This is a genomic window from Mesorhizobium sp. M0664, assembly GCF_040320565.1.
Lineage (GTDB): Bacteria > Pseudomonadota > Alphaproteobacteria > Rhizobiales > Rhizobiaceae > Mesorhizobium.
On record NZ_JAMYPW010000014.1, the window covers coordinates 1 to 55,657 of the forward strand.

Annotated in this window: 54 protein-coding genes, 8 pseudogenes and 1 riboswitch; of the genes and pseudogenes, 40 read left to right on the forward strand and 22 right to left on the reverse strand. The window is 61.7% G+C overall.

Translation table 11 applies throughout. From position 1 onward, the window contains the following. Both NKI39_RS15330 and NKI39_RS15335 read left to right on the forward strand, forming a co-directional pair. Positions 1-374: pseudogene (locus NKI39_RS15330) on the forward strand (hypothetical protein); the annotation flags it as partial. A gap of 977 nt (positions 375-1,351) precedes the next feature. Further along, positions 1,352-3,055 (forward strand): calcium-binding protein, encoded by a 1,704-nt coding sequence (locus tag NKI39_RS15335; protein ID WP_352832677.1) that lies wholly within the window; start codon positions 1,352-1,354, stop codon positions 3,053-3,055. 159 nt (positions 3,056-3,214) lie between these two features. Here NKI39_RS15335 and NKI39_RS15340 read toward each other — a convergent pair whose 3' ends face one another. Next, positions 3,215-4,198 carry an aldo/keto reductase gene (locus NKI39_RS15340; RefSeq protein ID WP_352773556.1) on the reverse strand — a complete coding sequence of 328 codons (984 nt, stop codon included), beginning with the start codon at positions 4,196-4,198 and terminating at the stop codon, positions 3,215-3,217. 10 nt (positions 4,199-4,208) lie between these two features. Beyond that, the gene (locus NKI39_RS15345; RefSeq protein WP_156937304.1) at positions 4,209-4,364 is read right to left on the reverse strand and encodes a YjiS-like domain-containing protein; all 156 of its coding nucleotides are present in this window, start codon (positions 4,362-4,364) and stop codon (positions 4,209-4,211) included. A 235-nt stretch (positions 4,365-4,599) separates the two neighbouring features. Here NKI39_RS15345 and NKI39_RS15350 point away from each other — a divergent pair, with 235 nt between their 5' ends. After that, positions 4,600-5,469, forward strand: coding sequence for a LysR family transcriptional regulator (locus tag NKI39_RS15350; protein WP_352832680.1), 870 nt, complete (start codon positions 4,600-4,602; stop codon positions 5,467-5,469). A gap of 160 nt (positions 5,470-5,629) precedes the next feature. Here NKI39_RS15350 and NKI39_RS15355 read toward each other — a convergent pair whose 3' ends face one another. The 7 genes from NKI39_RS15355 to NKI39_RS15385 all read right to left on the reverse strand — a co-directional run bounded on the left by NKI39_RS15355 (position 5,630) and on the right by NKI39_RS15385 (position 11,143). Continuing rightward, the gene (locus NKI39_RS15355) at positions 5,630-6,439 is read right to left on the reverse strand and encodes an MBL fold metallo-hydrolase (RefSeq protein ID WP_352700318.1); all 810 of its coding nucleotides are present in this window, start codon (positions 6,437-6,439) and stop codon (positions 5,630-5,632) included. Between the two features lie 185 nt (positions 6,440-6,624). Continuing rightward, positions 6,625-6,729: a YdeI/OmpD-associated family protein gene (locus NKI39_RS15360; protein ID WP_352832683.1), complete on the reverse strand. Its 105-nt coding sequence runs from the start codon at positions 6,727-6,729 to the stop codon at positions 6,625-6,627. 150 nt (positions 6,730-6,879) lie between these two features. Continuing rightward, complete coding sequence (locus tag NKI39_RS15365) at positions 6,880-7,674, reverse strand: helix-turn-helix domain-containing protein (protein WP_352832685.1); 795 nt, start codon at positions 7,672-7,674, stop codon at positions 6,880-6,882. Positions 7,675-7,749: 75 nt separating this feature from the next. Beyond that, positions 7,750-8,094 carry a hypothetical protein gene (locus NKI39_RS15370; RefSeq protein WP_352832687.1) on the reverse strand — a complete coding sequence of 115 codons (345 nt, stop codon included), beginning with the start codon at positions 8,092-8,094 and terminating at the stop codon, positions 7,750-7,752. Between the two features lie 144 nt (positions 8,095-8,238). Beyond that, positions 8,239-9,009: a type 1 glutamine amidotransferase domain-containing protein gene (locus NKI39_RS15375; protein WP_352832689.1), complete on the reverse strand. Its 771-nt coding sequence runs from the start codon at positions 9,007-9,009 to the stop codon at positions 8,239-8,241. Further along, positions 9,006-10,505 (reverse strand): aldehyde dehydrogenase family protein, encoded by a 1,500-nt coding sequence (locus NKI39_RS15380; RefSeq protein WP_352832691.1) that lies wholly within the window; start codon positions 10,503-10,505, stop codon positions 9,006-9,008. Before NKI39_RS15380 ends, NKI39_RS15375 begins: the two co-directional genes overlap by 4 nt. After that, positions 10,502-11,143, reverse strand: a complete 642-nt coding sequence (locus NKI39_RS15385; protein ID WP_352832693.1) for an NADPH-dependent F420 reductase — start codon at positions 11,141-11,143, stop codon at positions 10,502-10,504. The genes NKI39_RS15380 and NKI39_RS15385 overlap by 4 nt, the downstream gene beginning before the upstream one ends. Before the next feature lie 381 nt (positions 11,144-11,524). Then, a riboswitch (guanidine-I (ykkC/yxkD leader) is annotated at positions 11,525-11,640 on the forward strand. A gap of 101 nt (positions 11,641-11,741) precedes the next feature. On the opposite strand from NKI39_RS15385, the gene NKI39_RS15390 reads away from it, so the two are divergent. The 7 genes from NKI39_RS15390 (at position 11,742) to NKI39_RS15420 (ending at position 17,386) form a co-directional block, all read left to right on the forward strand. Beyond that, on the forward strand, positions 11,742-12,806 hold the full coding sequence (locus NKI39_RS15390; RefSeq protein ID WP_352832696.1) for a putative urea ABC transporter substrate-binding protein: 1,065 nt from the start codon (positions 11,742-11,744) through the stop codon (positions 12,804-12,806). A gap of 38 nt (positions 12,807-12,844) precedes the next feature. After that, the gene (locus NKI39_RS15395) at positions 12,845-13,723 is read left to right on the forward strand and encodes an ABC transporter permease (protein WP_352832870.1); all 879 of its coding nucleotides are present in this window, start codon (positions 12,845-12,847) and stop codon (positions 13,721-13,723) included. Then, positions 13,720-14,529 (forward strand): ATP-binding cassette domain-containing protein, encoded by an 810-nt coding sequence (locus NKI39_RS15400; RefSeq protein ID WP_352474463.1) that lies wholly within the window; start codon positions 13,720-13,722, stop codon positions 14,527-14,529. The genes NKI39_RS15395 and NKI39_RS15400 overlap by 4 nt, the downstream gene beginning before the upstream one ends. A 10-nt stretch (positions 14,530-14,539) precedes the next feature. Beyond that, entirely contained in the window at positions 14,540-15,748 is a 1,209-nt protein-coding gene (locus tag NKI39_RS15405; RefSeq protein ID WP_352542649.1) for an agmatinase family protein, read from the forward strand. 2 nt (positions 15,749-15,750) lie between these two features. Then, positions 15,751-16,290 carry a hypothetical protein gene (locus NKI39_RS15410; protein WP_352474461.1) on the forward strand — a complete coding sequence of 180 codons (540 nt, stop codon included), beginning with the start codon at positions 15,751-15,753 and terminating at the stop codon, positions 16,288-16,290. A gap of 47 nt (positions 16,291-16,337) precedes the next feature. Next, entirely contained in the window at positions 16,338-16,931 is a 594-nt protein-coding gene (locus NKI39_RS15415) for a HupE/UreJ family protein (protein ID WP_352832699.1), read from the forward strand. Between the two features lie 224 nt (positions 16,932-17,155). After that, positions 17,156-17,386: a thiamine pyrophosphate-dependent enzyme gene (locus NKI39_RS15420; RefSeq protein WP_352474481.1), complete on the forward strand. Its 231-nt coding sequence runs from the start codon at positions 17,156-17,158 to the stop codon at positions 17,384-17,386. A 488-nt stretch (positions 17,387-17,874) separates the two neighbouring features. On the opposite strand, the gene NKI39_RS15425 is transcribed toward NKI39_RS15420, so the two are convergent. Together NKI39_RS15425 and NKI39_RS15430 are read right to left on the reverse strand one after the other, a co-directional pair. Next, positions 17,875-19,164, reverse strand: coding sequence for a D-tagatose-bisphosphate aldolase, class II, non-catalytic subunit (locus tag NKI39_RS15425; protein WP_352832702.1), 1,290 nt, complete (start codon positions 19,162-19,164; stop codon positions 17,875-17,877). Between the two features lie 8 nt (positions 19,165-19,172). Next, entirely contained in the window at positions 19,173-20,123 is a 951-nt protein-coding gene (locus NKI39_RS15430; RefSeq protein ID WP_352832705.1) for a sugar kinase, read from the reverse strand. A 264-nt stretch (positions 20,124-20,387) separates the two neighbouring features. Between NKI39_RS15430 and NKI39_RS15435 the strand changes: the two genes are divergently transcribed. Continuing rightward, positions 20,388-21,410 (forward strand): LacI family DNA-binding transcriptional regulator, encoded by a 1,023-nt coding sequence (locus NKI39_RS15435; RefSeq protein WP_352832872.1) that lies wholly within the window; start codon positions 20,388-20,390, stop codon positions 21,408-21,410. Here the strand turns inward: NKI39_RS15435 and NKI39_RS15440 are convergent. From NKI39_RS15440 to NKI39_RS15450, 3 genes are all read right to left on the reverse strand, one after another. After that, complete coding sequence (locus tag NKI39_RS15440; RefSeq protein ID WP_352832708.1) at positions 21,398-22,384, reverse strand: alpha/beta hydrolase; 987 nt, start codon at positions 22,382-22,384, stop codon at positions 21,398-21,400. The two genes, NKI39_RS15435 and NKI39_RS15440, sit on opposite strands and share 13 nt — an antisense overlap. Positions 22,385-22,402: 18 nt before the next feature. Next, positions 22,403-23,551: a Gfo/Idh/MocA family protein gene (locus NKI39_RS15445; protein ID WP_352832711.1), complete on the reverse strand. Its 1,149-nt coding sequence runs from the start codon at positions 23,549-23,551 to the stop codon at positions 22,403-22,405. 253 nt (positions 23,552-23,804) lie between these two features. Beyond that, positions 23,805-24,566 carry a DeoR/GlpR family DNA-binding transcription regulator gene (locus NKI39_RS15450; protein WP_352501408.1) on the reverse strand — a complete coding sequence of 254 codons (762 nt, stop codon included), beginning with the start codon at positions 24,564-24,566 and terminating at the stop codon, positions 23,805-23,807. 162 nt (positions 24,567-24,728) lie between these two features. Here NKI39_RS15450 and NKI39_RS15455 point away from each other — a divergent pair, with 162 nt between their 5' ends. From NKI39_RS15455 to NKI39_RS15525, 15 genes and pseudogenes are all read left to right on the forward strand, one after another. Then, positions 24,729-25,529: a beta/alpha barrel domain-containing protein gene (locus NKI39_RS15455; RefSeq protein ID WP_352773916.1), complete on the forward strand. Its 801-nt coding sequence runs from the start codon at positions 24,729-24,731 to the stop codon at positions 25,527-25,529. Between the two features lie 3 nt (positions 25,530-25,532). Then, positions 25,533-26,516, forward strand: coding sequence for a PfkB family carbohydrate kinase (locus NKI39_RS15460; protein ID WP_352832714.1), 984 nt, complete (start codon positions 25,533-25,535; stop codon positions 26,514-26,516). Between the two features lie 55 nt (positions 26,517-26,571). Next, positions 26,572-27,717: an ABC transporter ATP-binding protein gene (locus tag NKI39_RS15465; RefSeq protein WP_352832717.1), complete on the forward strand. Its 1,146-nt coding sequence runs from the start codon at positions 26,572-26,574 to the stop codon at positions 27,715-27,717. A gap of 120 nt (positions 27,718-27,837) precedes the next feature. After that, a complete protein-coding gene (locus NKI39_RS15470; RefSeq protein ID WP_352832720.1) occupies positions 27,838-29,085 on the forward strand; it encodes an ABC transporter substrate-binding protein in 1,248 nt (415 codons plus the stop codon). 138 nt (positions 29,086-29,223) lie between these two features. Further along, positions 29,224-30,120, forward strand: coding sequence for a carbohydrate ABC transporter permease (locus NKI39_RS15475; RefSeq protein ID WP_352832723.1), 897 nt, complete (start codon positions 29,224-29,226; stop codon positions 30,118-30,120). A gap of 5 nt (positions 30,121-30,125) precedes the next feature. After that, positions 30,126-30,968, forward strand: coding sequence for a carbohydrate ABC transporter permease (locus tag NKI39_RS15480; RefSeq protein WP_352832726.1), 843 nt, complete (start codon positions 30,126-30,128; stop codon positions 30,966-30,968). A gap of 188 nt (positions 30,969-31,156) precedes the next feature. Beyond that, the gene (locus NKI39_RS15485) at positions 31,157-31,978 is read left to right on the forward strand and encodes a sugar phosphate isomerase/epimerase family protein (protein WP_352832875.1); all 822 of its coding nucleotides are present in this window, start codon (positions 31,157-31,159) and stop codon (positions 31,976-31,978) included. A gap of 4 nt (positions 31,979-31,982) precedes the next feature. Then, the gene (locus NKI39_RS15490) at positions 31,983-33,059 is read left to right on the forward strand and encodes a Gfo/Idh/MocA family protein (RefSeq protein WP_352832728.1); all 1,077 of its coding nucleotides are present in this window, start codon (positions 31,983-31,985) and stop codon (positions 33,057-33,059) included. Next, a complete protein-coding gene (locus tag NKI39_RS15495) occupies positions 33,059-33,877 on the forward strand; it encodes a sugar phosphate isomerase/epimerase family protein (RefSeq protein ID WP_352501417.1) in 819 nt (272 codons plus the stop codon). Before NKI39_RS15490 ends, NKI39_RS15495 begins: the two co-directional genes overlap by 1 nt. Beyond that, positions 33,877-34,704 (forward strand): alpha/beta fold hydrolase, encoded by an 828-nt coding sequence (locus NKI39_RS15500; protein ID WP_352832731.1) that lies wholly within the window; start codon positions 33,877-33,879, stop codon positions 34,702-34,704. Before NKI39_RS15495 ends, NKI39_RS15500 begins: the two co-directional genes overlap by 1 nt. Beyond that, a complete protein-coding gene (locus NKI39_RS15505) occupies positions 34,701-35,423 on the forward strand; it encodes a ribulose-phosphate 3-epimerase (protein ID WP_352587490.1) in 723 nt (240 codons plus the stop codon). Before NKI39_RS15500 ends, NKI39_RS15505 begins: the two co-directional genes overlap by 4 nt. Further along, positions 35,423-36,442 (forward strand): ROK family protein, encoded by a 1,020-nt coding sequence (locus tag NKI39_RS15510; protein ID WP_352501420.1) that lies wholly within the window; start codon positions 35,423-35,425, stop codon positions 36,440-36,442. Before NKI39_RS15505 ends, NKI39_RS15510 begins: the two co-directional genes overlap by 1 nt. Before the next feature lie 7 nt (positions 36,443-36,449). Next, positions 36,450-36,795 (forward strand): annotated as a pseudogene (locus NKI39_RS15515) (ATP-binding cassette domain-containing protein); the annotation flags it as partial. A gap of 128 nt (positions 36,796-36,923) precedes the next feature. After that, positions 36,924-37,121 (forward strand): annotated as a pseudogene (locus NKI39_RS15520) (hypothetical protein); the annotation flags it as partial. Between the two features lie 214 nt (positions 37,122-37,335). Beyond that, positions 37,336-38,064: a hypothetical protein gene (locus NKI39_RS15525; protein WP_352832734.1), complete on the forward strand. Its 729-nt coding sequence runs from the start codon at positions 37,336-37,338 to the stop codon at positions 38,062-38,064. Between the two features lie 55 nt (positions 38,065-38,119). On the opposite strand, the gene NKI39_RS15530 is transcribed toward NKI39_RS15525, so the two are convergent. Beyond that, positions 38,120-38,857, reverse strand: a complete 738-nt coding sequence (locus NKI39_RS15530) for a hypothetical protein (RefSeq protein WP_352832737.1) — start codon at positions 38,855-38,857, stop codon at positions 38,120-38,122. A 203-nt stretch (positions 38,858-39,060) separates the two neighbouring features. Between NKI39_RS15530 and NKI39_RS15535 the strand changes: the two genes are divergently transcribed. Beyond that, entirely contained in the window at positions 39,061-39,345 is a 285-nt protein-coding gene (locus tag NKI39_RS15535; protein ID WP_352587499.1) for a helix-turn-helix transcriptional regulator, read from the forward strand. A gap of 120 nt (positions 39,346-39,465) precedes the next feature. On the opposite strand, the gene NKI39_RS15540 is transcribed toward NKI39_RS15535, so the two are convergent. After that, positions 39,466-41,586, reverse strand: coding sequence for a DUF3363 domain-containing protein (locus tag NKI39_RS15540; RefSeq protein ID WP_352832739.1), 2,121 nt, complete (start codon positions 41,584-41,586; stop codon positions 39,466-39,468). 394 nt (positions 41,587-41,980) lie between these two features. Between NKI39_RS15540 and tnpA the strand changes: the two genes are divergently transcribed. The 4 genes from tnpA (at position 41,981) to NKI39_RS15560 (ending at position 44,182) form a co-directional block, all read left to right on the forward strand. Continuing rightward, positions 41,981-42,403 (forward strand): IS66 family insertion sequence element accessory protein TnpA, encoded by a 423-nt coding sequence (tnpA, locus tag NKI39_RS15545; RefSeq protein ID WP_352832741.1) that lies wholly within the window; start codon positions 41,981-41,983, stop codon positions 42,401-42,403. A 162-nt stretch (positions 42,404-42,565) separates the two neighbouring features. Then, the gene (locus NKI39_RS15550; protein ID WP_352832743.1) at positions 42,566-42,823 is read left to right on the forward strand and encodes a hypothetical protein; all 258 of its coding nucleotides are present in this window, start codon (positions 42,566-42,568) and stop codon (positions 42,821-42,823) included. Next, entirely contained in the window at positions 42,820-43,260 is a 441-nt protein-coding gene (gene tnpB, locus NKI39_RS15555; RefSeq protein WP_352832745.1) for an IS66 family insertion sequence element accessory protein TnpB, read from the forward strand. The genes NKI39_RS15550 and tnpB overlap by 4 nt, the downstream gene beginning before the upstream one ends. A 388-nt stretch (positions 43,261-43,648) precedes the next feature. After that, a complete protein-coding gene (locus tag NKI39_RS15560) occupies positions 43,649-44,182 on the forward strand; it encodes a Ros/MucR family transcriptional regulator (RefSeq protein WP_352832746.1) in 534 nt (177 codons plus the stop codon). An 87-nt stretch (positions 44,183-44,269) separates the two neighbouring features. On the opposite strand, the gene NKI39_RS15565 is transcribed toward NKI39_RS15560, so the two are convergent. The 3 genes and pseudogenes from NKI39_RS15565 to NKI39_RS15575 all read right to left on the reverse strand — a co-directional run. Next, positions 44,270-44,581: a DUF736 domain-containing protein gene (locus NKI39_RS15565; RefSeq protein WP_352832747.1), complete on the reverse strand. Its 312-nt coding sequence runs from the start codon at positions 44,579-44,581 to the stop codon at positions 44,270-44,272. A gap of 140 nt (positions 44,582-44,721) precedes the next feature. Next, positions 44,722-45,047 (reverse strand): annotated as a pseudogene (locus NKI39_RS15570) (DUF736 domain-containing protein). A 542-nt stretch (positions 45,048-45,589) separates the two neighbouring features. After that, positions 45,590-45,840, reverse strand: a pseudogene (locus tag NKI39_RS15575) (transposase); the annotation flags it as partial. On the opposite strand from NKI39_RS15575, the pseudogene virB11 reads away from it, so the two are divergent. From virB11 to NKI39_RS15600, 5 genes and pseudogenes are all read left to right on the forward strand, one after another. Continuing rightward, positions 45,805-46,786 (forward strand): annotated as a pseudogene (gene virB11 / locus NKI39_RS15580) (P-type DNA transfer ATPase VirB11). The pseudogenes NKI39_RS15575 and virB11 sit on opposite strands and share 36 nt — an antisense overlap. Further along, positions 46,783-48,854: pseudogene (locus tag NKI39_RS15585) on the forward strand (type IV secretory system conjugative DNA transfer family protein). Before virB11 ends, NKI39_RS15585 begins: the two co-directional pseudogenes overlap by 4 nt. 90 nt (positions 48,855-48,944) lie before the next feature. After that, positions 48,945-49,175 carry a hypothetical protein gene (locus NKI39_RS15590; RefSeq protein ID WP_352832750.1) on the forward strand — a complete coding sequence of 77 codons (231 nt, stop codon included), beginning with the start codon at positions 48,945-48,947 and terminating at the stop codon, positions 49,173-49,175. After that, on the forward strand, positions 49,172-49,453 hold the full coding sequence (locus tag NKI39_RS15595; RefSeq protein ID WP_352832753.1) for a helix-turn-helix domain-containing protein: 282 nt from the start codon (positions 49,172-49,174) through the stop codon (positions 49,451-49,453). The genes NKI39_RS15590 and NKI39_RS15595 overlap by 4 nt, the downstream gene beginning before the upstream one ends. A gap of 1,015 nt (positions 49,454-50,468) precedes the next feature. Then, positions 50,469-50,606 (forward strand): hypothetical protein, encoded by a 138-nt coding sequence (locus tag NKI39_RS15600; protein WP_352832755.1) that lies wholly within the window; start codon positions 50,469-50,471, stop codon positions 50,604-50,606. A gap of 386 nt (positions 50,607-50,992) precedes the next feature. Here NKI39_RS15600 and NKI39_RS15605 read toward each other — a convergent pair whose 3' ends face one another. Next, positions 50,993-51,292, reverse strand: a complete 300-nt coding sequence (locus tag NKI39_RS15605) for a DUF1236 domain-containing protein (RefSeq protein ID WP_352832757.1) — start codon at positions 51,290-51,292, stop codon at positions 50,993-50,995. A gap of 489 nt (positions 51,293-51,781) precedes the next feature. Here NKI39_RS15605 and NKI39_RS15610 point away from each other — a divergent pair, with 489 nt between their 5' ends. Together NKI39_RS15610 and NKI39_RS15615 are read left to right on the forward strand one after the other, a co-directional pair. Next, positions 51,782-51,949, forward strand: a complete 168-nt coding sequence (locus tag NKI39_RS15610; protein WP_352832759.1) for a hypothetical protein — start codon at positions 51,782-51,784, stop codon at positions 51,947-51,949. 356 nt (positions 51,950-52,305) lie between these two features. Further along, positions 52,306-52,518, forward strand: a complete 213-nt coding sequence (locus tag NKI39_RS15615) for a hypothetical protein (RefSeq protein ID WP_352832761.1) — start codon at positions 52,306-52,308, stop codon at positions 52,516-52,518. A 377-nt stretch (positions 52,519-52,895) separates the two neighbouring features. Here NKI39_RS15615 and NKI39_RS15620 read toward each other — a convergent pair whose 3' ends face one another. Then, on the reverse strand, positions 52,896-53,096 hold the full coding sequence (locus NKI39_RS15620; RefSeq protein WP_352643912.1) for a CsbD family protein: 201 nt from the start codon (positions 53,094-53,096) through the stop codon (positions 52,896-52,898). 462 nt (positions 53,097-53,558) lie between these two features. After that, entirely contained in the window at positions 53,559-54,383 is an 825-nt protein-coding gene (locus tag NKI39_RS15625; RefSeq protein ID WP_352832764.1) for a PRC-barrel domain-containing protein, read from the reverse strand. 368 nt (positions 54,384-54,751) lie between these two features. Here NKI39_RS15625 and NKI39_RS15630 point away from each other — a divergent pair. Next, a pseudogene (locus tag NKI39_RS15630) lies at positions 54,752-55,050 on the forward strand (DUF1236 domain-containing protein). Then, the gene (locus tag NKI39_RS15635; RefSeq protein ID WP_352832766.1) at positions 55,047-55,304 is read left to right on the forward strand and encodes a hypothetical protein; all 258 of its coding nucleotides are present in this window, start codon (positions 55,047-55,049) and stop codon (positions 55,302-55,304) included. The pseudogene NKI39_RS15630 and the gene NKI39_RS15635 overlap by 4 nt, the downstream one beginning before the upstream one ends. Positions 55,305-55,657 lie beyond the last annotated feature (353 nt).

The following is a 55,657-nucleotide window of genomic DNA, read 5'->3' on the forward strand; positions in this document are numbered from 1 at the left end:
GGGTGATCACTTCAGTGAGCCATGCGCTTTCGACGGGCTCCCAGATCGAGCTTCTCGCTGCAAGGTATCCATCCGACACGACGGCGATGAACCTCAGCGGCAACGAGTTCAGCCAGACCATCCAGGGCAACGCCGGCGCGAACATCATCAATGGTGGCGGCGGTGCCGACATCTTGACCGGTAACGGAGGCAATGATGCCTTCGTGTTCAACAGCGCTCTTGGAGCCGGCAATATCGACAAGGTCACCGACTTCAATAGCTCCAGGACAAGATCCAGCTCGACGACGCCGTTTTTGCCGGGCTTAAGTTGGGCGGCCTTTCATCCGATGCTTTCTTTGCTGGCACGGCTGCGCATGACAGCTCCGACCATATAATCTACAACAGCTCAACCGGGGCGCTCTCTTTCGACAGCGACGGGATCGGTGGCGCAGCTCAAATACAGTTCGCCACTCTCTCTCCAGGTCTGTCGCTTACGGCAGGTTCGTTCCTTGTGATCTGAACGACCCGGAACGGCGGACCTTCAATTCGAGACGGTCCGCCGCTTTATCTTTGTTCAAGCACCGGATTTTTCCAAAGCGGGATGCCCATTTCTGGCTGATGCTCAACCTTCGTCACCCAGCGGGTTCGAGTTGTGTGCGTCAAGTTCAGCAAAATGGCGTGGTATTGCGGTGACGTCGGCGTGTCCGCCGCGCAGCCCCCGTGTTTAGCGGAGCGGCGGACACATGACGGTGCTCAGGCGGCCAAGGCCCTCAGGCTCTCCAGCTGGGAACCAGCCCTACTCTCACCTTTTGGGAGGTTTCCTAAATTGATTTGATTTCGATCACGGAGATCTGCCGACCGATACCAGGTGACGAGCGCGCAGATGCCTACGAATTGTCCACAGCTAATTGGTTGGGCAGTGAAACTGTGGAGGGGCCCGGAGTCAGAGGTTAACGTCATTTTGAATTTCCGTACGAAAGTTGACGTCTAACGCATTAAAATCTATAAATGTATAGCCATTATAAAAATATCGAGGAACTTCAAAAACTACAGCGCCTTCAAAATAAAGTCGCAATTCTGGCATCATTCTGACATCAGAAGACAATAAGCATCTTGTCCTAAGTCGCTGCTGTCAAAATAAGTCACAATCCGTGCAGCATTCCTACAAACGGTCAATGATTCTATCGACGGGTGTCTGTATGTGATTTGCGCTAATATACGCCGTCTGTAGGTAGACGCCGGGCGCTATCGAAATCAGAAAAAGGAATATTGGATGGCAACTCTGCATTATACGTCGGGTGGATCCGCCACCGAAATCGCAACTGCCGGCTTCAATCTGGCTGACGTTCAGTACGCTTCGCAAGTCGACGCGTTGCCGGACGGCATGAAGGGTCTGGTGTACCTCAACGAGCACGAGGGCGTAACTTCATCCTTCATCGAGAAAATGACCCCCTTCCTCGGCAATCCGAATGTGTTCGGATTCTATCTGGTTGACGAGCCCGATCCCACGGGCAGGTGGGGCACCTATGCAACCGCCGAGAACCTGAAGGCGGAATCCGACTGGATCCATGAGCATTTTCCAGGCGCCAAGACCTTCATCACCATGATGAACATGGGATCCCCGACCAATCCGGATTTTACCAACACCTACAATCCGGCCAACACGCATATCGACTATTTTGGAATAGACCCCTATCCGGTGCGCACGGGAACGGACACGGTCGACTACGACATGATCGACCGAGCCGTGGCTGCAGCGGTGAAGTCGGGCATCCCGATCAGCAACATCGTTCCGGTCTTCCAGGCCTTTGGCGGCGGCAATTGGGAGACTTCCGATGGCGGCAGACAGGTCATGCCCACCACCGAACAGATGCAAACCATGATGGATCATTGGGCCAAGCTGGTTCCGTCACCCGCCTTCGACTATACCTACAAGTGGGGAACGCAGAACGGCGATACCGCGCTTGAAAGCTCCTCGGAACTGCAAGCCGTTTTCCGGGAACACAACACCACTACCGCTGCGGCCTCAGACACCACCAGCAGCGACAACAGTGCTGCTGCGCCCGCGTCCGACGCCGCCACCAGCGATAGCAGCTCGACGGTGACTGCGCCTTCCCATGCCGCAACCGGCGATAGCAGCTCGACTGCGACCGCGCCTTCCCATGCCGCCACCGGCGATAGCACCAGCGATGGCAGCTCGACCGCGACGGCGCCTTCGCACCTCATCGCAAGCGATGGCAGTTCGACTGCGACCGCCGCCGGCGCCACCACGAGCGATGGCAGTTCGACTGCGACCGCCGCCGCCAGCGCCACCACGAGCGATGGCAGCTCGACTGCAACCGCCCCTTCCCATGCCGCCACCGGCGATAGCACCAGCGATGGCAGTTCGACTGCGACCGCCGCCGGCGCCACCACGAGCGATGGCAGCTCGACTGCGACCGCCCCTTCCACCGGCGATAGCACCAGCGATGGCAGCTCGACCGCGACGGCGCCTTCGCACCCCATCGCAAGCGATGGCAGTTCGACTGTGACCGCCGCTTCCCCCTCCGACCGCGGCGGTTTTCACGCTCTGACCGATCTGTTCGGCAGCAACGACACCAGCCATGATACTGCCGGCGACAAGGGAGGCAGCAGCGTTGACCGGGTGCTGGCCGCGTTGAGCCCCGCGCTTTCGTCCGGCTCGGAGCTTGCCGCGACCAGCAGCCCATCCGAGAAAACGGCAACCAGCCTGACCGGCCACGGGTTCGCCCAACTGCTCCAGGGCAACGAAAATGCCGGCGCCGGTGTCCACAAGAGCGCCGTCGCCGACCTGACATCCGGTCACGGCAACGATGCCTTCGACTTCAGCAAGCTTCAGGACAAAGTCCAGCTCGACCACTCCGCGCTTGCCGACCTCAAGTCGGGAGGGCTTTCATTGCATACGTCCCCTACTGTTACGGCCACAGATGACGGTTCCCACCACATCATCTTTGACAGCTCAACCGGGTCGCTCTCTCTCGACAGCGACGCGGTCGGCGGCGCAGCTCAAGCGCAGCTCGCTACCCATCTCCCGTTGCAGCATCACTCCTTGATCTGAAACCGGAGCGGCGGACCTTCAACTCGAGCGTGTCCGCCGCTCCGTCCGTGTTCAATTGCGCCACGGAAGCTTGACTGAGAAAAATGCGATATCGGCAGACAGCAGAGGGATCGAAGTTGGTCGCATTATCGCCAATGCGAATTCCGGATTCACCACACCCTACGAAGTCTCGGCAATTTTCAGCACTGTGTCGATCTCGGCCATCACCGTTGCCGGCAGCGGCCCTTTCTCCAGCGCACCGAGATTGTCCTCGACCTGCTCGGGCCGCGTGAAGCCGGGAACCGGCAGGGCGATTGCCGACTTGGCGAGTATCCAGCCGAGCGCGCCTTGCGCAAGCGTGCGTCCGCCCGAGGTGAGCAGGTCGCGGATTGCCGAGAGCCTTGACAGATAGTCCGGGTTGGCGGCGCCATCCCTGAAAAACACCATCCATTCGGCATTCCCGCCGCGCACATCGTTGGTGGGCAGCCGCATGGCCGGCGTGTATTTGCCGGTGAGCAGCCCCATTGCCAGCGGCAGCCGGCTGAACGAGACGAGGTTCTCGCGCGCCGCAACGGCCATCAGCTCGTTCGCCGGGGTAAACACATTGAAGTCGTTCTCTACGGCGACGAACCCCTCGCGCGGCGCGTAGACGGCAAGCCGTTCGCGGTGATCGGTGCTCCAGCCGAAGCCGCCGATCTTGCCCTCCTGGCGCAACAGGCCGAGCGTATCGAACACCTCGCCGGCGCGCTCGATCGGATACTCGTTGATATGTAGCAGCACGACGTCGATACAATCCCGCTGCAGGCGCTGCCGCGAATTGTCGATCGATGTCCGGATTGCCGCGGCAGAGGCATCCTCGGGTGCGATCTTGCGCGTTTCGGGATCGCCGAAATAACCGACCTTGGTGACGATGACGGCTTCGTCCTTACCCCTCAACGCCCGCCCGAGGATCAGTTCGGCATTGCCGGCGCCATAGGCGGCAGCCGTGTCGAACACCCGCGCGCCGATCTCATAAGCCATCGCCAGCGCGGCTTGCGACCTGATATCGTCGACCTCGCCATAGATTGTCGCCGTCTCACGCCAACGCGCGGGGCCACCCGCCGCCCAGGTGCCGATTCCGATGCGCGGTACCGAGCGGCCATCCCAAAGCATCATCATCTGCATGCCCGGCTCCTCAACGACGCAAGCTGGCGTGGCGGGCACGCTCGCGGATCTCTTCGCGAGAAATGCCGGCATCCGCCAGTGTGCTGTCCCGGGCCTGCCTCAAACTCGCAAGCGTCTGGCGATAGGCAATCCAGCGGGCGAAACGGTATCGAAGTTCATCCAACATGATCGTCTCCTTTGGTACGCAGAATGCCTGCGCGCCTGGGTTGGTCGGAAGCGCAAAACCTCTGCGCCAATCGCATGCGCGATCGAAAGGGTTCAGTTCGCTTCTTGGCCAGCCGAGGCGCTTGTCCCTGTCCCGCCAGGCAGGATTGTCCAACGCCTCCAATGCCTGCATACTTGCGCACGATGCCCGCTTTGCGCTACAGCCACGGTCGCAAGGAGTTTTTCATTTCTGCAAAATGGATATCGGCTGGGACGATCTGAGGTTGTTTCTCGACGTTGCGCGGCTGGGTGGCTTGAGCGCAGCGACGGGAACCACGCGCCTCAGCGCAGCCACCCTTGGACGACGCGTCACCGCGCTCGAAAAGCAGATCGGCGAACCTCTATTCGTGCGCCAGCAGACCGGCTACCGGCTGACCCCGGTCGGCGAGGAACTGCTGCGGCGCGCCGAAGACGTCGAGGCGGCAATGCAGTCGCTGACCCGCTGGCGCGAGGGAAACCTGCCCGACCGCATTGTCCGCGTCTCGGCCGGGCCATGGACCTCGGCCTTCGTTTCCGCCCATATCGGCGATATCTGGACGGTCGATGACGGCATAAGGGTAGAGCTTGTCACCACCACCGACCGGGTCGACATCGGCCGCCGTGCCGCCGACATCGGCATCCGCAGCGAGCGCCCGACCGAGCAGTGGCTGGCCGGCCGTCAGAGCGGCAAGGTCGCCCACGCCATTTATTCCGGACGTCACCTGATCAACGGCACCGCCGCCGGATTGTTCGTCGGCGTCACCGGTGAAGGCGCAAACATTGCCTCGGCGCGCTGGCTGCAAGCCCATCACGGCGACCGCATCGCCGTACGCGGCAACAACACCCATTCGGTGCGCGAACTGGTGGCCGCCGGCGCCGGCCTTTCGGTCTTTCCGTGCTTCGTCGGTGACGGCGATCCGCGGCTGGTTCGCGTTGCTCAGCCTATCCCCGAACTTGAAACCGACCAATGGATCGTCACCCATCACGAGGAACGTCACTCTCCGCCGGTACGGAAAGTCGCCGACCGGATCGCCGCCTTGATGCGGGCGCACCAGCCACTGTTTCGCGGCGAGACGCCGATCCGGTAAGCCTCAGGCAGATCGGCCGCCAGTGGATCAAGAATCAGATATTTTGGTGGGCCGGACGATGGTACCGCCGCCGTTGAGGACGCCGGAGTGCGGGGCGCTGCTCGTCGAGATCCTTGCCTTGGGCGAAGAGAGCGGTATAAACCGACCAGCACGGGGCCGCCTATCCGGTCACTCGTCCTCCTGCCGGCTCATAGCCGTATGCTTCGCCCTTACGCACCACGCGACCGATGCCCGGCCAGCCAAGGTGCGCGCCGGCGATCCACGTCCCCGCCTCGGCCGCGTCACTGAAAACCTTTAGGCGGGTTGCGCGCGCGGTCAGCTGATCGTCGTCATAGCCCCAACTGAACGCGGGATTGCCGAACTGCAAGGCCGGCACATGAACGATGTCCCCGAAGAATAGGAAACGGTCCTCGTCCGTGTCGAACGTGTAGCCGGTATGACCGGCAGCATGACCGGGCAAGGCGACCGCCCTCAATCGCTCACCCACCTGGTCGCCATTCTGGACAGGCTTCAGCAGGGGCCGGAACTGCGCAAGGTGCGCGTAAGCGAAAAAGCTCTGCACAGCCGCTTCGGGAATTACGATCGCCTTCAAGTTTGGAAAGAGCACTCGGCCGTCGGGGGTCAAAAGTCCGTGCACATGATCCTGATGGGCGTGGGTGAGCGCCAAGACCGTGATCGAAGCCGGGTCGATCTTGGCTTCCGCCATGGCCTGCTCAAGACGCCCCACTGTCGGGGCCCAGCCCCCTCCTCCGCTGTCGATCAGAACGCCGTCAACGCCTGGACCTGCGAGGGCGAAGCAATTGACAGACAGGCGAAGCGCCCCTGCCAACGCAGCTTGCGGCACCGGATTATCCTGCGGGTCCCGCAGAAGGTCCGCCGGCATCTCGATGTAACCGTCCGAGAGCGACCAGACGCGCCACCTTCCCGACGTGCTGCCGAGCACGTTATTAGTTTGCGATGTCACGATCATATGGCCACCTGCCGCAAACGAAAATGGAGGATAGGTTCGATTGTCACTATTTGGCTCTCTGCATCCTCTGCGCAAAAACGTGGGGAAATCGATGAAGATCAATGCGGAAAGCACCCGATCTCGATAGGCCACGGATCGGAAGATGATCGTTGACGGATCTGCTAGCTTCGCGGCGATGCCAACTCTTATTGCATTCCCATGTAGATTCCTCCCTTCGTAAGCTCGTCAATCATCTGATTTATGCGCTTTCGGCGTGTTTCCGGGTGACGGGCGCGCTCGATCCAATGCAAGTAATCATTTGCGCTGATAGGGAGGCCGTTGCTCGAAAGCAGTTATCAGATTTGCGGCCTCGAGCTCTGCACGCAAACTGTCGGGCATCTTAGCAACGGACGTTTCAGCAACTCACATCTCCGCCATTCGATGCTGGAATAGATCACAAGTCAGCCGTCGCGCCTGCGAGACCGCAGCCGGCCTGGCGACAGCCCTTTCAATCGGGTCACGACGCGATTCATATGGGCCTGGTGAGTGAAACCCGCGTGCTGAGCAATCTCGGCCAGCGGCAGATTGCTATTTTCCAAAAGCTCGACCGCGCGATCAACGCGGCGGCGTAAAATGAATTGATGTACCGGCAATTGCGTCGCCTCGCGAAAGGCGGCGGTGAAGGCGCGTCGTGGTATTCCCGCGATTCCGGCAAGATGGTCGATCGACACCCCCTTTTCCAGATCGCCGTCAATCGCAGCGAGGACCCGGTCGAACCGCTGCGAGGTTAGGACCGGAGACTTCTGCTGCCGCTGGCGTGCATGCCCGAGACGGAGCAGGTTCGCGAAAACCAGGCCCAGCGTCCATTCGCGGACGATCGGGTTAACTGGCGGGTCGCCTTCGAGGCGTCGGCACAACTCGGCCACCAGCGAATCGCGTATCGGTCGATCGGTCAGGATTACCAGGTCCTCGGGGGTCCCGCCTGCGGATACCAGGAGCCTTGACGCCAGCGCGGAGTCAACGGTGATCATCGTCAGCTCTCGCGGCTCCTCGATCTTGAACCGCGTGGCACGCTCGGGAAGACTGAGCAGCAGGTCGCCGGGGCGGGTGAAGACGCGCCGCAGCCCGCGGCCAAGATCGATCTCTGCATAGGATGAACCGCTGCGAACCACACGCAGCTGAACGACTCCGGCCGGCGCATGGCGATAGTCGCCGGCAGGAAAGAACAACCTCTTTGCACTTGCCGCGGTCACCATCGTTGTACCGGGCGTCCGGACGCAAGTTCCTCCGGGACTTCGATGATCGATCGCCGCATCCTCGATCCTTGATGCCTACACTTTTGCCCGTTTGACTGGTCCACCAGGCGCATCATTTGCCAGGGCAGTCAGTTCACCAATCCGGGGCACAAAGATGTTGTGCAGTGTCTGGGTCATAATGGTCATTTCACGCTGAATTTGCAGTTCCTGTGCGGCGGGAAACAATGTGTCCTGCAAGAAGAGCTCCAGGCCTGCCTTGTCGTCCCATATCTCGATGATGCGATAACCATCGTCGGTGGCATGCGCGATGTGCTGATAGATGCCGCCAGCGGGCCGTTTCTCCACGCCGATCCGATCGAGGATGCGGCTATAATCTTCGGCCGTCAGGCCGGCAATATCAAGTGTCGTCACTACGGCCATGGTTCATCCTCGCTGCTGATAGTGGTTGTTTGAAGTGGAGTTCTTGGACGGGCTCCGGATCCTATTGGGCCGATGTCGTTTGGCATCGCCGTCCTGACGGCGAGTTTGACTCCCGAACTTCACCGACAGGAGCGGCCTTGGTCCTCAGCCACCGAGCGCCTCGATGACAAGACGGGCGGTCGCCGCTCCGGAGAAGTTCTGCTGGCCGGTGATCAAATTGCCGTCGCGCACGGCAAAATCGCGCCACAGCCCGGCCTGAATATAGTTCGCGCCGAGCGCACGCATCTCATCCTCGATCCGCCATGGCATCAGATGCGTACCGTGCGGCAGCGCGCCCATCTCCCAGACGGCATTGTCGGCGAAGTCCTCCTCGACATTGGCGAACCCCGTAACAGTGCGCCCTTTGGCCAGCAGCTCGCCGGTTGAGAGGCGCGCGTAACGCAGCAGCGCGACGCCATGACACAAGGCAGCCGCGACCTTGCCGGCCGCGAAAAAGGCGACGAACTGCCGCTGCAACTCAGTCGCACCTTGGAAGGTGAACATCGGCGCTTGGCCGCCAGCGACGACGATCGCGTCGAACGCGTCGACCGACAGCTCTGCGATGGGCCGGGTCGTCTCCACCAGCACCGCCAGTTTCGGCGTCGACAGGAAACCGAGCGAGATCAGATCCGTATCCGAATAGCCGGACGGATCGCGCGGGTCGCTCAATGCATCCGCCTCGCATTTGTTGCCCTCAGGCGAGAAGATCGCGACTTCGTATCCGCGCTCGGTGAAGACGAGCCAGGGATGGGTCAACTCGCTCCACCAAAACCCGACCGGCCAGCCGGTGGTGATCGACACAGCCGGGTTGGAAAGGACCATCGCGATGCGTTTGGGATGCCGCGGGTCGAGTGGGTTGGAATCGCGCACGCTCATCGCGCCATCTCGACTGGTTCGCCAAGATTCGCCCAAATCGTCTTGTATTGGGTGTAGCTTTCCCACGCCTCGCGGCCCTGCTCGCGGCCATAGCCGCTCATCTTGAAACCTCCGAACGGCGCATTAGGATGGTACTTGTGCCAGCAGTTCAGCCAGACCGTGCCTGCCTTGATCCGGTCGGCGAGCCGCAAGGCGCGGCCGAGATCGCTGGTCTGGATGCCCGAGGCGAGCCCGTAGCTCGTATCGTTGGCGATCCGGATCGCGTCCTCCTCGCTGTCGAATGGAATCACCGGCAGGACAGGACCGAAAATCTCTTCGCGCGATATCCTTAGGTCGTTGGTCGCATCGGCGAAGATGGTCGGCTCGATGAAGAGGCCCTTGCCGTTGACCTGGCGGGTGCCGCCGCCCGCGGCCAGTCGCGCGGTGCGCTTGCCCTCTTCGACATAGCTCAAGACCTTGTCATACTCGCCCCGCGATGCGATCGGCCCGATCATCGTCGCAGGGTCCAGCGGATCGCCGAGTGTCGCCGACTTCGCCATGGCGCTCAGCTTCTCGACGGCCTCGTCATAGCAGGCGCGTTCAACCAGCAGGCGCGATCCGGCGACGCAGACTTCGCCCTTGTTCCAGAAGATGCCCCAGAAGGCTGCCTGTATCGCGACATCGATATCGGCATCGGCGAAAACGATATTGGGACTCTTGCCGCCGAGCTCCATGGTCAGGTGTTTCATCGTCCCGGCACCGTTGCGCATGATGCCCTGGCCGACGGTGGTCGACCCGGTAAAGGCGATCTTGCCGACGCGGGCATCGTTGACCAGCGCGTCGCCGATGGTGCCGCCCGGGCCGGTGACGAGATTGTAAACGCCTGGCGGCACTCCCGCGTCGAGGATCACTTGCGCCAAGGCGAGGGCCGTCAGGGGCGTGTCGGTCGCAGGCTTGTGAACGACCGTGTTACCCGCCGCGAGTGCCGGCGCGATTTTCGAACAGGACAGCGCGAGGGGAAAATTGAACGGGGTGATCGCAGCGACCACGCCGAGCGGCTCGCGCCGCGTCAGGATCCTGATATTTGGATCGTAGCTGGTACGACAGGCGCCGTCCATCGCGCTCATGGCGAGCCCGCCATGAAAGCGGAACAGTCCTGAGCAGTGCGGCATGATGATATCGCGGAAATCGCGATAGGGCATACCCATATCCATCGCCTCGCGCACCGCGAAATCCTCGGCCCGCTCGTCCATTAGATCGGCGATGCGAAACAGGATCTTGGCGCGCTCCTCATGATGCATCCGCGCCCAGGGTCCTTGCTCGAAAGCCCGCTGCGCGGCCGCGACGGCGTCGCTCGTGTCGGTGACGTCCGCCTTCGCAATATCGGTGATCGCCGCCTCCGTGGTCGGATCAAAAGTCGTCGAAGTCTCGCCGCTGACGGCATCGCGCCATTGGCCATCGATCAGCAGACGTCCTACTGGAATCGCCTTGCGCCGCGCGGGTAGATAATCAGTCATGAACCGGTTCCGTCCTGTCGAATGAGATTGAAGGAAATTGTCGGCCCCATCCCGCGCCGATAGGCGAGCTGGACCAATAGCAGCATCATCGGCTCGATCAGGCGCGAGGCCGTGAGATCGCCGACATCGACCGGCATTGTCGGCAGATCGGCGAGAAGCCGGCAAACCGCCGCCTTGGCATCTGCATCATTGCCGGCGACATAGCTCGTCACCGGATCGCCGTTGGGACGCGGATCATCCCTGTCAAGCAATTCGGCAAAGGTCGGAATGCACTTGACGACAAGGGCGCCCCGCGCGCGCCTCTGAACCTCCTCGCCTACAGACGTAGTAGTGCCTAGCAGCATCGTGGAAAGGTCAGGCGCGACTGCATTGGTATTGTCCCAGACGATCTTGCCCGACAAATCGCCAAGCGCGTCCATCGCCAGCTCGAGAGCCGGCCATGGCGTCGCCAGGGCAATTACGTCGGCCCATCTCGCTACTTCGTCAGGAGCACCGAAGCCAACACGGAGGGTTGCCGCGATTGCGCGCAACTTGCCTTCGTCACGACTGAAGCTGAGGCGAATTTCGTGCCCGGCGAGGCCAAGACATTTCGCCAAGGCCTTCCCGAGCGAGCCTGGTCCGATGATCGCAACTTTCACAACTGCCTCCCGACACGCGATCGGGCTTGCCTAGCATCATTGCAGTCGCGCTTATTTCACGAATTGCCCTTGCACGATCGGGCGCACTCGTCACATGGCTCGGCGCCAATTGGCATCCGGATCCGCCGCGCGCTCGCGCCCTTCCCGAACGTGTCCCTATTGGGCATGTATGTGTGGGCGACCATAGAGCAGGGTGCGATCAGCGGAGGTCCCCAGGGCACAAGCCTGTTCATATTGGTTGACGCTAGATTTTCCTTGCCTAATCCGTCGGCGTTGCGATGACTTTTGTGGCATCAGCATAACGCGATTGCCTGCAAATCCGGGGAAAGGCCGCCTCAGGACGGCTTTCCGGACTGGCACGCCCCTTGCTTCGTTATTCACGTGCAGAGCGTCTAGGGTTCCGGCCGTGTCGATCACGGTGCTGGTCCAAGAGACGCGACCGCTTGAGATGCATTGAGGCATCTGGCGGAACACGGCGGGCCAAAATCCCGGGAGAACCCTGCACGGGTTTGCTGGCGCGAACCTCTCCCGGATGCGCGCTCCGTGAACCCCCCAACAGACGTTCGGACGCAATCCGGATCGCAAACAGGGGTATGTAATGCTTCGCAAACTGGCCACAATCATCCTAGCCGCATCACTCAGCCTCCCCTTCATCTCAGCCGCGCAAGCGGCGCCCAAGAAAGACTTCAAGATTTGCTGGTCGATCTATGTCGGCTGGATGCCGTGGGGCTATCTTTCCGACAGCGGCATCATGAAGAAGTGGGCCGACAAATACGGCATCAATGTCGAGATCACCCGCATCAACGACTATGTCGAGAGCATCAACCAGTACACGGCCGGCGGCTTTGACGGCTGTTCGATGACCAACATGGATGCGCTTTCGATCCCGGCCGGCGGCGGTGTCGAAACGACGGCCTTGATCGTCGGCGATTTCTCCAACGGCAACGACGCGGTCATCCTCAAGAACAAGACCGCACTCAAGGATATTGCCGGCCAGAAGGTCAATCTCGTCGAGCTTTCCGTCTCACATTACCTACTTGCGCGCGCGCTAGAGACGGTGGGGTTGGCCGAAAAGGACATTACGGTGGTGAACACCTCCGATGCCGACATGGTCGCTGCCTACGGTACCAGCGACGTCACCTCCGTCGTCACCTGGAATCCGCTGGTCTCGGAAATCGCTGCCATGCCGGGCGCCCACAAGGTATTTGATTCGACTGAGATCCCCGGCGAGATCATCGACATGATGGTCGTCAACACCGCGACGCTGAAGGACAATCCGGCCTTGGGCAAGGCGCTTGTCGGTGCATGGTATGAAGCCATGGCGCTGATGACGTCGGGCACGCCCGAAGGCAAGGCGGCCAAGGAAGAGATGGCCAAGGCGTCGGGGACGGATCTTGCCGGTTTCGACGCTCAGCTTGCATCAACGGCGATGTTCTTCGAGCCGGCCAAGGCGGTCGCATTCACCAACGGCGCCGAACTGCCGAAGACCATGGATCTGGTGCGCAACTTCCTGTTCAGCCACGGCATTCTTGGTACCAACGCGCCGAGCGTCGACGTGATCGGCATGAGCTTCCCCGACGGCTCGACGCTGGGCGACGTCAACAACGTCAAGCTGCGCTTCGATCCGGCCTTTATGGCAGAGGCAGCGGGCGGAACGCTCTGACGCGGGAGCGCGACATGCTAGCCAGAGGAACCGGCATCATGCAGGCCGCAGCAGGCCCCGAAGTCGCGCGCCTGCAACTTAGCAGGCCGAAAGCGCGGCTTCGCCTCATCAACGCGACGGTCTCGCGCGGCGGAGCGCTGCTGCTTGGGACGCTGCCGTTTGCCGCCGTGGCGATTGCCTATCTCTTCGCTTCGGCGCAAAGGCTGGCGGTCAATCCCAGCGACAAGCTGCTGCCCTCCCCTGCACAGATGTGGTCGGCCTTTTCAGACCTGGCGACAGTGCCGGACAAGCGCTCCGGCGACCTGATCCTGTGGGCCGACACCTATGCCAGCCTGATCAGGCTGTTCGCCGGCGTCGGCATGGCCACGCTGGTGGCGCTCAGCCTCGGCGTCGCCATAGGTTTCATCCCGCGCGTCAGGGCCTTTCTGCTGCCCTTGGTCACAGTTGTCTGCGTCATCCCGCCACTGGCGCTGCTGCCGATCCTGTTCATTGCGCTCGGCCTCGGCGAAACGGCCAAGATCACCTTGATCGCTCTCGGCGTCGCACCGGTCATGGTGCGCGATATCGCCAACCGGGTGATGGAATTGCCGCCGGAGCTCGTCGCCAAGGCACAGACGCTCGGCGGCAACAGCTGGACCATGGTGCTCAGGCTGGTGCTGCCACAGGTCATGCCGCGCCTCATCACTTGCGTACGGCTGGCGCTTGGGCCGGCCTGGCTGTTCCTGATCGCGGCAGAAGCCATCGCCTCCACCGAGGGGCTCGGCTACCGCATCTTCCTCGTTCGTCGCTACCTATCGATGGACGTCATCCTGCCTTACGTCGCCTGGATCACGCTGCTTGCGGTAATGACCGACTGGCTGCTCGTGCGGCTCTCTCACATTATCTCGCCTTGGGCGCATCCGGTGCGGACCAGATGAGCCGGATCCTCGTCCATAGGCTGGAGAAGAGCTACGGCGACGCCCGCGTGCTGGAACGGGTCAACGTCTCCGCCGAAGCGGGTGAATTCCTGTCGCTGGTTGGCGCCAGCGGTTGTGGAAAATCGACGTTCCTGCGCATCCTGCTTGGCCAGGAACAGCAAAGTGGCGGCGTGGTCGTCGTCGGCGACCAGCCGATCGTGCCGGAGCCGACGCCGCAGCGCGGCATCGTCTTCCAGCGCTATTCCGTGTTTCCGCATCTGACCGCGTTGCAGAACTTGCTGCTGGTCGAGGACTTCCGTTCGGGCGGACCGTTCGGCCGCGTCTTCGGCGCCAGGCGCACAAGCGCCAGGCAAGAAGCCGAAACCATGCTGGAACGGGTCGGGCTTGGCCATGCGCGCGACCTCTATCCGGCCATGCTTTCTGGCGGCATGCAGCAGCGGCTGGCGATCGCGCAGACCTTGCTCGGCCGGCCGCAGATCCTGCTTCTCGACGAGCCGTTCGGCGCACTCGATCCCGGTATTCGCATCGAGATGCATGAGCTGCTCACCGAGCTCTGGACCGAGCACGGCATGACCGTGGTCATGGTCACCCACGATATCGGCGAGGCATTCAAGCTCGGCACCCGCGTGCTGGTCTTCGACAAGGTGCGCCACGACCCCCAGTTCCCGTCCGCCTATGGCGCGACGATCACCTACGATCTGAAGCTCGACCGCAAGCACCGGGCTTCCGCACGAGACGTGGCCGAAGTGGCCGCGATGGTCGGGACGACCCGACTGGATAGCGCAATCGCGACGACGGCGTCGTGAAGGAGGTTTCATGCACAGAGATAGTCCAGAACGCCGGCATCGTCGCGCCGGGCTCACCGACCACCAGCCACGCCAACGCTTCCACCATCCGAACTTCGAGATCCGCGACATGCAGGGCTGGAAGTCTATCGAGGCGGAAGGAAAGCTGCCCGAGGACGGCTGGCGCAAGGAACAGAAATGGGCACTCGACATGGGCCTGCCCGGATCGGATTCGATCATCGACAAGTCGATCCCGACATTCGCGCGAGGCGAGTTGCCGCACTTCGCCGGCATCAACACCTTCCTCAAGGCGCCCTATGTCGAGAACGTCCGCGATGTCGGCAGATATGACGCTGCCGTCATGGGCATTCCTTTCGACAGCGGCACCACTTACCGGCCCGGAACCCGCTTCGGGCCGCAAGGCATGCGCCGCATCTCGGCGCTTTACACGCCTTACAATTACGAGCTCGGTGTCGACCTGCGCGAGCAGATGACGCTTTGCGACGCCGGCGACGTCTTCACCATCCCCGCCAATCTCGAAAAGAGCTTCGACCAGATCACCAAGGGCGTCAGCCATGTCGCCTCGTCCGGCGCGCTGCCGATCATGCTCGGCGGCGACCATTCGATCGGGTTTCCGTGCGTGCGCGGCATCGCCGACGTGACCTCCAAGCGAATCGGCATTATCCATTTCGACCGCCACATCGACATCCAGGAAAAGGATCTCGACGAACGTATGCACACGACGCCCTGGTATTGGGCGACCAACCTGCCGAACGTCTCGGCCACCAATCTGGTGCAGCTCGGTATCGGCGGCTGGCAGGTGCCCCGCTACGGCGTGGCCGAGGCGAGAAAGCGCGGAACCAACGTGCTGACGATCTCCGATATCGAACAGATGGGGCTGGAGAAGGCGGCCGAGATCGCGCTCGAGATCGCATGGAAGGACACCGACGCCGTATACATCTCCTTCGATGTCGACAGCATCGATTGCGGTTTCGTGCCGGGTACGGGCTGGCCGGAGCCCGGTGGCTTCCTGCCGCGCGAGGCACTGAAGCTGCTCGGGCTAGTGTCGGCGCCCGGCATCTGCGGACTGGAAGTGGTCGAGGTGTCGCCGCCCTACGACACGTCAGACATCACGGCGCTGTTTGGCGTGCGGGTTGTCGTCGAGGCGCTCGGCTCGATGGTCGCGCACGGCAATCTCGGCAAACACAAATCCATCATCGACAAGCCGACGAGCTTTTGACCATGCACGATGATCATCACCACCACAGCCATGATCATGGCGACGGCCACCATCACGGGCCGAACGGTCATCATCACCATCCCCACCCCGTCGGCCACAACGGGCCGGCCGGCAAGCCGTTGCAATGGCAGACACCGCATCTACCGCACGACCATGCGCCCGAACCCGCCGACGCGCGGGCGACCGATCTCGATCTCGTCGAGATCGCGTTTCTCGAAGGGTTTTCGCGGGCGCCCGACCCATCCAGTTTCCTGCGCCTCGCCGGGATTCCGTTCGTCGGCGAGACCGCCGACGGCGTGCGGCTGCATCTTCTGCGCGTCGAGACGCAGGACATGGTCGATGTCGGCGCCGTCATGCCGCTGATTGGCGGCGCCGGCGTCACCTATCACCCGCTGCCCGCGAAACTGACGTCGCGCCGGCGCCGCCTGGCCTTCGTCTACCATAACGGCAAGGCACAAACGCCCCTTGACTTCGGCGAGGCCCGACTTCTGGCCGACAGGTCCGGCGCCGCACAATTCACCATGCCAGGGGCCGGACAATGAGCACCGGCCTTGAACCGATCGCACCCCTATCAAACAGGTCCAGAACCATGAACAGAACGCTTTCATTCTTCGGTAGACTCGCCCTGGCAGCCGCCACAACCCTCATCCCCTCATTGGCCTTCGCCCATAGCGGCGGTTTTCATGCCCACGGGTTTGTAGACGGCATTCAGCACCCGCTGACCGGTATGGACCACCTGCTTGCCATGATGGCTGTAGGCATCATTGCCGCTCGCGCCGGCGGCAAGGGGATCATCATCGTGCCGTCGTGCTTTGTCTCGGCGATGCTCGCTGGCGCCCTGCTCGGTATCGCCGGCATCGGCCTGCCCTCACTGGAAACCGGCATAACGCTATCGCCGGTGGTCTTCGGCGCCATGATGGCGCTTGCCAAGCCGCTTCCGCTCGCTGTGGCCGCCTCGCTGACTGCTCTCTTCGCCCTCTTCCACGGCAATGCCCATGGCCTCGAAATTCCCGAGACGGCCAGCGGCATCGCTTATGCGGTCGGCTTCGTGGTCGCTACTTCGGCTCTTCACGCGACCGGCGCGTTAGCCGCCCTAACACTTCGGCGCTGGCCGCGAGCCATCCGCACGGCAGGGGTCGGCACGTCGTTGGTCGGCGTGGCGCTGGCGGCACAGATCATCTGAACCGCAGCCCATTCATCTGCGATGAACAGGAGGCGAAGGCGTGATCAACCGGCTAACCGTTGGGCAGCGCATCCGAAACGTGCTGTACCAGATCCTGAAGACCCGGTCTGAGCGACTCTGATCTCATCCGGAGATTGAGGCTAGCAGCTTGCCGTACGCCGCGCGCGCGTACGGAGCCGTCCGCCGTGGGTTGCGATTAACTTCCTAGCTGCAGCCGGACGGTCTTGCCTGACGTAGCCGGCCTGTTCCCAGCTACGCCAAATGATCGCCGTCGTGAACTCCGCGCCGGCGAGCGTGACTTGGTCGTCACCGCTGCTGGCGGCCTCCCGGGCGAGGTCATGAAGAACTGGCGTGTCAAAGCGCCGAACACATTCGATCGCGAATTCGGCTTCTCACGCATGGGCTACGAGATCGCCTGGGGTGCGGCGATGGCCGATGTAGCATCCAGACAGTAATTCGAGGTCGATTGCGTAGGGGACTATGCGCGGCTTTCTATTCCGAACACCGTGCCGGCGTCGTTCAAGCACTTGATAAACGATCCTGACACTCCACCGGCGGTTGGCAACACATCTGCGGCCTCCAGAGGCCCACCATAAGTCAATAAAATCAAACGCTATGGACGGCGGTTCGCCTGCCTTGACTTGGCTAGCCAAGTGCAACAATGCCTCTAAATCATTGAAAGATAACGATAATGGTGGGCCCGGAGGATGTGCTAGAAACGTCGATTTGATTGGGTTTTTCGTGGGCCAAAATCAGAAGTATTCCCGTATCGTTCCGTATGGTTCCGCGATGCTCTCACCATCGAATTGGCCGTGCCCTGCTTATATTAGTCCAACAGCAGCCCAACTTCGAAGGTCCGGCATAGCCTCCGCGTGTGTCGGCTGAGCGCACATCTTAGATCACGCGCGTCCTCCGGGCGCGGCTCGGCCCTGCAACGGCGAATCTAGGACGATCCGCGCTGCTGTAACGTCGCACGCCCATAGGAATCGAGGACACGGGTGATGCTGCCAATCAGCAGGTCATGCGCGACGGGCTCGATCCGACCTGCCGCAACCTCGGCATGGAGTTGCCCCAGATACTGGCTGATCAAAGGGCGGGGAATGTCCCTGTCGCCCAGAAAATCCAGCAGCGTCTGTGTCGCGTGCTGTGCGTCGGGCGTCGGCCAGTAGTAACGGATGCGGTCGCTGAAGGAGAAGTGCCGCTGCACGCGCTGCTCGTCCGGCGTACCCGGATAGTATTTCTGCCAATTGTCCGGTGAGGCCAGCATGACGCGCTCCATCGCCGCCGGTAGGCTTTCACGGGACGGGTCTGGCGCAAGCACGTCGGCGATGTGGCTCAGCCCGTACAACGCCTCGCGCAGCGCGAAGGTGAGCCAGGGTCCAACCTTGAGGATGGCGAAGCCGTCGCGCACCAGAGCCCCAAGCGCCTCGTTTGGCTGGTAGTCGGTCGAATGCGCCTCGAAGACGAATTGCGGCATGCGCCCGAGCACGGCGACCAGCTGCGTCGCCTTCCGCGGCGCGTAGGCGATGATCTCGGCATTACCGAATTCGACGCCCGGCTGGACGACGACGCCGACTGCACGCGCAAAGGCAGCATCGAGGCCGGCGCGCGAAAATGCCAGTCGGTGGATCTCGACGGTGCGCAGGGCGTCATCGGGTTCGGTGACATGCATATGGTCGAGCGCTTCGAGCGCGCCGCCCGGCACCGGAACTTCGGTGCCGATGATGTAGACCGGTTTCTCGCCGCCAATGCGTTCGACCGCCGCCTCGGCGACGGCCGCAAGCGCGGCGGCGCGTGCAGCGATGGTCTCGTCGGCAAGCGCGGCTGGATCGTCGGCGCAAGCCATGCTGGTGTCGAGATGCAGCTTGGTGAAGCCGGCTCCGGCATAGGCGTCGATCATCGCCTTCGCCTTCGTCATCGCCTCGGCGGAAGGAAGATGCTTCCACGGATTGGGACCGAGATGGTCGCCGCCGAGGATCAGGCGATCGAGCGGAAAGCCGGCCCTTTGCGCATGGCCCTCGACGAAGCTGCGGAAGCCGGCGGGCGTCATGCCGGTGTAGCCGCCTTCGTGATTGACCTGGTTGCAGGTCGCCTCGATCAGCACATCGGAACCGCGCGACGCGCCGTGGCGGAGCGCGGCCTCGATCACCAGCGGATGCGCCGAACAGATCGAGGCGATGCCGCCTTTCTCACCCGCGGCGCGCTTCACCGCGATGCTGGCAAATCTCTGCATCGCGGCCCTCACGGCTGGCCCTTCCCGGCGGTGGTTGCGAAAGCCTCAACCTCGGCCAGCGGAAAGATACCTTCCATCGGCCCCTTGCGAGTAACGGCTAGCGCGCCACACGCATTGGCGATCCTGAGCGCCTGGGCGGGTGCCGCACCACGAAGCCAGAATGAGACGAAGGCAGCGCCGAAACAGTCACCGGCGCCGGTCGGATCGACCTCGTTGATGGCAAAGCCCGGCAAGGCCACCGAGCCGTGACGGTCGTGGAAGGCGGCGCCGTCGGCGCCCTTCTTGAGGACGACGCAGGAAACGCCGCGCTGCAGGAGGTCGTCGACCGCGCCCTTTTCGTCGCCGGCCGACGAAAACAGGAACAGTTCGTTGCCGCTCGGCAGGAAGACATCGGTTTGCTTGAGCACTTGGTCGAGCGCTTCGCGCATGCCGGAGGCCTGCATGATCTCGCGGCGAATGTTGGGGTCGAAGGACACCGTCCCGCCCTTGGCCTTCACCGTTTGGATCGCCGATAACGCGACATCGGTGGCGCGGTCGGAGAACAGTGACGAGCCCATGATATGGACATGGTCGGCGCCGGCCAGCATGCTTGTCGCAGCGGCATCGATCCCGACCAGGCCGGCGGCGCTGTTGCGGATGTTGAAGACAAAGTGCCGGCTGCCATCCGCCCGGTAGGTGACGAAGGCGGTGCCCGTCGCGTGGCCCTTGTGAACCGCGATCGCCGACACGTCAGCTCCCAAGGTCCGCAGCCGCTCGATGATCAACTGGCCGAAATCGTCCTCGCCGACCGCGCCGATCAGGCCGGCGGGTTGGCCGAGCGCTGCGGCCTGGCCGATGAAGATGGCGGGCGCGCCGGACGGATAAGGCCCCAGCAGCGGGCCCGGTTCGAGAAAGCTCTGGCCGATACGCTCGGCCATGATCTCGACGAGGATCTCGCCGGCTGAGACCAGGTTCTTCATCGCGGAATTCCTCCCGGCGTTTCGCTCCAGTCCGACTGCGGACTTCAGTCGCGCACAATTGTGCCTGGCGGCAACCGACATCCAGAGTCAATACGGCTTGCACTTTTTGCGCCAATTAATAAATTTACGCGTGGAATAATTTTATTATACGCGTTAAAACAGCTACAGTTTTCTGTAAAATTTTGCCTTGCGGTTGCACGCCGGCGCACCGTAAGTAGGTGCCGGACAGCACAAGAAACGAGGTTTCCGGAAGGCGGGGAATCGCTGGCGATGAAGCACAAGACGATGGAGGACTTCGCCCGCTCGTGTGGCGTCTCCAGGCCGACCTTGTCGAAATATTTCGACGATCCGACCAGCGTCAAGCCGGCGACGCGAAAGCGCATCGAGGAAGCGCTGCGCTCGTCCGACTACCAGCCCAATTTGTTCGCGCGCAACCTCAACCGCAAGCGTACCCGCAGCATCGGCATCATGGTGCCGACGGTGGCCGATCCCTTCTATTCGGAGATGGTCAGCCGCATAGAACTCACGCTGCGCGACGAGGGCTACTGGCCGATCGTGATCTCCTCGCACGGCTCGCGCGAACTCGAAGTGCAGGCAACGCGAACGATCCTGTCGCTGAAAGTCTCCGGCGCGCTGATCGCACCGCTTGGCGTGCGCTCGGACCACCGCACGCTGGAAAAGCTGACGCAGGCGATCCCGGTCGTCTATTTCGACACCTATCTCGAAGGCGAAACGCCGTTCGTCGGCAACAACAACGCACAGAGCGTCTCGACCATCGTCGATTATCTTTGCCGGTCCGGCGGCGCCCCGGTCTATTTCGACATCCCGCATGTCAACCACAACTCGCCGGAACGGCTGGAGAGCTATGTCGCCTCGATGAAGCGGCTCGGGCATGAGCCGGTCGTCATCGGCAACACCGAGGACTACACTTGGGATTTCGAACGGATCGGCTACGAGCAAACGGAAACGATGCTCGACAATGGCGGCCTGGCGGGAAAGACCATCCTGTGCAACAACGACCGCTTGGCCTTTGGCGTGATGGCCGCCGCCTATGCGCGCGGACTCAAGATCGGCCGCAAGGGCGATTGCGACCTGCGGGTAGCCGCCCATGACGATCATCCACTCAGCCGCTACACCTGCCCCGGTCTCACCACCATGGCGCAGGACTTCGCCTCGATGGCCGGGCGCAGCGTCGAGATGCTGCTGGCGGTGCTTGAGGAGGACGACACGGCGGTCGCACCCAAAGTCAGTCTCGATGCGACGCTGGTGATGCGTCAGTCGGCCTGATCTTTCCCAAAAGCCGAATCGAAGCCGCGCCATGCGGCGACCGCAGCGCCAACGGCCTGTCGCGCTGCCGTGCCATGGCGGCCCATGGAAACAAAACCATGGATCTGGCCTGGCCAACGCCGCAGCACGACCGGCACACCGTCATCTTGCAGACGCCCGGCGTAGGCCTCGCCTTCATCAGCGAGGATGTCGTGACCGGCGATGGCGACGAAGGCTGGCGCCGCGCCGGCGAGGCTTTCCGCCCTGAGTGGCGAGGCGCGCCAGTCGTCGATGTCGGCGGCATAGCGGACATAGTGATCGCGAAACCAGGCCATGGTCGAGGCGGTCAGGCCAAAACCTTCGGCGAAGCGGCGATAGCTGTCCGCCGTCTGCGCGGCATCAGTGTTGGGATAGAACAGCAGCTGCGCGGTCAACGGAATAGGATCGCCCCGCGCGAGAAGACTAAGCACCGTGGCGAGATTGCCGCCGGCGCTGTCGCCGGCGACGGCAATGCGCCGAGCGTCGATGCCGAGATCGCCAGGTGCCTCTTGTATGAAGGAGAGCACGGCGCGGCAATCCTCGACCGCGGCCGGGAATTTGTGCTCCGGCGCCAGCCGGTAGGCGGGCGAAACGACGACGCAAGCCGCCATATTGGCGAACCAGCGGCAGATCTCGTCATGGGAATCGAGATTGCCGATCACCCAGCCGCCGCCATGCAGGTAAAGCAGCGCCGGGGCAGTTGCATCATGCGCGTCCTGCCCGCGATAGATCCTGAGCGTCAGCGAACCGCCGGGTCCAAGGATGGCGCGCTCAGTGACCGAAGCCACCGGCTCGCGCTCACCCTGCTGGTCCGGAAGCCCTTCTTCGTAGGCACGGCGTGCCTGTTGCGGTGTACCGGTCTCGAATGGCAAGGCGTCGGCCTGCCGGCCGAGCTCGAGCACATGCCGGGCTTCCGGGTCGAGTGGGGACAGGGACGGCGCTGAAGGCGATGTCATCATGGATCTCCCTCCCCGTCAGGCAAGCAGACCTGCCGCCTCGTCCTCGCCGAGCAGCGGCGGCTGGTCGACGGTCCCATTGACGGCAATTGAGCCGCGGCTTTCGCCCGAAGCCAGGATCGCCTCCATGATCTCCAGAACATGCAGCGCCAGATGGCCGGAGGCGCGAGGCTTGCGCCCATCGGCCAGCGCCCGCGCAAGATCGGCGACGCCTAGCATGCGGTAGTTGGCGCGGTCGGGTGCGACATAGGGCCAGTTGCGCGCACCGTAGAGTTCGGCCTCGCTGGCGAAATCGGCCCAGTCGTCGCCGCGCGCCGAGAGCGAAACTGTGCCGCCGAATGTGTCGGGATCGGGCAATCGCAGCGAGCCTTCGGTGCCGTGCAGTTCGATCGGATGGTTGGAGTGCTTGAACACGTCCCAGGACGCGCCGAGGGTGACGGTGGCGCCAGAGCGGAACTCCAGCAGCGACAGGATGGTGGTCGGCGTGCCGACCTTGAAGCTGGTGTTCTCGTAAGGACCTTCGGCTGATATCAGACGTTCCTCCTGACCGCGCGTCGCCATCGCCATGACGCGCTCGACCGGGCCGAGCAGGTTGACCAGCATCGTCAGGTAGTAAGGGCCCATGTCGAAGACCGGGCCGCCGCCTGGCTGATAGTAGAATTGCGGATTGGGATGCCAGTGCTCCATGCCGCGCCCCATCATGAAGGCGGTGCCGGTCACAGCGCGGCCGATCGCACCCTCATCCATCAGCCGGCGCGCCCGCCGTCCGGCAGCGCCGAGGAAGGTGTCGGGAGCCGAGCCGAGCTGCAACCCGCGCGCACTCGCCTCCTCGACCAGCCGGCGGCCGTCGGCGGCCGATGTCGCCAAAGGCTTTTCGGTAAAGACGTGCTTTCCCGCCGAAAGCGCGGAAAGCGAAATGTCGAAATGCGCCGTCGGTATCGTCAAATTGAGAACAAGATCGATGTCCGGGTCGGCCAGCAGCGCGTCGACGCCGAGTGCGCGGATGCCATGCTCCCTGGCGCGCAGCGCAGCCATATCGGCCGAAATGTCGGCGCAGGCGCTGAGCTCTACCCCGCCGAACAGAGCCGCATTGCGCAAATAGGTCATCGAGATGTTGCCGCATCCGATGACGCCGACGCCGAGCTTTGTCTTTGATTTTCTGTGCATTTCAGATCGTACCTCTAACGCGGTCATGGCCTGGCTACGGCAAGGTTCATAGTCGAAAGCCGCTATATAACATTTTGAATCTTGACGCGCGTAAAATTTTTATAGAGCATGTGAAAACGCTGGCGCAGCATTGGAGGCCGCCAGCCTTGCGGAGGAGAACATGACTGACATGAAAAACGGCCAACGGCCGATGCGAATCCCGTGGGTCATGCGCGCACTGGATCTTTCCGTCGCGTCAGGGACCGAGACGGGTTCAGGCATAGATCACCTTGGCCCTGATCCTATCAAGCTGGCTGCGTATTGGACCGGGCAGGCCATCGTCGGTGATCACCACATCGACGGCCGACAGCGAAAATGCCTTGGAGGTCCCGCTGACGCCCCATTTGCTCGAATCGGCGAGGAGGACAACGCGCCGGGCCATGCGAACGAGGTTTCGCTTCGTTCGCGCCATGTCTTCGTTCACGTCGACCACATCCAGGGACGAGTCTATCGCATGCGCTCCAACAAAGACCTGATGCGCTACCAAGCCGCCGAGAGCCGTATCGGCATCGGTGATCAGTGTGCTCACCGTGTCGGGATAGACCCGGCCGCCGATCATATGAACGTCGAGCCCGGGACGATGCATAAGGTGCTGCACGATATTCATGGCCGTGGCCGCGACCACGACATTGCTGAGCGGCGGTAACTGCATGGCAAGCTGCATCAATGTCGAGCCGCCGTCGAAGATGACCGATTGGTTGTCCTCGAAGAGGTCTACCGCCGCCCGCGCGATGCGCTTCTTTGCGTCGAGGTTCGCTTGCATCCGCCGGGCGAACGCGGCCGTAGTCGAATCGGTGGTACGGGTCACCGCCCCTCCACGGGTCTTGGTCAGTAGTCCCTTTCGGTCCAGTATCTCGAGGTCGGAGCGCACCGTGACTTCCGACACGCCAAACCCGTCTGACAGGTCCTTCGTGCGAACCTGTCCGCTGCGTTGCACCTCACCCAGGATCGATTGGCGTCTCTGCTCCGACAACATTGCCCTGCCCTTGCCTGCCTACGCCAAGCAACCGCTCTGGCCTCGGCTCACCTTAGCAAAAATACGCAAATTCGAAAGCTTTCGAAAGATTGTTTTTCTTATTTCTTTCGGAAACACTGGGTCCAGGATTTTGAAATCAAACGGTTGGGGAATTTTGCACTCATGAGCCTAGGAACCAAGGTGCGTCTTGCGCGCCTCTTCTCGCATCCATCGGGGAACCTTTTTGGCGGCGCCGTCGACCACTTCGTCGGCTATGGTGACGTGCGCAAAGGCGGCCTTGCCGACCTGCCGGGTGCGCTTGCCCGCGTCATGGCGGGCAGACCCGACTACGTCAGCATCCAGCCTGGCACGGCGCGCCATCTATGGCCGCAATATGCGGGCAAGGCTTCCTTGGTGATTCAGGCGGGCTGCTTCACTCCGGACGATCGCATCAGCGAGTTGATCGCAACGCCCGAGGATGCGGTGCGCGCCGGGGCCGATGCGTTGGCCGTGGCCATTCCGGTGCGCGGCGCGACCGAGGGCAAATACATACGCTGGCTCACCGATTCGGTAAATGCGGCGGCGCGCTACGGCATGCCTGTGGTGGCGCATATCTACCCACGCGATTTCACCGACGGAGCAAAAATCGTCTTCACCCCCGACGAGATCGCCTATGCGGCGCGCATCGGCTACGAGTCCGGCGTCGACGTGATCAAGATCGGCTACACGGGCGATTTCGAGTCGTTCCGAGAGACCGTCCGGACCTGCCCGGTGCCGGTTGTGATCGCGGGTGGTCCGAAAACCGATACGCTGCTCGGCGCGCTTAAGCAGACGGCGGATGCCATCCGCGCCGGCGCACGCGGTGCCGTGGTAGGCCGCAATCTTTGGGGGCATGGCGATCCGGAGAAGGCTGCGCTTGCCTTTCGGGGCGTCATCCATGACGGCCTTTCGGCGCAAGACGCCCTGGCAAAGGCGGGTGCCTGAACGATGCCCACCGTCCCTTCAATCCTCGGCTTCGGCGCTATTGCGATCGACGACATCGTCTATGTCGATCAGCCGTTGTCGGCGGGCAAGGGGAAGGTTCTGCATAGTGCCCGGTCTTTCGGGGGAAATGTCGCGACGGCGCTAGCCGCCGTCGCGCGGCTCGGCGGAAGCGCCGGGTTCGTCGGATGGCTGGGCAGCGCCGCTGACGACGCCGTGCTGCGCGATCTCGTTGCGAGCGGTGTTGAAACCGAATTCGCGCCGCGCCACCCGGACGCGCGCCCGGTGCGCTCGCACATTACCGTCGGCTCGGACGGGGAACGGTTCATCGCGTATGACGACGACGCGATGCTGGGCACCGCGTCGGACTTCCCGGACGAGGTCCTCAGCCGCGCGACTGTCCTGATCGTCGATAGCTACGCGATCCGGTCGCTGGATGTCGTGGCTCGCGCTCGCGATCTCGGCCTTGCGATCCTCGGCGATATCGAATGGAGCTGCGGCCCAGCCACGGAGCGGCTGATCGCGCTCTGCGACCATCTCATTCTTCCCCTCGGCTTTGCGCGGACTGCCACAGGGCGCCGATCGCCCGCCGAGATGCTCGATGCATTGTGGGCGCCGTCGCGGTCCGCCGTGGTTCTGACCGATGGCGGCAGGGGCGTGTACTATCGCGGGCGTGAAGAGACAGGTCTCTGGCATCTGCCCCCGCACCGGGTTGTGGTCGTCGACTCGACCGGCGCGGGTGACTGCTTTCATGGCGCCTACGCCCATGCGTTGATGCGCGGAGCCGACATCGCAGGCCGGGTGGCATTCGCGGCCGCGGCGGCGGCCCTCTCGATAACGGGGCGTGGCGGGCGCGAGGCGCTTCCGACCGACGACCAGGTCACGGAACTCCTGGCATCGACGAACGCGCCGTCAGCAGTCGAACTGAAAAATGCGTATGTCGATATTGAACATAGCCTGAAACTATCCGAGGAAATATTTCGCAGGTAACATAAGCCGAGCAAAATTATAAGAATCATTGGCTTATACTTGTGGAGGGAGGAAGATGGCAGAAGTCATTCTAGAGAATATCTGCAAAACTTACGGGAACAATTTTCGCGCAATCGACCAATTGAACCTATCGGTCGAGGACGGCGAGTTCTTGATTCTCGTCGGGCCGTCCGGCTGCGGCAAATCCACCGCGTTGCGAATGATCGCGGGATTGGAGGACATCACAAGCGGCAGCCTTCGGATCGGCGGAGTCGACGTCGTCGACATGCCGCCCAAGGACCGCGACATCGCGATGGTCTTCCAGAGCTACGCGCTCTACCCGCATATGACGGTGTTCGAAAACATCGCCTTTTCGATGCGGCTGGCAGGCAAGCCGAAGGCCGAGCGCAAGAAGCGCGTGGACGAGATCGCCAAAACCCTTCAACTGACGTCTTTGCTGGACAGCAAACCCGCGAACCTGTCAGGCGGACAGCGCCAACGGGTTGCCATGGGCCGCGCCATGGTGCGCGAGCCGGCCGCCTTTCTCATGGACGAACCCCTTTCCAACCTAGATGCTAAACTGCGTGTTCAAATGCGCGCCGAAATCACCAGCCTGCAAAAGCAGCTCGGCGTAACGACCATATACGTGACCCACGACCAAATCGAAGCGATGACGATGGGCGACAGGGTCGCGGTGTTGAAGGGCGGCTTGCTGCAGCAGGTCGACACACCCAAGAGACTGTATGAGTCGCCGGTGAATGCCTTCGTCGCCGGCTTCATCGGTTCTCCGTCGATGAACCTTTTCGAAGCGACCCTAAAGGGCGGCGAGCTCGGTTTTCGCGACTTCGCCATCCGATTGCAGGATGCAGCTTTCGTCGGCAGGCCCGCTCTGAGGTCCTATGAGGGGCACAAGATCGTGTTCGGCATACGGCCCGAGGATCTTTATGACAGCAGCCTCGAATCCGGCCGCAATTATCAGACGATACCCGCAAAGGTGACTTCGATCGAAGAGCTCGGCTCTGAACATATCGTCCACCTGAACATCGACGCGGTCCGGGTGGACTCCGGCGATCCGGACGCAGCGGAGGATTTTGGCCTGGCATCGAACGCGGTGGCGAGATTCGAACCGGCCAGCGCCATCCACTCCGACTCGGAAATCCGGTTGGCCGTGGATGATGCCAAGTTCCATTTCTTCGATCCCGAGACGCATCTGGCGATCTGAATATCTGCAGCAGACCGTAGGCGAGAGGGAGGCGCCTGCGAAAGATACTCGCAAGAAGGCTTCTGAATAAATCAGACGATCGTCCGCATTGTGCGGTCGATCTTGTAGAAGGAGGAGAAAATGATGTTTCGGATACAACCGGCGATGCTGAAAATAGCCGCGGCCGCATGGTTGCTTGGCGCAACCAGCGCCATGGCGGACACGACGCTGGAATTCACCCAATGGTGGGAGCCTGAATTGCCGGCTGGCTCGCTCAGGGCAATCATGGATGACTTCGAGGCCGCAAACCCCGGAATCAAGGTGACATTGGTCAGCGGCCCCTACGCGACCACGCGAGACCAGATCTCGGTGGGTGCCGCAACCGGAACGCTCAGCGACGTCGTCGGTCTCGACGGCGCCTGGGTGAACAATCTGAATGCGCAGAACGCACTCGCCGACATGAATCCGATGATGGATGCGAGTGGTTTCGACAAGAGCCAGGTCGCGGACATTATCAAGGTGGACGGCAAGGCGGTGATGTTTCCCGTGGCTTCCTTCGTTTATCCGGTCTTCGTGGATTTGGACCTCGCCGCCCAGGCAGGCGTGACCAAGCTGCCGTCGACCCGCGCGGAGTTTCTCGAAGCCGCCAAGAAGATGACGCACGCCGACAAGAACCAGTATGGCTGGGTGTTGCCCCTGTCGCTGCAAACGCCATCCGGCGTCCAGAACGACATGATGTCTTGGGTTTGGGCTTCGGGTCAGTCGATGATGGCGAACGGCAAGCCCGCTCTCGAGGGCAAGCCGGTGGTGGATATGCTCACCTTCGTCAAATCACTCAACGACGCCGGCACCATCTCGCCCGGCATCGCCACCAAGACCGAGCAGGAAAAGGTCGAGGAATTCGTCAACGACCGCGTCGGGATGATGATCGACTCGCTCGCGCATGTGAACCTCATCCGCAAACGCAACCCCAAGCTGAACTTCGACCTCATCCCGGTCCCGGTCGTAGAAAACTATACCGGCAAACGCGGCCTTCCCTATGCCTCCTGGGGCATCGGCATCTCTGCTGCCTCGAAACATCAGGAGGAAGCCTGGAAACTCGTCCAATATCTGATGAGTGAAAAGGTGAACGCCAAGCTCGTGTCGCTTGCAAACGCCTTCCCGGGCAACGTCAAAGCCAAACCCGATTTCGTGACCTCGGACAAAGCTTTCGGCAAGGCTTTCGAAATCTTCAAGACCGGTTATCTCGCCAATGAGTTCACGGGCCTGCCGGTGGCTGAAGACCTGATGACCCAGTTCGACGTTCAAGCCCAGAAGATGCTCGCCGGCGAGCAGTCTCCGGAACAAGCTGCAGCCACCGCTCAGAAGGGCTGGATGGCGAAATTCTGATCGGCCTGTTCCCGTTTGCTATGTTCGACCGGGTGGCCTGACTCGGGCAGGCCACCCGGCAACAACGGATCGGCAATTTGAGATGGACCTGTTTCCGAAGCTTACCTTCTCGCTGAAGGCGTATCCCAAGGTTGGCACATGACCCGGCAAAAGCGCTCCCATCACAAGCTGAAACGAGCGATCGCACCCTACCTCTATCTGTCGCCCTCGCTGCTCATAATCGGGCTTCTGATGCTGCTGCCGATGGTGACGGTGATTGCCTACTCGTTCCAGAACAGCGCGGTGCTGCGTCGTGACCCGTCCTTTGCCGGACTGAAACACTACCAGGCGATCTTCGACGACCCCGTGTTCTGGGCTTCGTTGTGGCACACGCTCTACTTCACATGCATGAGTGTCATTTTCCACATGACCATCGGCATGGCCTTCGCGCTCATGCTGAACAGCGAGCGCATCAATCCGACGCTGCGCAATATTCTACGCGTGCTCTACATACTGCCCTGGCTGTTCACCGCAGTGATTATCGCCGTGATCTGGCGCCTCCTGCTTGAGCCGAACGGCGTCGTGAATAGCATTCTCATGCAAATCGGCATCATCGGTTCTAAGGTCGAATGGTTTTCCTCGCCCGAGACCGCGCTGCACGCCGTCACCTTCGCCAACATCTGGGCGGGCTATCCGCTCTTCATGGTCAGCCTCCTCGCAGGCCTGCAGGGCATTCCCAAGGATTTCTACGAGGCCGCCGATATCGACGGGGCGAAGGCCTACCAGAAACTGATCTTCATCACGATCCCGCAGCTGATGCCGATCATCATCAGCATCTCGCTGCTGGATTTCATCTGGACCATGCAGGTCTTTCCATTGATCTGGATAACGACGGGCGGCGGTCCGATTTACTCGACCGAGGTCCTCAGCACCTACACGTACAAGCTGGCGTTTTCGAGCTACAATCTGTCGCAGGCGTCTGCGAGCGCCGTGGTCATCCTGCTGATCTCCCTCGGCATGACGCTGTTCTACATCCGCTATCAAAAGGCTCGGTAGTCACCATGAGGAAAAGGCACACGCCGAAAGACCGGCTGATCACCGTCGCGCTGCATGTCGCGCTTGCCGCAGGGCTCTTTTTCGCGGCCTTCCCGATCTACTGGATGCTGAGCAGCTCGTTCAAGTCGAATACCGAAATCTTTGCCCTGCCACCAACCGTCCTGCCGAAGGCCTTCACGCTGGAAGCGTATGCGGCCATCCTTGGCGACCCGGTAAAGCTGCGCTTCTTCTTCAACAGCTACTTCGTGGCCGGAGCGGTGACCGTGCTGACGGTGCTGATCGCCTTGCTGGCGGCCTATGGGTTCAGCCGTTTCAATTTCCGCGGCAAGGGCAGCCTCAACACACTCATCATCAGCACGCAGACGATCCCGCCGATCACGCTTTTGATCCCCTTCTTCGGGCTTGTCGTCTCATATGGCATCTTCGACACCTACGTCGCACTGATCCTGACTTACCTGGTGTTTACGCTGCCCTACGCGATCCTGCTGATGACGGGATATCTGAACACCTTGCCCCGCGATCTCGATGAAGCGGTGGCTATCGACGGCGGCAGCAGCTGGACCGCACTCTGGCGGGTGATCGTCCCGATTTCACTGCCTGGTATCGTGGCGACGTCGGTCTACACCTTCCTGTTGTGCTGGAACGAATTTCTGTTTGCGCTGACGCTGACGAAGTCAACGTCCATGCGCACCGTCCCGATCGGCATCCAGCTGTTGATGGGGCAGCACGCCTTCGAATGGAACCAGATGATGGCGATGAGCGTGCTCGGCTCGCTACCGCTCTTGCTCATCTACCTCGTTGCCCAGAGGTTCTTCCTCGCCGGCATGACCGCGGGCTCGGTCAAGTAGGATGTCCCTCCCACGGAGAACTGATGGAGCAGGCCGCGCATCGAAATCGATGGATTGGACCTTCTCTGCTGGCAGCCGATATCGCCGCGGCCACGGGCGTAGTCACAGCGCCGCTGATCGTGCTGATGCTGTTCTTCCAGCGCCACATCATCGAAGGGCCTTCGCAGGTGGAATCAAGGAATGAAAGGATGAGCGTGAAAGACCTCAAAGTCGGCTGCCAGACCTTCACCTGGGAAATGCTCGGAGACCGTTTTGCCGGCGGCCCCGACGACCTGCTCAGTGCGATCGCCGATGGCGGCTATGCCGGCATCGAGATCACCGACACGATGATCGGCCGCTATGCCGGCAAGCCGGCGGAGTTCGCTGCAGCGCTGAAGACATCCGGCCTCACGCTCGTCTCCTTCGCCTTCGGTTCGGACAGCGGCTTCACACTCAAGGAGAAGATCGGCGCCGACCTCGAGACCGCCAAGCGCTGGATCGATTTCGCCGCCGCCTTTCCGGGCGCGCTGGTGTCCATGGGCTCGGCCACCGTCGTGTCGGACGGTACGCGCGAAGACAAGTTCGCCATTGCGGCCGAGGTCTACAACAAGGCTGGTGAACTCGGCCGCAAGGCCGGCGTCCAGGTCGCGGTGCATCCGAGCTCGCACCACAACACGCTGCTCTACGACCGCGCCGATTACGACCGCATCTTCGGGCTGCTCGATGCCTCGCTGGTCGGCTGGGTGCCGGACACGGGCCACATTTTGCGCGGCCACAAGGACATGGCCGACACGCTCACCACCTATCGCGATCGCATCCGCTACGTGCACCTGAAGGATGTCGATGCGAGCGGCACCTGGGCGATGCTCGGCAAGGGCGTCTGCGACACGGCGAAAGTGATAGAGATCACTTGCGCGGCCCCCAACTTCAACGGCTGGCTGGTGCTGGAGGAGGAATCCGAAACCGCCGCCGCCGATCCGGCCGAAGCGGTCAAGACCAACCGCCAGACCATGCGCGGCTACGGAGCCTGAGACAATGATCCGCAAGAAAGACCGTCGTCTTCGTGTCGGTGTGCTCGGCTGCGGGCCGATCGCGCAATTCGCGCATCTGGAATCCTGCGTGAAGGCGAGCAATGCCGATCTCTACGCGATCTGCGACGCAGCACCCGATCTGCTCGCGCGTATGGGCGCGACCTACGAGCCGCAGAAGATGTATGGCGACTATGACGCGATGCTCGCCGACCCTGCGCTGGAAGCGGTGATCGTCGCCACCTCGGACGCCTATCACGTGCCGATGTCGATCAAGGCGCTCGAGGCGGGCAAGCACGTTCTCTGCGAAAAGCCGATCGGCGTCTCGGTCGAGGAAGGCCAGAAGCTTGCCGACGCGGTCAAGCGCTCCGGCAAGGTGCTGCAGGTCGGCCACATGAAGCGCTTCGACCCGGCTCTCGAAGCGGCGCGTGACTTCGTCCGCGACGAGATGGGCGACATCCTGGGGCTGAAGGCCTGGTATTGCGATTCCACCCATCGCTACACCAACACCGACGCGATCCAACCTCTGCCCATCACCAGCAAGCTGGCGAGGAAGCCGGCCGGCAATCCGAAGGCCGATCTCAGGCAATATTTCATGCTGGCGCATGGCTCGCACCTCGTCGATACGGCGCGCTTCCTGTGCGGCGAGATCACCGCCGTGCGCGCCCGCCTCAACGAGAAATTCGGCGCCTATTGCTGGTTCGTCGAGACCGAGTTCGCCAATGGCGCGCTCGGCCATCTCGACCTCACCGTCGCCGTGCGCATGGACTGGCACGAGGGTTTTCAGCTCTATGGCGAGAACGGCTCGGTGATCGCGAAGACCTTCAATCCCTGGTACTTCCGGGCGAGTGAAGTCGACATTTTTCACGAGAAGGACGCCACCTCGCGAAAGCCGCTCGGCGCTGACGGCCATTTCTTCCGCCGCCAGCTCGAAAGCCTCGCTGAGACGGTGCTCGACGGCAAGCCGATGCGCGGCGCCAATGTCGACGACGGGCTCGCCTCGATCCGCGCCATGGTGGCGATCGCGCGCTCGGTCGAGAGCGGCGAACGCGTCGAGATCGCCAGCGTGACGGGAGCGGTCTGATGCAGATCGGGGTGTTCGCCAAGACCTTCCCGGGCAGCGAGCCGGCCGGCGTGCTGGCGTCGGTCCATGACGCGGGTTTTGCGGTCACCCAATTCAATCTCGCATGCGCCGGCCTGCCGTCGATGCCGGATGATGTTCCCGCAGCGGCGATCCAGGCAATCGATGCCGCAGTCGACAGCTCCGGCGTCGGTCTCGTGGCGCTTTCCGGCACCTACAACATGGCGCATCCGGACAAGCAGGTACGCGACGATGGCTTGCGTCGGCTGGCGGTGGTGATCGAAGCCGCCGCAAGGCTTTCCACGCCGCTCGTCACGCTCTGCACCGGAACGCGCAATCGTGACGACCAATGGGCGCACCATCCTGACAATGCCGATCCCTCGGCATGGACCGACATGGCGGTCGAGATGGAAAAGGCGCTCGAACTCGCCGAGCGTCACGGTGTCGATCTTGGGATCGAGCCCGAACAGGCCAACATCGTCACCTCCGCCCCTGACGCGATGCGGCTCATCGCCGAGATGGGTTCGAAGCGGCTGCGCATCGTGCTCGATCCGGCAAACCTGTTCGAACAGGCGGATGCCGCGCAGGCGCGCGCCATGGTTGCGGCTGCAGTCGAGCGCACGGCAAGCCATGTCGTCATGGCCCATGCCAAGGACCGTTTCGCCGACGGCCGCTTTGCCACCGCCGGGCAAGGCGTCGTCGACTTCGCCGACTTCATCGCCCGGCTGAAGGCGACAGGTTTCGACGGGCCGTTGGTGACGCATGGGCTTTCGGCCGAGGAAGCGCCCGGCGTCGCCCGTTTCCTCAAGGGGCTGCTGTGATGGCGCGCCCGACGATCCTGCTCCGCGAAGGCGCCGCGCTTCGGGTTTCCGATACGGGCGACGGGCTGGCGGTCGTCTTTCAGCACGGGCTGGGTGGCGGCGAGGCGCAGGTTGCGCAGACCTTCCCCACAGGCTTTCGTCGCATCACGCTCGAATGCCGCGGCCATGGCGGCTCCGGCCTTGGCGAGCGCCGGCCATTTTCGTTCGAGATGTTCGCCGACGATGTGCTCGCGGCCGCCGACCAGGCCGGCCTCGACCGCTTCGTTGCCGGCGGCGTCTCGATGGGTGCCGCGATCGCGCTCCGCCTCGCCTGCCGCCATCCCGACCGCGTCGCCGCGCTGGTGCTGGTGCGGCCGGCGTGGACGTTCACGGCAGCACCGGTGAACATGCAGCCTATAACCGAGGTCGCCGAACTCATCCTCGACCGTGGCGCCGAGAGCGCGCGGAGTATCTTCGCGCAATCCGAGACGGCGACGCGGCTTTGCCGCGAGGCGCCCGACAACCTGTCCTCGCTGTTCGGCTATTTCGACCGGCCGGACGCCCACGCCTTTGCGCAGGTGCTCGCCAACATCGCCGCCGACGGCCCCGGGATTTCCGAGCGCGACGCCGCCGCCCTGCGCATCCCGACGCTGGCCATTGGCAACGCCAGCGACGCGGTCCACCCGCTGTCGGCCGCCTATACGCTCGCCGCAGTCATCCCCAATGCGATCTTCGCCGAGATCACCCCCAAGGCGCTCGACAGCGCCGGGCATTTCACCGAATTACACGCCGAGATCTCGGCCTTCCTTCACGCCCACTCGAACGTCCGGAGCCTCATTCCGTCATGACCAGCAAATCTCTCTCAGGCCCCGCCGCGATAGCCGCTCTGCCGCGCAACCGGCTGCTCGGCGAATTCTCGCTGTGGTCGGCCGATCTCGCCAATATGGAGCGCGACCTGAAGCGCATCGAGGCCCATGCCGATCTGCATCACGTCGACGTCGCCGACGCCCGCTTCACCCCCGGCTTGCTGTTCTTCCCGGATCTGGTGGCGCGCATCGCCAAGCTGACGGCGAAGCCGATCCATGTGCATCTGATGGTCGAGGCCGAAATCGTCGAGGCGCAGACGCGGCAGTTCATCGAGGCCGGCGCCGACCTCATCACCATCCATGCCGAGAATGGCGAGGCGGGCTTGCGCGCCGTCAAGCTGGCGCATGAGCTCGGCGCCGAGGCCGGCGTCGTGCTCAGGCTGGAGACGCCGGTCGCGGCAATCGTGCCTTTCCTGCCCGAGGTCGCGTTCGTCACGCTTCTCGGCACCTTGATCGGCGTCAAGGGCCAGAGCCTGTCGGAGCAGGCCTGCCCGCGTCTCATCGAGGCGCGCGCGCTGATCAGGAAAGCCGGCCGCGAGGCCGACATCGTGCTCGCCGCCGATGGCGGCATCCGCCATGAGACGGTGCCGCTGCTGCGCGCCGCCGGCGCCGACACCGTGGTGCTGGGCTCGCTCGCCTTCGGTGACCCTGACCTTGCGCAACGCATCGCCTGGCTGCACGGGCTGAAAGCAGCCGCCTGATGAGCACGCTTGCGCTTGCCTTCGATCTTGGCGGCACGGAGCTGCGCGGCGCGCTGGTCGAGCGCGGTGGCGGCGTCGTCGCCCGCGTCTCGGCGCCGACGCTTGCCGTCGCAGGATCGGAGGCGGTGATCGGGCAAATCATCACGCTGGCGGACATGTTGCTCAAGGAGCACCCACAAGCGAAAGTCACCGGTATCGGCATGTGTGCGCCCGGCCCGCTCGACCCCAAGGCGGGCATCGTCATCGGGCCGCCGACACTGGCCGGCTGGCACAATGTGCCGCTGATCGACATCCTCAGCCGGCAGTTCGGCCTGCCGGTGCGGCTGGAGAACGACGCCAATGCGGCGGCCCTCGGCGAATGGCGCTTCGGCGCCGGCCGCGGCACCGGATCGCTGGTATTCGTGACCGTGTCGACCGGCATTGGCGGCGGCGTCATCGCCGACGGCCACATCTATCACGGCAGGCGAGGGCTGGCGGCCGAGATCGGCCACATGACCATCACCGGCGAAGGCGACCGCTGCTTCTGCGGCGCCGTCGGCTGCTTCGAGGCGGTCGCCTCCGGTACGGCGCTCGGACGCCGGGCGACACGGCTGACCGCACCGGGCGACGGCTCGCTGCTCCGGCGGCTGTCCAACAATGGCGACGTCTCGGCGCGACATGTCGTCGAGGCCGCGCGGGCGGGTGATGTGGCGGCTCGCCCACTGGTCGAGGCCGAGGCGCGGTGGCTGGGCATCGGCTTCACCAACCTCCTGCATCTCTACTCGCCCGACCTGATCGTCATGGGCGGCGGCCTTTCCAACGGCTTCGACCTCCTGGCACCGACCATCAGGGCGACCGTCGAGCACCGCGCCATGCAAGCCTATCGCGACGTGCCAATCGTTCCGGCCGAACTTGGCGACCGGGCGGGCCTGGTCGGCGCGGCGAGCCTGATCCTATGGGAGGGCGAGCCCGGCACGGCGCTGGCGATGGTGCAGAACGAGGAGACGACAACCGGCGCCAGGGAGGCAAGCCAAGGCTGAGCTCAAGCTGCGCGGCGCGCGCAAATCCTATGGAGCCGCCGAGATCATCAAGGGTATCGACCTCGACGTCGAGGACCGCGAATTCATCGTCTTCGTCGACCCGTCCGGTTGAGGGAAGTCCACGCTGCCGCGCATGATCGCCGGGCTGGAAAGAATCAGCGCAGGCGACCTCATGATCGACGGCGTGCGCGCCAACGACATCGACTCGTCCGCGCGTGGGCTGGCCATGGTGTTGCAGTCCTATGCGGACTATCCGCATATGAGCGTGGCCGAGGATAGGGGGCTTCGCACTGAAGATCGCGGGGGTGCCGCCGCAGGAGCGGGAGCGCAAGGTGAGGGAGGCGGCCGAAGTATCCGGAATGGTGGCTCCTGGCCGCAGCCTGCGCTCTGCGGAGGATCGACAACGCGCGGATCGGTAGCCGTTTGCGAGAATTTCCATCGCAAGGGTCCTAAGGCGTAATCAGTAGTGCAAAGGTGGCAAATGCCCACTCCCTACAATCCTCCGGCCGCGGTCAGACGCGCCCTGCGCAGGCTGGGAGCGAATATCCACGATGCCCGGCGGCGGCTCCCAATGGCGCTGGTGGCGAGCGCGCCTTTACCTCGCGCTCGACCCTGCAACGGGTCGAGGCGGGGCGACACGAATGTCAGCACCGGCATATATGCCGTCGCAATCACAGCTTCCTTTGGCTCGGAAAGACGGCGCGCGAGCGACGGATGAATCGACCGAGTTGACAAAACCATCGTGCAGCGTTCACCTCGTTGCTCTCTAACAATGCTTCCGGGGGGCAGCTTTGCTTTTCTTTCGATCTCTCTGCCGTGCTGTGCTCTTGATTGTGGCCTTTTTTGCAGCACTGCCGACGATGCCGGCACTGGCATGGGCCCCGGATACTGTCATGACCTTCCAGGTGATCCGGAACTCGGACCCCGCATGTGAACCAACCTGCCCTGCGTGGATCTACGCTGCAGGTTCGATTGAAACCTCGTCCCCATCGGCTTTGCGCAAGCTGCTGAAGAGCCTCGGCGCAGTTCACCTGCCCATCGTCTTGGCATCGAATGGTGGTGACCGTCAGTCCGCCCAGGAACTCGGCAGGATCGCCAGAAAGAACAAGCTGACAATCGCTATTGGGACTTCACCCGTAGTTTGCAAAGACAAAGCCTCGGTCTGTCGCACGATGCCAGAGATTGACGGCCAAGGTCGATTCGAAGAAGCCAACTGCCTGTCTGCCTGCCCCTTGTTCCTTGCTGGTGGCGTCAAAAGGCTCAACAGCGACCGCAACTTTATCGCGGTCCACAAGGGACAAGCCGTCCTGTACTCAAATGGCGACAGGACCTTCACTCAAATAAAATCCGCCAAGAGGGTTGCCAAGGTTCTAGCCAATGCTCACCTGCAGAAGAAGCAATATCTCCGGGAAATGGGCGTAGCCGTCGCGCTGGAGGATGAGGCTTTCAAGCATGGCGGCGACGACTTTTATGAAGTCCCGATCGATCGGCAGCGGAGTTGGGGCTTGATCACCGGCTCAGTCGAAGAGTTGGATTTCACCGATCCCCACTTCTGCAAAAGACAGCCGCTCCCCGAGAATTGCGTCCCAAAACAAAATGGCCTGCCACGACGTAAGTCATGAAATGGGTGGCTTATTTCCGCGCAGCCACTCGACCGGAAGAGATCAGCCGCGTATCTCAGTCAAGCAAGCCGCCGTTACGAGGCCAACCGGCTCTTAAGCCGTTTCTCGCGGAGACGGGTGCCAGCCCGCCAGGTGCGGGCGGTTTGTCGTCCGTCGTCTGCTGGGCGATCCGTACCAGATCGCTGAGCGCCGAACGGATTTGCGGCCAGGGAAACACGGAGCATTCCACCCAGGCCTCACCCTCGCGCAACACGGCATCGAGCTTACCCGCCACGCCGGCGACAGTCGTGGCAGGTGTCGTTGAGAGCGCTTGCATCAGATCCTGCGCCCGGTTGGCAGCCTCGCGCTCAGCTCGAAGGGCCGCAGCATAGCCGCCCTCCTCCGCAGCCGTGTCCCAGCGTGCCTTATGCGCTGCGAGGTCAGCTTCCGCCTTTTCCCGGAGATCCGCTGTGTCCGGGCGCTTGCCGAGCACTTCATTGAGCGCCTCGATCGAGTGGACCGTCACATCCTCACCCTCAGGCAGGCACACGGTTGCGCAAGGAAAGCCGACGTTCGAGACAAGCCTCGTCTCCAGGCGCTGCTGCTTGCGGCAAAGCCGCTCGGTCAGCTTCTGGGTTTTCTCCCATTCCCGCCAAAGCGCCAGCGCTGGGTCAGAAGGCGCATTCGTCCTTCCGGCGTCGCCTGCGGACGCGTTACCTTCGAGTTGCCACGCTGTGGTAGCCGCGATGGTTCCGGCAAGCACTTGTCGGCGAGTGACGAAAGGCAGAGTCGTGGTATTCTCGGAATCACCCATGATCCGAGCTCCTCAGAAGCTTCGGTTGTGGTCAGCTGGGTGGGATGTGCGGACATCCTGTCCAGCTATTTTTTGCAGGCTAGAGCAGTGTTGGGGCTAAAGTGCACCAACGCCGCCGCGGCCAATTCCGTCCCGCGGCGCTGGTTGATACGCACGCTACGAGATCAGGCATTGATAGAAAAAATATCAATTGGGCACGCCGAATGTCAATAGAAAATCTATCAAAACTGCGGCAGACGGTTAGTACGCGCCAAATCAAAGCGGCGCGCGCCTTGCTTGGGTGGTCCCAGGCGGACCTGGCACGCCACTCTTCGGTGTCTGAGCCAACCATAGCTCGTCTGGAGGCCGAAGACGGCCCACTCGGGGGGCGCCCCGGAACCGCAGCGAAAATTCTCAAGGCATTGACCGATGCCGGAACAGAATTCATGCTCGAGAACGGTAGCGGACCTGGAGTGAGACTTATCAAAGCTCGCCAAAGCCCTGAGTGACCCGCGTTCGCTCCTATCGTCCACATGCAGTCAGACACGCGCTCATCGCGCGAGGCCTGAACTAGCGCTCTCACTCGTTGAGGAAGTCACAGTTCATTTGCTGCGTTGTCCAGACCCATCTCACATCCCGATCCCAACGCCGCGCTTTCTGCCGAAGCTCCAGTCGATACCGCCGCTGTCTTGCACGAGTCCGGTGATGTGTTGACCAATGCGCTTCTCAAACATCGGCTGCCATGGCACCAACTGAAACCCGAGGCCATCGTCCAGCATGGCGAAGCGCCCGCTGGCAAGGCGGACCGAGCCGAGGAGCGTGCCGCCGACACGGTTGCCGCGCTGGACTGGCGCGAAGGTGAGGCCGCGCGCGGCGGCCATTTCCTTGCCGACGCGCGTGACCTCCTGACGCTCCAGCGTGGCAACAAGATCGCGCGAGAAGGTGATAGTCCCGGTAGTCGCATCGCGTTCGGCATAGCCCATCCTGACGAGCTGGGCAGCCCGTCTGTCGAGAGCGTTGTCAACGTCGAGACCAAAGCCTGACCGGACCAGCGGCACAGGGGCTTTGGCCACAAGCTCCCGATCGAGCCAGGTGGCACCGTCGCTGCCGATCTGCGCGTCAAGATCGAGCGTCGAGAGCAGGCGGAGGGAGAAGTCCTTTCCGCGGCTGCGCGCATCGTAGGCGATGCCGCGCTCGGGCAAGTTTTCTGGAATGCGCCAGTGGTCTTCGTCGATACGCTCGACATGGCCGGCCCGGCGCAGCGCTTCGAGACGGCGGACATGGAAGCGGACAAAGGCGTCCGGGTCCTTGCCCTGCTGCAAAAATGTCTCGCGGATCGCCTCCAGGTGTGTGCTCGGCCGATAGATGCCATCGTCGCCCGCCACGACACCGATGTTGCGGTCGGCCGCACGTGGCTCCTCCTTCGGCAGGATCGGATCAAGCGCCACGATATGGCCGCGCTGGATGTCGTCGAGCTTTGCCGCATCCGCGGTCTCGACATAATGGGTGCGACCGTCGACGCCATCGATGACGAGCGACAGCCGATCGCTCATCTCGTCGCCGGCAAGGCCCTTGGCGAGCACACGGCCGACGACCGGTTCGGTGATGGTCTGCCGGTGCATGACATATTGGGCCGCACCCCGCTCATCGGCGAGACCGTGCTCCTCGAGTGCCCGATGCATGGTCTTGATGATGTCGCTGCGCTCGCCAAGTCCTCGCAACGTGCTTTCGGCTCTGTCGGAGATCACCCACCGGCCGGGCTCGATCTCGCTCGCCAGGCCGAAGTGCTCCAGTGTCTTCGCCCGGTCGATCAGCAGATAGCGGTTGCTGGAAATGGTGTAGCTGTCGCTGGCGTTGGGACGCAGATCGACAAGATTGTGCTCCTGCTGTTCGGCGATCAGCATGCGGTCGAGGCGGGTCAGCCGTTCGGCTTCCACCTCGCTGGCCAGCTTGCGGGCGACTTCGATCTCGCTTTGCAGCCCGAGTTCCCGTTCGACCAGCTCGCCTGCCCGGTGACGGATGCCATGGGCGATGTAGTCGCCGGCGATGTTCAGGATCTTGCCGCCATCGGTGATGCCGCGCACCAGGATGTGGGTGTGCGGATGGCCGGTATTGTGGTGGTCGACGGCGATCCAGTCGAGGCGCGTGCTAAGGTCGGTCTCCATCTGCCGCATGAGATCGCGGGTGAAGGAGCGCAGGTCTTCCATCTCCGCGGCATCCTCCGGCGCGACGATGAAGCGGAATTGATGCCGGTCGCCGCGTCCGCGCTCGACGAAGGCCTTGCCATCAGCCTCGTCGTCGACGGCCGAGTATACCCTGCCCTTCTCGCCGTCCCTGGTCACACCATCGCGCTGGAGATAGCGCAGATGCGCATCAACCGCCTTGCTGGTCGTCACGAACTTTTGGCCGCGCCCGGTGGTCGCCTTCCCTCGCGCCGGCAGCTTGACGACGCGTGCCTTTACCACGACGCGGCGCGAGCGAAAGCGGACGCCATTGCCGCCCTGCCTCCATCCGCCACCATTCTTTGGCAACCCTGCCGCCATCTTGCCGCCTCGGCCGCGGGCGTTGAAGCGGCCACTCCCCTTCCCGGCACCGCTGCTTCCGCCGATGCGAAAGGGATTGCCGCCTTGCTTGCGGACAGCGATCTCGACCTGGCGCACGAAGGGCAGCGTCCGCGAATTGACCGGCGCGCCGCCATCCCGCATCCGGCCGGTGCGAACCTGGAATCTGTCGCTGTCACGATCTGCCATGACGACAGCATCGGGAGTCGCATTTGGTGCTTCAAGATGGCCGGAGCGCGACGCGTGCTAGGGCGCGCAAAGACTTGCTGCGGCCTAAAACGGCGGATCGCACATCGCTGCGGCACCACAGGCTTGCGTTTCAGATCAATAGCATAGCCGATAGCCGTGAGCCACCGCACCTCACGTCGTGCCCCTTGGCGTCCGCATGCGCCCGGAAAAACAATGTGCAGACAACAACTTACGAGCGAAGCGAGGGCGAGCGCCAGCTCGCTTTATCTTGCCGTCACCCACCACCCTCGCTGTCACCCACCACCCTCGGTAACCGTCCGGATCCTGCATATCTTTCGGATAGCGCGATCTCGCAACTGATGAGGTTCCTTGTTGTCGAGGAGGATCTCCGGCGGTGCCTCAACGTTCCTGGAACAAGGCCAATAACTCGTACTGGTCGACGCATGTCGCGACCTGGTATCGGGGCCGTTTTGAGGTGGAGGAATATTGCCGCCGGCGCAAGCTTTCGATGACGACTTTCAAGCTGTGGGTGCGTCATCTGGTGAGCGCGGAAGATCGGCGCAAACGTGCGGAATATCTGCGGAAATTGCGCCGGGGAAAGCCGCAAAAGCGGGGCAAGAAAGGGCCGCCGAAGCGACGCAAGAGCCCGCGCCGCTACTGCTACAGCGTGCGTACGGACACGATCCGATTTGCCCTGCAGGCGTTCTGGGGCATGCATGTGGAGGCGATGAACTGGAGCGGATTGGGGCCTGCCGAATATGCCGTGGCGCTCGGGCTTTCGCCCCCATGCGCTGCGCAAATGGCGCGCTCGTCTTGAGGAATTCGAATTCGAAGTGGACTGGCGATCTCCGTTGCATCCGAGTGCCGGAGCTCAATTAAGCAGCGCTGCTAATTGCGTGCGGCGCCAATATCGCTTGACACCGCAGGTTGACGGGCGGTCGAACCGGCGCCGCTTCAGCGCCGCACAGAAGCAGATGGGATGGCCACCAGCATGGCCTTCCGCTGGCGTGTCGAGTTCCGCCTAACCGCTCGCAAGGCGCCGCAATTAGCAACGGTTGCGCTCATCCATGGGGCGGAAAACGAACCGCCGGCACCGACTGCCCTGCGCAATCTCGTGCATCCGCCGGACGGCATGATGGCAGTCCAACTGGACGACGGGCGGCGCGTCTTTGCATCCATCGGCACCAATGCAGATGCAGTCAAGCTGCATCTCGCAGCAAAGGAGAACGCATCATGATCGTCGTTCGGGCGGGCGTGAAGGTGCATCTGGCGCTCGGTCATACCGACATGCGCAAGGGGCTCGACGGGCTCGCCATACTGATCCAGGAGCAGCCCAAGACGGATCCCTTCTGGGTATCCGAGCGCATGGACCCCGACCAGTTCGAGCTTGCCCTGGAGGACATCGAAAGCGATATCGAGCGAGTGCGCGAACGTCATTCCGCGCCGGTGGCGAACCCGGAAAAGCGCAACCAGAGCGCCAGCCGCTGCCCGATCATCCGCCGCGCATTGAACGGGTCATCGACGTCGACAGCTCCGTCTGCGACCATTGCGGTGGGACCCTGCACAGCATCTGCGATAGCGTCAGCGAGATGCTCAACTATGTTCCGGCCCGCGTTAGGTGCCGCGCCCCGAAATAAGCCTGCCGGACCTGTTGACCGACGAGGTACAGCCTAACCTGAACGTCGCCGATGCATTCCAGATGAACTGCGCCCGAAGGTCCAATTCACTCCGACGTGGCGACAAGCACCGCGCCGCCAAGTGTCGCGACGACAAAGATTGTGCGCGCATGTTTATCGCTCAATCTGCGGTGCAGCAGCGAGGTTTCGTGGGGCCGGCGAACGTAGGGTCTGCGGCCTCGCGCGGGGAGACGAGGAGAAAGTTTGTTCATAGTCCCACGCTATCGGAACTTTATCCGCAGCCGTGCAGAACGATGGGAAGCGAAGCTTGGCGGCTTGATATTTGCAACCGATGAGGTTTGTTGGAGGCAGGACGAAATCATTGCCTGACGGCAATAGACAGATTATCCGTTTTTCAATGCACCCCTTAGACAAGAGGAAACTTAATGACCGTTGCCCGCGAGCAAAACAAGCAGGCTGATCTCATATCAATCACCGCCGACATCGTTTCCGCCTACGTTTCGAACAATCCGCTGCCGGTCGGCGAGTTGCCGAAGCTGATCGAGGATGTCTATGTCGCTTTGCAAGGGGTCGGTACACCTGTGGCTCCGACCGCAGCCAAACTGGAGCCGGCGGTGTCGATCAAGAAGTCAGTGTCACCTGATTTCATCATCTGCCTGGAAGACGGGAAAAAGTTCAAATCCTTGAAGCGGCATATCGGAACGCATTACAATCTGAGTCCGGACGAATACCGGCAGAAATGGAACCTGCCCTCCGACTATCCGATGGTGGCGCCGAATTACGCAGCCACCCGCTCGGCCCTGGCGAAATCAACAGGCCTGGGACGCAAGGCGGCAGCGCCAGAAATAGCTGCGGCAGAAAAACCAAAACGATCTGCTCGCGCGGCAGCAGCGACACCAGCCGCAACGGCAGTCAAGTCGCCGGTGAAGAAGGCGCGCAAGGCACCCGTCAAAGTATAGCGTGCTGCACCTGATAAGGGGTCCATGCAGTGGCGTACCTGACATGGAGAAGCCCCGCCTTGCGGCGGGGCTTCGTGTTTAGTCGGATCACTCTGCGGTGCGGCGAGACCAGATCAGCGAGAACTCGCCGTCGGTGTCGGTCTCAAACAGGCTTGCATAGATCGGAGCCGGGAAGCTCGGATCGTCGAGCTTGACCGAGTGATAGCCGCGGCCCTCGCGCGAGGTCTTCTTCCATGCCGCCCCGAACTCGATGGCGCCGGCGAAGATGCGGAAGTCCGGACCTTTTTCATTGTCGCCTTCGGCCGGGGCGAACGTCACCACCTTGACGTTGAGGTTCAGGGTTTTGACCGAGCCGGAGAAGCCGTTCGCGGTGCGGGAGAATGTGCCGATCGTCGCCATTGTGGTGTTCCTCTGTTTTCTCGGGCCGCGCCCATCGCGGCCTCACATGAGGGGCCGCTCGTCAAGCTGTGGCTCTGAGCTGCTGAGTGGTCGTTTCTGGAGGACGCCCCGCTCGGCGCGAAACGTCCTGTCAAGGCTGCTCAGTCGCCGTTGCGACGGTTCGGTCGTGACCAGATGAGGCTGTAGCCCAGGCCGTCCTCGCCCTCGACGAGGTTGGCGTAGATCGGAGCGGTGAAGCTCGGGTCGTCGAGCTTGAGACCCAGGTAGCTGCGACCCTCGTTGGACTGCTTGGACCAGGCGGCCCCGATTTCGATGCGGCCGACGAAGACCCGGTGGCTGGGAGCGTTTTCGCCGCTGGCGCGCGTATCGGTACGATACGGACCTTCTTGGCCTGGAGGGAGAGGGTGACGATCTCGCCGCTGAACTCGTTGTTGTCCGATTGCTGGAAGTTGCCGATGGTAGCCATTGTCGTTCTCCTGACTGGTTGCCGAAGCCGCCCTGTGCGCTCTCGATAGCGGTCGTGAGGCGACGATCGGGCCGACTGCATCCTGTGGACCGCAGCGTGAGCGAAGGACGGCGGCAGCCGAGCTTGTTGTCCCGCGAGGGGTGCGGCAAAGCCGCAGCGGAAGAAGGTCGGCGAAGCCGTTGCAGGCCAAGGCCGGACCGGCGCCAGACCAGCCAGAAGAGAGGCCGTATAGGGAGGATTCAGCATTAGTCCCACGAGAACGATGCTAGCCATCGGCCCTTCAGCCCATGCATTCGGCACAAGCAGCGCGATCCCAACCGCACATGAACCTGAGGTCTGAGCCCGTTTCCTGATCCGCGCGTTTGCACGTATCAACCTCACATCCGGTCGCCGCTCGAGCGGCTGCACCATAATCCCGCCTGCGGCGGCAAGGGCTCAGGAGGACGAGACCAGTCTCGATGACGGGTTCAAAGCCATGCCGCAATGCGGTCGTCCACCTGGTTCCGGCGGGGCCGATCAGGCCCTGGAATGCGGTCAGATCGTCATGGTCTCACAAAGGCTCCTTCGATCACCACGCCGGCGCGGACGTATTTCCACAAAGCCACGACCGGCTTGCGGGCCAGCGCGGTAATCATCACCTTCTTGAAGCCTCCGCCATTCTGGGCAACTCGCTCGTTGAACCAGCGGCTGAGCGCCGAGGCGGGCTGGTGCCGCAACCAGACCACGCTATTTCCAGCAGCGTCGATCGCAGGCGGGGATTTCCGGATTTTCCGATCCCCTGTTCCCGGTCGATTTCCTGGATGACCCGGCTGTCGTTGAAATCTCGATCAACAAGCCGGGCCACGTCTATGTCGAACGGCTTGGGTCCGATCACATGGAGTTTCACAAGGTCGATGCTCTGACTGCTGAAGAAATCCAAAACATCGGCGAGCGCGTTGCCGGCGCAACTGAGCAGTTCATCAGCCGGAATAGGCCGATCCTGAGCGCAGCTTTGCCAACCAGCGAGCGCATCCATGTCGTTCTTCCGCCTGCCGCGCCGGAAGGCGGGGCCAGTTCCATCCGCAAGCAGGTCGTGAACAATTTTACGCTGGAAGAATATCGCGACAACGGTTCGCTTCAAAAGGTCTCGGTGGCCGTCGGAGGACTAAGCGACACCGATCGCGAGCTGATCGGCTATCTCCGCTCGAACGCCATCTAGGAGTTCATCCACACGCGATCACCAAACGTGTTTCGATCCCCATCAGTGGCGGCACACATCGTCTGGCAAGACCACATTTCTCAATGCGTGCCTGAAGAGCGTTGACCTGCACGAACGTATTCTGACCCTCGAAGACACCAGAGAGCTCTTTCCTCCGCAGCCGAACAAGCTGCATCTCATCGCGTCGAAAGGCGACCAGGGTGCCGCCGACGTGACGATCCTGCACTTGCTCGAGGCGTCACTACGCATGCGGCCGGATCGGCTGTTCGTTGGTGAGATTCGCGGCGCGGAAGCATTTTCCTTCCTGCGCGCCATCAACATCGGCCATCCGGGCTCGATGTCGACGGTCCATGCCGACACGCCTCTAGGGGCGTATGAGCAGTTGGCAATGATGATGCAGCAGGCCGGTATGTCGGCCGGTTTCACCAAGCAGGACCTCACGTCGTATATCCAGATGGTGATCCCGATCGTCATTCAGTTGCGCCGTGAGGGCGGCAAGCGCGGCGTTTCAGAGATTTTTTTCGCGCGGCACGAATCATGAGCAAGGGATACCAGGCCGTCTTCCTGATCTTCTGCCTCGGTGTTGCATTCGCCGTATGGATGCTCGGCTATGGCCTCGGTCTGCAACTCTTCTACAAAGACGGCCGGATCCTGGAAACGACGATCACAACGAATCCATTCGTTCCGATCCAGCAATTTTGGCACTTTGCGGGTAATCCTGCTCTACAGAAGGTCGCGATCGGCTCGGATGTACCCGCGCTTCTCGCCGGCGGCCTCGTCGCTTACGTCGGCCTTCGGACGCAAACCAGCCCGCTCGGTGACGCGGCCTTTCAGGACATCGCTGCTCTGCGCCGCGGCAAGTGGTTTCGCAAGTCCGGTCATATCTTTGGCCGTATCGGCCGCAAAATCCTGCGCACCAAGGATGCTCGTCACCATCTGCTCTCATGCATGAAGGGTCGATGATCGTTACCGACCTCAAGGGAGAGGTTTTCAAAGCGACGGCCGGCTGTCGCCGGCGCAACAGCAGCCAGGTCTTCCTTTTCGCGCCAGGCGCGGAGCGGACGAACCGCTACAACCCTCTCGACTTCACTCGCCAGGAACGTGAAAATCGCACGACCGATATCCAGAACACGGCGAGCATTCTCGTTCCCGAAAACACTGAATCCGAAAACTCGGTGTGGCAGGCGACCGCTCAACAGGTCATGGCAGGCGCTATCAGCTATGTGCTGGAAAGCCCGTTTTACAACGGCCGGCGCAATCTCGGGGAGGTCAACTCGTTCTTCAACAGCGGCGTCGACCTGCAGGCGTTGATGAAATTCATCAAGGCAAAAGAGCCGTACCTGTCCAAATTCACGTTGGAAAGCTTCAACGCTTATCTGGCCCTTTCCGAGCGCGCCGCCGCTTCGGCCTTGCTCGATATTCAGAAGGCGATGCGGCCATTCAAGAACGAGCGTGTCGTCGCTGCGACGAACGTCACCGACATGGATCTCCGTGCGATGAAGCGTCGGCCGATCTCTGTCTACCTCGCGCCCAACATCACGGATATCACGCTGCTCAAGCCGCTCCTGACGCTGTTCGTGCAACAGACAATGGACATTCTTACCCTCGAGCACGATCCGAACTCACTGCCGGTCTACTTCCTGCTCGACGAGTTTCGGCAGTTGAAGAAGATGGATGAAATCATGACCAAGCTGCCCTATGTGGCAGGCTATAACATCAAACTCGCCATCATCATCCAGGACTTGAAGAATCTCGACGAGATTTACGGCGAAACCTCCCGGCATTCGCTGCTCGGCAATTGTGGTTATCTGCTCATTCTAGGCGCGAATGATCAGGCGACCGCCGACCATGCATCCCGTGCGCTCGGCAAACGGACCATCCGCTACCAGTCGGAATCCCGCACGATCGAGCTCTTCGGCCTGCCAAGCCGCACGAAGGTCGAACAGATTCGCGAGCGTGACCTGATGATGCCGCAGGAGATCCGGCAGATGCCGGAGAGAAAGATGGTACCGCTTGTTGAAGGCCAGCGCCCGATCTTCGGCGACAAGCTGCGCTTTTTCGAGACGCAGCCATTCAAGTCCGAGGAAGCCTTTTCGCAGGCTCACATGCCGGATGTGCCACCTATCGAATATCTCCCGGTACAGCCGGTTCCGGCTTTGACCGACGATTACAACCGGGCTGGCCAGCCCGCCGAAGATGCCGGTGCCCCAACTACAGGTATGGCTGATTCCGAAAAGGGAATGTCATCACCATTCAACGGCGCCGCGGTGATGCCGGCCGTCGCTGCGACCATGAAAGCGGCACCAGCAACAAAGGAGCCCGTAACTCGCATCGTGAATTACAAGCCAGCCTGCGAAACGCGCTAAAGCGGCGTCGAATGGCGGATCTGGAAACCAAACGGAGGCGACAGTGGACGTAGCGGCTCTCGACGCGCGGATTAAGGTTGCCGAAGAAAGCCTAAAACCTAGCGCTGAGCGCCTCAAGGAGACGGTTTCTCAGAAAGTCGAAAAGCATCGCCCGCGAAACGGCGAAATTATTTCGATATCTTCGCGACGACGGTCCCCGATCCTGTCGAACTCGGCCTGGAGGGCGCCGAAGCCCAAGCATAGAGAGCTACCAATTGCGGCTCTTTAGGTAAGAGCGGAAGATGTACAGAAATATGGGCGAATGAATACCGAGCCTAGCTGGGACGAAACCAGATGACCCGCGAGCTTGCTGTCTCTGCCCGTCAAGTGACGGCTATATGCAAGGGAGCTGCGAAGGCCGGCTTTATCGCCGAGGTGATTATTGGCGGCGTTACCGTGCGGCTGGTCCCTGGTGGCGCCCCTTCGACTGTGGGGACTGCACCGGAGGAGTTCGACACACTCGCGGAATATCTGGCTTCGCGGGACCAGAACCAGGTAGCGGTTAAAGACGATATCCGCCTATGACCGACGCGCTCCTATCCCCTGCTGAAGCTGCACGGGATCTGTGCATATCGGAGAAGCACCTGCGGGCGCTGACAGTCGCTGGCGAGATCCCGTATGTGAACGTCGGACTCGGTGGGAAGCGGGAAACGCGGCGGTATGAACCCGGAGACATCGAAGCATTTAGGCAGGCGAGAACGACATCCGCCGCCAAATTGCCGTCACCACGTTTGCCTCGATTGTTTATCGACGCAAGCGATTTCCAGGCCCGCCTAGATGCACGGCGAAAGCGTAGGCCATGACGCGCTCCCGCGAAAGCCTTCTGGACGATGACCCGATAACCTTGAAAGAGGCCGCAAGGAAGGCGCGTCAACACTTACGCCACGATTCCTGGCTGCCCGTAGTCACGGCGCATATGCGACGTTCCGTTAGCCGCCGATCGCGTTCCTATCCACGACAATCGCGTGGTGGTACATTTGGTTTGATTTGGTGAATGTTTTTTGTCGTCAGGCTCACCGGGAAACCGGGGAGGTGGTCATGAGAATTACTACCACTCTAGCATGCGTCGCGGTCCTTGCAGGTTGCACAACTGCAGGCCCCCCAGGCCCCTCAGGGCCTATCGGTCCACAAGGTCTTCCCGGCAAGCAGGGATCTAAAGGTGCAATGGGGGCTGAGGGTCCAGCGGGGAAGGACGGCGTCGGCGGTTGGGAAATCACCCAGTATGCAAGCGCGAGTGATACAAGCCCAGACAAATCCGCACAGGCTTGGTGTCCCAAGCCAAAAGTCGTCATAGGTGGCGGTGCCAGCGCGTCAAATTCAAATGCTCTGATTTCTAGGAGCTTGCCGGTTACTTCCCCAGCTCCAGGGTGGGTAGCACAAGCGCATGTAGCGACTACGTCTCCAACAGCTTGGACGCTGACAGCATACGCCATTTGCGCGCTTGTCAAATAGTCGCGCTTGGCCGGGCCGGTGAACTTTGCGTTGTCGCGCCTTCGAGACACAAAGGGCGTTCTAGTCTTCATCCCAAAAATCCTGCAGCGAGGCGTGCCGAAGATCTTCCTCGCCCCTGAAATGCTTCACGCGGGCTTTGATCCGCGGCTTGACCTATTGCGTCGCTGACCGCTTCATCCCCTTTGGCGGCGACCCGGCATGCTCCTGGACCCGCTTCCATAGCCGCTCGCGGATCGCCCGGCTCGAATTGATGAAAGCCGAACCGACATATTTGCGCCGACCCTTATCCAGAGCAGACAGGACGTAGATGAGGTCGCAAGCCGACCCGCAAATGACAATCAAACTCCTGACCCAACAAATTTCTCGGTGGTTGATCTCATTTCGTCGAGCGACGAGGAGGTCTCTCCCCTCGTCAGGCGAACCGAGCGCCTTGCCATTACCGTGACCATAGTAATGGCGATCTTCCTGATCTTCGCACCGGTGGTCTTCATTGCTCTGATGTAGCCCTCCGCGTGCCGATCTCAGGCGAATGCCGCATTGCCCGCTCGCACTCGACGCCCAGCAGTTCGAACTCACTTTCGGGCCTGCAAATCTACCTCGCTCCCGGCGGGGGCATGGCCAAGTGCGCGTGCTTCTGGAAGATGCCAATCTTATCAGGATACGTAATCCGGACCTCGCGTCCGCATCCCTCGCATTTGTAATGGGAAACGACCTGAAACCAGCTGCCGTTCCTGACGACGGCGAAGTTGCAATGCGGGCATTGGAAAGTCAGACCGACGAAGGATAGACTGGGAGAGAGGGACATTGCAGCGCCTCGCATTCTGGAGAGCTCATGCTTGGCTTCCCGCCGCACCCTTCGGCACGGCGGGCGGTCTTCTCAGACGTTCAGGTTACTGGATGACCTTCACGATTTTACGTGTGCCCGGGTCAACGACAACAGTCCGGTTGTCGACGACGACGTAGCGATATTTGACGTTGGGGACTTCATGAAGCTCGACGCTGTCCGGGAGCGTCGAGCCGACATTCAGCTCTACCCCAGGGACTTTCACCGAAGCGAGCGGCTGCTTTTTCACATATTCCTTGATGACGGTTTCCTGCTGCGGGTCAATGACCACGTCCTGGGCGGCGGCGGCACCGACACCGGCCAGCAGCAGAAATGCCGCCGCTGCGGTGGAAAGATGCATTCTCATAGCTATCTCCTTGTAGGGTCGTGAGCGCGGAACAATTGCGCCAAAGCTCCCCCAAACCTGCAGCTTCCGCAGACGTTCCGAACTGAGCCTTCGGTCTGCCGCGCGTAGGACCTTAGTCTGAGTTGCTGCGCGCAATGGCCCCCGCATACGCCGCCGCCCGGAACTGCGTCTGTTCGTACTCATTACGGTCCTTTAAGGGAGGAGAGCCTATGGAGAACAGTGTTCACGAAGCTCGCTGGCTGCTTGCACCGGTTTTCGCCATCTCCATCACCTTCTTGGTGATTGGAATAGTCGCGAGTTGATGGTCTTTAGCCAGAAATGATGCTCCAAACAGTCCCCAGAAATAGTATCTGCGCAGCTAAAGTCCCTTCCTGCGCTGATAGGATCCGCCCGCCAAATCGAGGAGTGGCGGGCGGATCCTCATTTGCAGCTGCCAAGTGACGCGGCGGTGCTATCGTGACTACGGGAAGCTGCTCGGGAAGTGTACCCATGGAAATACGCGACTTCGTTGCCAAGATCTCCGCTGCGCAATCGCCAAGCTCCCATGCCGGTCCTTTTGAAGCCGATCCGCTCGTCGATGGCCGATGTTCCGCCCAAGCCGTTGCAGAGGCCAGCGTATCGATCGCGGCCACCGATTCGACCGCCAGCAACATGTGACCAGACGCTCATTCGTCGCGGCCCTCCGGCCAGCCCTTTGCGAGCGTAAGGTCGGACATCGGAACGAAAGGCGGATACGCGAATTCTACTGCTAGATAATTGGAATCGTCGCCCATGAGGCTCGCGACCCTCCACCTTGAAACTGCGAGATACGGCGACGTATATCGCGCCGCAACGCTCGCGCGACTGAGGAGGCAAATGGTGCGGCACATCAAGCGCACGGACGCCTCGGCGCAGAAAGTCGAGCAAGCGCTAGCCAAGTTGGCCGAAGCAAACGTACCCATGAACCGGCTCACGTGGCAGCAGTAGGGCCACGCTCATGCCCGCCACCGCAAGCCGCGGGTGGCCCGCCCGAGGTGACGATCCAGGCCCGTATCGGCGCCAGAGAGCCGCATAATTACTCGAACGACAGCAGCCACCCCGTGCGGATGCTCGTGCTAATCGAATCTTCTATGGTCGTCTTCTTCCGCGACATCGGCACGGCCGAGCCGCAGACGCAGCCCAACTTCGCCCGGATCGGCGCGGCGATGCAGCATCACGGTATAGAAATGCTGACAATGGTGGCCTGAGTTGCATCGCAATTTCGAGGGGCTTCGGGGCACTTGCGTCGCCACATCCGGCGATGTGAGTGTCCCCGAAACCATCGGCCCGCCGCAGGATATGGATATAAGTTCCGCGATCAGATCGCTTTCGCCAGCGGCTTCAATTCGAGCATGCATTTCTCGCGCGCCTTCAAAAGAATACGATGTCGCGCCGCGCGAGCTGTACGACAGGCTGCGCGCGTCGCGGCATTAGGGTCGAAGCTCAATCAGCTGGCTGCCGCCAACGCCTGAGATGGGCGAGCCCCCCACGTAACTCACATTCCGCGCTTGTGATGCGCGAGCAATATTTCACCATCGGCTCGCAATTCGCCTTTTGGGGCCAAGAAATCGATACAGATCCGGCGCTAGGTGAGTCGTCTGGACCAGTCGTCTATCTGGCGCTCTGCCTCTTCCTTGGCAATTCCATATCGCTCCTGAATACGTCCGGCGAGTTGGTCACGATTGCCCTCGATGCGATCAAGATCATCGTCGGTAAGATCACCCCATTGCTCCTTCGCTTTGCCTTTGAACTGCATCCATTTTCCCTTGATTTGATCCCAGTTCACACTTTCCTCCTTTGGTGTTCAAAGGAAATGCAAATGGACACCATACGTTCCCGAACAGCGGATCACTCATGACGATTATTATTGGCGACGCAGCAAAAAGCCGCCGGGCGAAGCCAGCGGGGCGAATTGGAGTAGGGGTCGAATGGGAACGATCCGTGTCTTGAAATTACGCTCGATCGAAAGGTTCCTCAGCGGGATCAGCTGGCGCGTGCCAAGGCTTCGGCTGGGGGGCTTTTTGATCATCGCTACTTTTCCTTCTGACCTTTTTTAATCTCGTACGACAGCCAGCCGTTTCATCAACAGAAGCACGTCATTTGGAAGGCTGAGAAGGTGGCAAAAACTTCACTGCATTTGCTCAAGTATAGCGCGGCAATTTGGGAGAGACTATCACGAACATCGCGATTGCCGGCAAACAAGGAGCCCAGCGGTTCTCAACCCGGGCTCTTAAGCATAGCGGACCTGCTACTTCAGAATCATGCGCTGCTTATCGCGATTCTGGGCATAGGTGCCCTTGTCGTAAGCCATTTGGGCATCAAGCTGGTCTTTTGTGAAGTTGGTGTAGAGATACTTGTTGCCGTTTTTGTCGCTCATGAATTTTAGGTTCTCCATCCCAACAGCGACTTCCTTTGATCCGATGCCGAGAAATCCCCCAACGTCAACTATTATTGCATCCACCTTTTTGTCGCCGCTCAGAACGACGTCGCCAATCTTTCCGACATTTGCGTCGTCGGCGCCGTAAACCGTGGTGCCAATCAGATCTTCTGCACGGATCTTATCTATTGGCATTTCAGTCAGCGATGACCTGTCAATGGCCCCGGTGGAGGTCTTGTCAACAGTGGCTGCAGGCTGCTTGGTCGCGTTCGATGCTGAAGCTGTCTCATATGCCGTTGCATCGAAGCTGGGCTGCGCCTCTAGTTCCTGTTTGGTCGTCGGCACGACAAGCCAGCGGCTGCCGTTCTTTTCTGCCCACTGAGCCTTGGCAAAATCAAGGGCGACGTTCTTCTCACCGACTCCCAAGAAACCGCCAACGCCGATGATGATAAGTTTGGCCGTTCCATCCTTCGCGAGCACTATGTCCTTGACGTCACCGATCTTCTCGGCATTGTCAGCGGTCCCATTGTAGACGTCGGTGCCGATAAATTTGGTCACTAGGTTGCCATCGGGAACGACCGCAGGGGCTGCAAGCGTGGCTTCAGGCTGTGTTGCGGCAGCAAGCTTGTCTCCGGTATAGGCGCCGGTTGCCAGCAGCGTGGCCAGCGCTGTGGTCGCCAAAAGTTTCCGGATCATGATGTTCTCCTTGTGTTTCGCGTGGTGTGACGCGCGCGCCGGCCGTCCATCGGACGCTCAAACGCGAGTTGAAAACGCGAAGTGCCTGATCGAAGTTCCAACACGTTAGCTGGCTCAGCTACTCCCCACCACAGTTGCAAAAAAGCCCCGCCAGAGCGCGCTGACGGGGCCAGTTGGCGACTCAATCTCTTCGTCGCCGATGATGAAAGGAGATTGACCAAAACGTCTTGAGAGACATGTTGTTCCGGTGGAGGAACCCAGGAGGGGGGTGTTGGAGCAATCATGTTCGCGAGCGTTTAGCAGCCATCCGGCCTGTAGGCGCGCGCGGCAGGGCGTTTTCTAGGCCGCTCGAATGGATGGAGGCAGTCATGAGAATACACATTGCCACCGCAGCGGCCGGACTCCTGCTTCCGGCCGGTGTTGCGGCCGCGTTGCTCAGGAGGTGGTCATCGAGCCTGAAAAGGAAACGGTCATTAAGGAGTACGTGAAAAAGCAGCCGCTGGCATCGGTGAAACTTCCGGGCGTGGAGCTCAACATCGGCTCAACGCTGCCCGACACCGTCGAGCTTCATGAACTTGCCAACGTTAAATACCGTTACACCGTTATCGACAACCGAACCGTAGTGGTGGACCCCGACACACACAAGGTTGTCAAGATCATCGAATGACAGGGAAAGTCCGCCAGGCGGCAGGCGCCGCCTCCGCGGGCGAAAAGGAGCGCCACGCTCGTGATCCACCTTTCGAGCGACGCGGCGGTCAAGGCTGGTGCGCCTATGGCAAAGGCAAGGCGGCTCGCCACCTGACGGCAATCTGGACAGAAAGGGCAAAGGCTGAAGCCGTTCGTTTCCTCGCCGCACCAATGCACAAGTTGGCTGTCCCCGATACCGATCGCATGTATCTGGCGCAGCAGAACCTTGCCTGAATCTGTGCAGCCAAGGCCGATCCTAATAACCGCCCGCACTAGGACGACACCTCCATACGCGCTGCTAGGCGTGCCGCAGGCCTTCCTCGCCGCGCAGGTGCTTCACAGGGCCGATCAGGTCCGGCTTGACCCAGCCCATTCCGTGGCCGGCCGCTTCATCCCTTCGGCACCATTGCCTTGATGCAAATATACGTACGTACGTATTTTGCCGATCTGAGGATCGCTTGGCAGGACGTTCCACCGTTGCGCGCGACGCTGTGGTGCTCGCTCACATATGGGCGTACAGATGGCATTGGGTACGGCTGTGCGTTCGCGCCGCGGTGCGTTGGATGATGTCATTGGGATTCCTGTGT

Coding starts and splice junctions, on each gene's coding strand:
- NKI39_RS15450 (WP_352501408.1), bottom strand. CDS start 24,566: ATGTTGTCGGAGCAGAGACGCCAATCGATCCTGGGTGAGGTGCAACGC.
- NKI39_RS15610 (WP_352832759.1), top strand. CDS start 51,782: ATGGAAATACGCGACTTCGTTGCCAAGATCTCCGCTGCGCAATCGCCA.
- NKI39_RS15495 (WP_352501417.1), top strand. CDS start 33,059: ATGCAGATCGGGGTGTTCGCCAAGACCTTCCCGGGCAGCGAGCCGGCC.
- NKI39_RS15500 (WP_352832731.1), top strand. CDS start 33,877: ATGGCGCGCCCGACGATCCTGCTCCGCGAAGGCGCCGCGCTTCGGGTT.
- NKI39_RS15530 (WP_352832737.1), bottom strand. CDS start 38,857: ATGGGTGATTCCGAGAATACCACGACTCTGCCTTTCGTCACTCGCCGA.
- NKI39_RS15485 (WP_352832875.1), top strand. CDS start 31,157: ATGAGCGTGAAAGACCTCAAAGTCGGCTGCCAGACCTTCACCTGGGAA.
- NKI39_RS15365 (WP_352832685.1), bottom strand. CDS start 7,674: ATGGTGACCGCGGCAAGTGCAAAGAGGTTGTTCTTTCCTGCCGGCGAC.
- NKI39_RS15560 (WP_352832746.1), top strand. CDS start 43,649: ATGACCGTTGCCCGCGAGCAAAACAAGCAGGCTGATCTCATATCAATC.
- NKI39_RS15550 (WP_352832743.1), top strand. CDS start 42,566: ATGGCCACCAGCATGGCCTTCCGCTGGCGTGTCGAGTTCCGCCTAACC.
- NKI39_RS15380 (WP_352832691.1), bottom strand. CDS start 10,505: ATGACTGATTATCTACCCGCGCGGCGCAAGGCGATTCCAGTAGGACGT.
- NKI39_RS15370 (WP_352832687.1), bottom strand. CDS start 8,094: ATGGCCGTAGTGACGACACTTGATATTGCCGGCCTGACGGCCGAAGAT.
- NKI39_RS15535 (WP_352587499.1), top strand. CDS start 39,061: ATGTCAATAGAAAATCTATCAAAACTGCGGCAGACGGTTAGTACGCGC.
- NKI39_RS15355 (WP_352700318.1), bottom strand. CDS start 6,439: ATGATCGTGACATCGCAAACTAATAACGTGCTCGGCAGCACGTCGGGA.
- NKI39_RS15605 (WP_352832757.1), bottom strand. CDS start 51,292: ATGAGAATGCATCTTTCCACCGCAGCGGCGGCATTTCTGCTGCTGGCC.
- NKI39_RS15595 (WP_352832753.1), top strand. CDS start 49,172: ATGACCGACGCGCTCCTATCCCCTGCTGAAGCTGCACGGGATCTGTGC.
- NKI39_RS15425 (WP_352832702.1), bottom strand. CDS start 19,164: ATGCAGAGATTTGCCAGCATCGCGGTGAAGCGCGCCGCGGGTGAGAAA.
- NKI39_RS15590 (WP_352832750.1), top strand. CDS start 48,945: ATGACCCGCGAGCTTGCTGTCTCTGCCCGTCAAGTGACGGCTATATGC.
- tnpB (WP_352832745.1), top strand. CDS start 42,820: ATGATCGTCGTTCGGGCGGGCGTGAAGGTGCATCTGGCGCTCGGTCAT.
- NKI39_RS15375 (WP_352832689.1), bottom strand. CDS start 9,009: ATGAGCGTGCGCGATTCCAACCCACTCGACCCGCGGCATCCCAAACGC.
- NKI39_RS15480 (WP_352832726.1), top strand. CDS start 30,126: ATGAGGAAAAGGCACACGCCGAAAGACCGGCTGATCACCGTCGCGCTG.
- NKI39_RS15430 (WP_352832705.1), bottom strand. CDS start 20,123: ATGAAGAACCTGGTCTCAGCCGGCGAGATCCTCGTCGAGATCATGGCC.
- NKI39_RS15350 (WP_352832680.1), top strand. CDS start 4,600: ATGGATATCGGCTGGGACGATCTGAGGTTGTTTCTCGACGTTGCGCGG.
- NKI39_RS15460 (WP_352832714.1), top strand. CDS start 25,533: ATGCCCACCGTCCCTTCAATCCTCGGCTTCGGCGCTATTGCGATCGAC.
- NKI39_RS15505 (WP_352587490.1), top strand. CDS start 34,701: ATGACCAGCAAATCTCTCTCAGGCCCCGCCGCGATAGCCGCTCTGCCG.
- NKI39_RS15540 (WP_352832739.1), bottom strand. CDS start 41,586: ATGGCAGATCGTGACAGCGACAGATTCCAGGTTCGCACCGGCCGGATG.
- NKI39_RS15465 (WP_352832717.1), top strand. CDS start 26,572: ATGGCAGAAGTCATTCTAGAGAATATCTGCAAAACTTACGGGAACAAT.
- NKI39_RS15400 (WP_352474463.1), top strand. CDS start 13,720: ATGAGCCGGATCCTCGTCCATAGGCTGGAGAAGAGCTACGGCGACGCC.
- NKI39_RS15635 (WP_352832766.1), top strand. CDS start 55,047: ATGACAGGGAAAGTCCGCCAGGCGGCAGGCGCCGCCTCCGCGGGCGAA.
- NKI39_RS15340 (WP_352773556.1), bottom strand. CDS start 4,198: ATGCAGATGATGATGCTTTGGGATGGCCGCTCGGTACCGCGCATCGGA.
- NKI39_RS15510 (WP_352501420.1), top strand. CDS start 35,423: ATGAGCACGCTTGCGCTTGCCTTCGATCTTGGCGGCACGGAGCTGCGC.
- NKI39_RS15565 (WP_352832747.1), bottom strand. CDS start 44,581: ATGGCGACGATCGGCACATTCTCCCGCACCGCGAACGGCTTCTCCGGC.
- NKI39_RS15440 (WP_352832708.1), bottom strand. CDS start 22,384: ATGACATCGCCTTCAGCGCCGTCCCTGTCCCCACTCGACCCGGAAGCC.
- NKI39_RS15455 (WP_352773916.1), top strand. CDS start 24,729: ATGAGCCTAGGAACCAAGGTGCGTCTTGCGCGCCTCTTCTCGCATCCA.
- NKI39_RS15625 (WP_352832764.1), bottom strand. CDS start 54,383: ATGATCCGGAAACTTTTGGCGACCACAGCGCTGGCCACGCTGCTGGCA.
- NKI39_RS15475 (WP_352832723.1), top strand. CDS start 29,224: ATGACCCGGCAAAAGCGCTCCCATCACAAGCTGAAACGAGCGATCGCA.
- NKI39_RS15470 (WP_352832720.1), top strand. CDS start 27,838: ATGATGTTTCGGATACAACCGGCGATGCTGAAAATAGCCGCGGCCGCA.
- NKI39_RS15405 (WP_352542649.1), top strand. CDS start 14,540: ATGCACAGAGATAGTCCAGAACGCCGGCATCGTCGCGCCGGGCTCACC.
- NKI39_RS15345 (WP_156937304.1), bottom strand. CDS start 4,364: ATGTTGGATGAACTTCGATACCGTTTCGCCCGCTGGATTGCCTATCGC.
- NKI39_RS15395 (WP_352832870.1), top strand. CDS start 12,845: ATGCAGGCCGCAGCAGGCCCCGAAGTCGCGCGCCTGCAACTTAGCAGG.
- NKI39_RS15525 (WP_352832734.1), top strand. CDS start 37,336: ATGACCTTCCAGGTGATCCGGAACTCGGACCCCGCATGTGAACCAACC.
- NKI39_RS15390 (WP_352832696.1), top strand. CDS start 11,742: ATGCTTCGCAAACTGGCCACAATCATCCTAGCCGCATCACTCAGCCTC.
- NKI39_RS15445 (WP_352832711.1), bottom strand. CDS start 23,551: ATGCACAGAAAATCAAAGACAAAGCTCGGCGTCGGCGTCATCGGATGC.
- NKI39_RS15410 (WP_352474461.1), top strand. CDS start 15,751: ATGCACGATGATCATCACCACCACAGCCATGATCATGGCGACGGCCAC.
- NKI39_RS15415 (WP_352832699.1), top strand. CDS start 16,338: ATGAACAGAACGCTTTCATTCTTCGGTAGACTCGCCCTGGCAGCCGCC.
- NKI39_RS15490 (WP_352832728.1), top strand. CDS start 31,983: ATGATCCGCAAGAAAGACCGTCGTCTTCGTGTCGGTGTGCTCGGCTGC.